General features: G+C 71.9%; 50 protein-coding genes (2 of these 50 running past the window's edge). 19 read left to right on the forward strand and 31 right to left on the reverse strand.

Annotated features, from left to right (window positions below):
* The 3 genes from ACWCO8_RS02570 to ACWCO8_RS02580 form a co-directional block, all read left to right on the forward strand.
* Positions 1-285, forward strand: the 3' end of a protein-coding gene (locus tag ACWCO8_RS02570; protein ID WP_451030561.1) for a TetR/AcrR family transcriptional regulator. It extends 321 nt beyond the left edge of the window; 285 of the gene's 606 nt are visible here — the last part of the coding sequence; its start codon lies off the left edge, out of view; the stop codon is at positions 283-285.
* Between the two features lie 227 nt (positions 286-512).
* A complete protein-coding gene (locus ACWCO8_RS02575) occupies positions 513-1676 on the forward strand; it encodes an agmatine deiminase family protein (RefSeq protein WP_451030562.1) in 1164 nt (387 codons plus the stop codon).
* 2 nt (positions 1677-1678) lie between these two features.
* Complete coding sequence (locus ACWCO8_RS02580) at positions 1679-2560, forward strand: DUF4436 domain-containing protein (RefSeq protein ID WP_451030563.1); 882 nt, start codon at positions 1679-1681, stop codon at positions 2558-2560.
* A gap of 4 nt (positions 2561-2564) precedes the next feature.
* On the opposite strand, the gene allB is transcribed toward ACWCO8_RS02580, so the two are convergent.
* The 14 genes from allB to ACWCO8_RS02650 form a co-directional block, all read right to left on the reverse strand.
* Positions 2565-3902 carry an allantoinase AllB gene (allB, locus tag ACWCO8_RS02585; RefSeq protein ID WP_451030564.1) on the reverse strand — a complete coding sequence of 446 codons (1338 nt, stop codon included), beginning with the start codon at positions 3900-3902 and terminating at the stop codon, positions 2565-2567.
* A gap of 37 nt (positions 3903-3939) precedes the next feature.
* Positions 3940-4668, reverse strand: a complete 729-nt coding sequence (locus ACWCO8_RS02590) for an aspartate/glutamate racemase family protein (protein ID WP_451030565.1) — start codon at positions 4666-4668, stop codon at positions 3940-3942.
* A 38-nt stretch (positions 4669-4706) separates the two neighbouring features.
* Positions 4707-6188, reverse strand: a complete 1482-nt coding sequence (locus ACWCO8_RS02595; protein ID WP_451030566.1) for an NCS1 family nucleobase:cation symporter-1 — start codon at positions 6186-6188, stop codon at positions 4707-4709.
* 198 nt (positions 6189-6386) lie between these two features.
* The gene (locus tag ACWCO8_RS02600; RefSeq protein WP_451030567.1) at positions 6387-7532 is read right to left on the reverse strand and encodes an MsnO8 family LLM class oxidoreductase; all 1146 of its coding nucleotides are present in this window, start codon (positions 7530-7532) and stop codon (positions 6387-6389) included.
* Between the two features lie 13 nt (positions 7533-7545).
* Complete coding sequence (locus ACWCO8_RS02605) at positions 7546-8673, reverse strand: LLM class flavin-dependent oxidoreductase (protein WP_451030568.1); 1128 nt, start codon at positions 8671-8673, stop codon at positions 7546-7548.
* The gene (locus ACWCO8_RS02610; protein ID WP_451030569.1) at positions 8670-10139 is read right to left on the reverse strand and encodes an NtaA/DmoA family FMN-dependent monooxygenase; all 1470 of its coding nucleotides are present in this window, start codon (positions 10137-10139) and stop codon (positions 8670-8672) included. Before ACWCO8_RS02610 ends, ACWCO8_RS02605 begins: the two co-directional genes overlap by 4 nt.
* Entirely contained in the window at positions 10136-11371 is a 1236-nt protein-coding gene (locus ACWCO8_RS02615; protein ID WP_451030570.1) for an LLM class flavin-dependent oxidoreductase, read from the reverse strand. The genes ACWCO8_RS02610 and ACWCO8_RS02615 overlap by 4 nt, the downstream gene beginning before the upstream one ends.
* Before the next feature lie 56 nt (positions 11372-11427).
* On the reverse strand, positions 11428-11985 hold the full coding sequence (ssuE, locus tag ACWCO8_RS02620; RefSeq protein WP_451030571.1) for an NADPH-dependent FMN reductase: 558 nt from the start codon (positions 11983-11985) through the stop codon (positions 11428-11430).
* A gap of 34 nt (positions 11986-12019) precedes the next feature.
* Positions 12020-13009 (reverse strand): transporter substrate-binding domain-containing protein, encoded by a 990-nt coding sequence (locus tag ACWCO8_RS02625; protein WP_451030572.1) that lies wholly within the window; start codon positions 13007-13009, stop codon positions 12020-12022.
* Positions 13010-13050: 41 nt separating this feature from the next.
* Complete coding sequence (locus tag ACWCO8_RS02630) at positions 13051-13815, reverse strand: amino acid ABC transporter ATP-binding protein (protein WP_362012503.1); 765 nt, start codon at positions 13813-13815, stop codon at positions 13051-13053.
* Positions 13812-14873, reverse strand: coding sequence for an amino acid ABC transporter permease (locus ACWCO8_RS02635; RefSeq protein WP_451030573.1), 1062 nt, complete (start codon positions 14871-14873; stop codon positions 13812-13814). The genes ACWCO8_RS02630 and ACWCO8_RS02635 overlap by 4 nt, the downstream gene beginning before the upstream one ends.
* Positions 14874-14886: 13 nt before the next feature.
* Positions 14887-15819: an ABC transporter substrate-binding protein gene (locus ACWCO8_RS02640; protein ID WP_451030884.1), complete on the reverse strand. Its 933-nt coding sequence runs from the start codon at positions 15817-15819 to the stop codon at positions 14887-14889.
* Positions 15820-15851: 32 nt separating this feature from the next.
* Positions 15852-16418 (reverse strand): GNAT family N-acetyltransferase, encoded by a 567-nt coding sequence (locus ACWCO8_RS02645; RefSeq protein ID WP_451030574.1) that lies wholly within the window; start codon positions 16416-16418, stop codon positions 15852-15854.
* Positions 16415-17581, reverse strand: a complete 1167-nt coding sequence (locus tag ACWCO8_RS02650) for an LLM class flavin-dependent oxidoreductase (protein ID WP_451030575.1) — start codon at positions 17579-17581, stop codon at positions 16415-16417. The genes ACWCO8_RS02645 and ACWCO8_RS02650 overlap by 4 nt, the downstream gene beginning before the upstream one ends.
* A gap of 644 nt (positions 17582-18225) precedes the next feature.
* Here ACWCO8_RS02650 and ACWCO8_RS02655 point away from each other — a divergent pair.
* The 11 genes from ACWCO8_RS02655 to ACWCO8_RS02705 all read left to right on the forward strand — a co-directional run bounded on the left by ACWCO8_RS02655 (position 18226) and on the right by ACWCO8_RS02705 (position 29029).
* A complete protein-coding gene (locus ACWCO8_RS02655; RefSeq protein ID WP_451030576.1) occupies positions 18226-19209 on the forward strand; it encodes an amino acid ABC transporter permease in 984 nt (327 codons plus the stop codon).
* Between the two features lie 14 nt (positions 19210-19223).
* Positions 19224-19682 (forward strand): RrF2 family transcriptional regulator, encoded by a 459-nt coding sequence (locus ACWCO8_RS02660; RefSeq protein WP_451030577.1) that lies wholly within the window; start codon positions 19224-19226, stop codon positions 19680-19682.
* 164 nt (positions 19683-19846) lie between these two features.
* Positions 19847-19942, forward strand: coding sequence for a putative leader peptide (locus tag ACWCO8_RS02665; RefSeq protein WP_451030578.1), 96 nt, complete (start codon positions 19847-19849; stop codon positions 19940-19942).
* A 120-nt stretch (positions 19943-20062) separates the two neighbouring features.
* Positions 20063-21166, forward strand: a complete 1104-nt coding sequence (locus ACWCO8_RS02670) for an aliphatic sulfonate ABC transporter substrate-binding protein (protein ID WP_451030579.1) — start codon at positions 20063-20065, stop codon at positions 21164-21166.
* Positions 21167-21319: 153 nt separating this feature from the next.
* On the forward strand, positions 21320-22204 hold the full coding sequence (locus ACWCO8_RS02675; RefSeq protein WP_451030580.1) for an FAD binding domain-containing protein: 885 nt from the start codon (positions 21320-21322) through the stop codon (positions 22202-22204).
* On the forward strand, positions 22201-24954 hold the full coding sequence (locus tag ACWCO8_RS02680; protein ID WP_451030581.1) for a molybdopterin-dependent oxidoreductase: 2754 nt from the start codon (positions 22201-22203) through the stop codon (positions 24952-24954). The genes ACWCO8_RS02675 and ACWCO8_RS02680 overlap by 4 nt, the downstream gene beginning before the upstream one ends.
* Positions 24955-25108: 154 nt before the next feature.
* Positions 25109-25567: a molybdopterin-dependent oxidoreductase gene (locus tag ACWCO8_RS02685; RefSeq protein WP_451030582.1), complete on the forward strand. Its 459-nt coding sequence runs from the start codon at positions 25109-25111 to the stop codon at positions 25565-25567.
* A gap of 20 nt (positions 25568-25587) precedes the next feature.
* Positions 25588-25980: a TOBE domain-containing protein gene (locus ACWCO8_RS02690; protein WP_362012479.1), complete on the forward strand. Its 393-nt coding sequence runs from the start codon at positions 25588-25590 to the stop codon at positions 25978-25980.
* A gap of 93 nt (positions 25981-26073) precedes the next feature.
* The gene (locus ACWCO8_RS02695; protein WP_362012926.1) at positions 26074-27225 is read left to right on the forward strand and encodes an acyl-CoA dehydrogenase family protein; all 1152 of its coding nucleotides are present in this window, start codon (positions 26074-26076) and stop codon (positions 27223-27225) included.
* A 28-nt stretch (positions 27226-27253) separates the two neighbouring features.
* On the forward strand, positions 27254-28039 hold the full coding sequence (locus tag ACWCO8_RS02700; RefSeq protein ID WP_451030583.1) for an electron transfer flavoprotein subunit beta/FixA family protein: 786 nt from the start codon (positions 27254-27256) through the stop codon (positions 28037-28039).
* Positions 28040-28072: 33 nt separating this feature from the next.
* Positions 28073-29029, forward strand: coding sequence for an electron transfer flavoprotein subunit alpha/FixB family protein (locus ACWCO8_RS02705; protein ID WP_362012473.1), 957 nt, complete (start codon positions 28073-28075; stop codon positions 29027-29029).
* An 89-nt stretch (positions 29030-29118) separates the two neighbouring features.
* Here ACWCO8_RS02705 and ACWCO8_RS02710 read toward each other — a convergent pair whose 3' ends face one another.
* From ACWCO8_RS02710 to ACWCO8_RS02725, 4 genes are all read right to left on the reverse strand, one after another.
* The gene (locus ACWCO8_RS02710) at positions 29119-29517 is read right to left on the reverse strand and encodes a zinc ribbon domain-containing protein (protein ID WP_362017432.1); all 399 of its coding nucleotides are present in this window, start codon (positions 29515-29517) and stop codon (positions 29119-29121) included.
* A gap of 131 nt (positions 29518-29648) precedes the next feature.
* Positions 29649-30365 carry a TetR family transcriptional regulator gene (locus ACWCO8_RS02715; RefSeq protein ID WP_451030584.1) on the reverse strand — a complete coding sequence of 239 codons (717 nt, stop codon included), beginning with the start codon at positions 30363-30365 and terminating at the stop codon, positions 29649-29651.
* A 90-nt stretch (positions 30366-30455) separates the two neighbouring features.
* A complete protein-coding gene (locus ACWCO8_RS02720; RefSeq protein WP_451030585.1) occupies positions 30456-31217 on the reverse strand; it encodes an SDR family NAD(P)-dependent oxidoreductase in 762 nt (253 codons plus the stop codon).
* Between the two features lie 47 nt (positions 31218-31264).
* Entirely contained in the window at positions 31265-32419 is a 1155-nt protein-coding gene (locus ACWCO8_RS02725) for an acyl-CoA dehydrogenase family protein (protein ID WP_362017426.1), read from the reverse strand.
* A gap of 131 nt (positions 32420-32550) precedes the next feature.
* On the opposite strand from ACWCO8_RS02725, the gene ACWCO8_RS02730 reads away from it, so the two are divergent.
* Entirely contained in the window at positions 32551-33156 is a 606-nt protein-coding gene (locus ACWCO8_RS02730; RefSeq protein ID WP_451030586.1) for a TetR/AcrR family transcriptional regulator, read from the forward strand.
* 29 nt (positions 33157-33185) lie between these two features.
* On the opposite strand, the gene ACWCO8_RS02735 is transcribed toward ACWCO8_RS02730, so the two are convergent.
* From ACWCO8_RS02735 to ACWCO8_RS02765, 7 genes are all read right to left on the reverse strand, one after another.
* Entirely contained in the window at positions 33186-34403 is a 1218-nt protein-coding gene (locus ACWCO8_RS02735) for a GNAT family N-acetyltransferase (protein WP_451030587.1), read from the reverse strand.
* A gap of 41 nt (positions 34404-34444) precedes the next feature.
* Complete coding sequence (locus tag ACWCO8_RS02740; RefSeq protein WP_451030588.1) at positions 34445-35686, reverse strand: glycoside hydrolase family 6 protein; 1242 nt, start codon at positions 35684-35686, stop codon at positions 34445-34447.
* A gap of 103 nt (positions 35687-35789) precedes the next feature.
* On the reverse strand, positions 35790-36926 hold the full coding sequence (locus ACWCO8_RS02745; RefSeq protein ID WP_451030589.1) for an XdhC family protein: 1137 nt from the start codon (positions 36924-36926) through the stop codon (positions 35790-35792).
* 43 nt (positions 36927-36969) lie between these two features.
* Entirely contained in the window at positions 36970-38445 is a 1476-nt protein-coding gene (locus ACWCO8_RS02750; protein WP_362017416.1) for an NCS2 family permease, read from the reverse strand.
* A gap of 313 nt (positions 38446-38758) precedes the next feature.
* Positions 38759-41161, reverse strand: coding sequence for a xanthine dehydrogenase subunit D (pucD, locus tag ACWCO8_RS02755; RefSeq protein WP_451030590.1), 2403 nt, complete (start codon positions 41159-41161; stop codon positions 38759-38761).
* A gap of 2 nt (positions 41162-41163) precedes the next feature.
* On the reverse strand, positions 41164-41757 hold the full coding sequence (locus ACWCO8_RS02760; RefSeq protein ID WP_451030591.1) for a (2Fe-2S)-binding protein: 594 nt from the start codon (positions 41755-41757) through the stop codon (positions 41164-41166).
* Positions 41758-41759: 2 nt separating this feature from the next.
* Entirely contained in the window at positions 41760-42650 is an 891-nt protein-coding gene (locus ACWCO8_RS02765) for an FAD binding domain-containing protein (protein ID WP_451030592.1), read from the reverse strand.
* Between the two features lie 386 nt (positions 42651-43036).
* On the opposite strand from ACWCO8_RS02765, the gene ACWCO8_RS02770 reads away from it, so the two are divergent.
* On the forward strand, positions 43037-44728 hold the full coding sequence (locus tag ACWCO8_RS02770; protein WP_451030593.1) for a PucR family transcriptional regulator: 1692 nt from the start codon (positions 43037-43039) through the stop codon (positions 44726-44728).
* 688 nt (positions 44729-45416) lie between these two features.
* Entirely contained in the window at positions 45417-46205 is a 789-nt protein-coding gene (locus ACWCO8_RS02775; protein WP_451030594.1) for a hypothetical protein, read from the forward strand.
* A 65-nt stretch (positions 46206-46270) separates the two neighbouring features.
* Here the strand turns inward: ACWCO8_RS02775 and ACWCO8_RS02780 are convergent, their stop codons facing one another.
* Together ACWCO8_RS02780 and ACWCO8_RS02785 are read right to left on the reverse strand one after the other, a co-directional pair.
* On the reverse strand, positions 46271-48070 hold the full coding sequence (locus tag ACWCO8_RS02780; protein ID WP_451030595.1) for a WD40 repeat domain-containing protein: 1800 nt from the start codon (positions 48068-48070) through the stop codon (positions 46271-46273).
* A gap of 168 nt (positions 48071-48238) precedes the next feature.
* The gene (locus ACWCO8_RS02785) at positions 48239-49216 is read right to left on the reverse strand and encodes an FCD domain-containing protein (RefSeq protein ID WP_451030596.1); all 978 of its coding nucleotides are present in this window, start codon (positions 49214-49216) and stop codon (positions 48239-48241) included.
* Positions 49217-49364: 148 nt separating this feature from the next.
* Between ACWCO8_RS02785 and ACWCO8_RS02790 the strand changes: the two genes are divergently transcribed.
* On the forward strand, positions 49365-50222 hold the full coding sequence (locus tag ACWCO8_RS02790) for a (2Fe-2S)-binding protein (RefSeq protein WP_451030597.1): 858 nt from the start codon (positions 49365-49367) through the stop codon (positions 50220-50222).
* A gap of 228 nt (positions 50223-50450) precedes the next feature.
* Positions 50451-51545, forward strand: coding sequence for a DUF2637 domain-containing protein (locus ACWCO8_RS02795; RefSeq protein WP_451030598.1), 1095 nt, complete (start codon positions 50451-50453; stop codon positions 51543-51545).
* Positions 51546-51608: 63 nt separating this feature from the next.
* Here ACWCO8_RS02795 and ACWCO8_RS02800 read toward each other — a convergent pair whose 3' ends face one another.
* The 4 genes from ACWCO8_RS02800 to ACWCO8_RS02815 all read right to left on the reverse strand — a co-directional run.
* On the reverse strand, positions 51609-51956 hold the full coding sequence (locus tag ACWCO8_RS02800) for an ATP-binding protein (RefSeq protein ID WP_451030599.1): 348 nt from the start codon (positions 51954-51956) through the stop codon (positions 51609-51611).
* A 153-nt stretch (positions 51957-52109) separates the two neighbouring features.
* Positions 52110-54113 carry a calcium-binding protein gene (locus ACWCO8_RS02805; RefSeq protein ID WP_451030600.1) on the reverse strand — a complete coding sequence of 668 codons (2004 nt, stop codon included), beginning with the start codon at positions 54111-54113 and terminating at the stop codon, positions 52110-52112.
* 152 nt (positions 54114-54265) lie between these two features.
* Positions 54266-56008: a pyruvate dehydrogenase gene (locus ACWCO8_RS02810; RefSeq protein WP_451030601.1), complete on the reverse strand. Its 1743-nt coding sequence runs from the start codon at positions 56006-56008 to the stop codon at positions 54266-54268.
* 27 nt (positions 56009-56035) lie between these two features.
* Positions 56036-56777, reverse strand: the 3' portion of a protein-coding gene (locus ACWCO8_RS02815; protein WP_451030602.1) for a protein phosphatase 2C domain-containing protein. It continues 584 nt past the right edge of the window; the window shows 742 of its 1326 coding nt (coding positions 585-1326); the start codon falls outside the window, past its right edge — the gene reads right to left on this strand; it ends in the stop codon at positions 56036-56038.

Below are 56777 nucleotides of genomic sequence, written 5' to 3' on the forward strand. Positions count from 1 at the left end.
AGCGCCGTCTTCGAACCTGAGCTGCGGGAGGAGCTGGCGCGGGCCGGCCAGGACTGGATCCGGGAGATCGCCGACCTCCTCGGCCAGGCCGACCCGGCGGCCCCGGACGCGGCCCTGGTCGCCGCCGCCGAGCGGCTCACCGTGCTCCTGGAAGGCCTGAGCACGCGGTGGCTCATCGGCCTCCTGCCGGTCGGCCACGCCTCGGAGCTCATGCGCGGCGCGATCGCGGCGGAGGTCGAGGGGCTGCGCAGACCCGAGACGCGCACCACGTGCACGGTCGCCTGAAGAGACACAGCCGCGCAGCGCCAGGAACACACGTCTGCATTTGACTGAAAATCCAGTCAGTGCCACAGTGGCGCCACGGCCACCCCCACTCACGCCTCTGCCCCAGCCGTCTCCACGGCCGCCATTCGCGTGAAGCCAAGGCCCGCGATCTCCGCCGCCGCGCCGCGTCACCGCGACCCGTCAGGCCGCCGCCGGATAGTCTCGCCAGCCCACGAACGGAGCACGTTGTGTCCCACTTCATCCCCTCCCGCCGCACCGCCCTGCGCGCCTTCGCCGGGATCGGCGCCGCCCTCGGCCTCGGGGCCACCGCCTGCGGCCCCGACGGGTCCGTGAGCGCGGGTTCGACCACCGCGCCCTCCCGCACCCCGGCCGCCGGCGGGGAGCGCCGCTTCGGCGCCGAGTGGGACAGCCACACGCGTACGTTCATGTCCTGGCCGGCCCTCGCCTCGGTCTGGGAGGACGACCTGCCCTACGTACGGGAGGACATCGCCCGCATCGCGCGGGCCGTCGGGGAGTACGAGGAGGTCGTGATGATGGCCCGCCCGGAACAGGTGGCGGCGGCCCAGCGGGCGTGCGGATCGCAGGTCGAGGTCATCCCGCTCCCGGTCGACGACCTGTGGGCCCGCGACACCGTCCCGGTCTTCGTCGAGGACGGCGGGGAGCTCGTCGGGGTCGACTTCAACTTCAACGGCTGGGGCAACAAGCAGGAGCACACCAACGACTCCCAGGTGGGCCGGAAGCTGCTCGCCAAGTACGGCATCCCGCGCGAGGTGGCGCCGCTCGTCGCCGAGGGCGGCTCCTTCGAGACCGACGGCGAGGGCACCCTCCTCGTCACCGAGAGCTCGATCGTCAACGACAACCGCAACCGCGGGAAGAGCCGCGACCAGATCGAGGACGAGCTCATCGAGACCCTCGGCGTGGAGAAGGTCGTCTGGCTCGCGGGTGTCCGGGGCGAGGACATCACCGACGCGCACGTGGACAGCCTCGTACGCTTCGTCGCGCCCGGCGTGGTCCTGCTCGACCAGGCGCACCCCAACACTCCTGCGGACTCCTGGTCCCGCTCGGCCGACCAGGCGCGGTCGGTGCTCAGCAAGGCGACCGACGCGCGGGGCCGGCGCTTCGAGATCATCGACCTTCCGCAGCCCGACCTCGACAAGATCACCGGCGAGGGCGACGACTTCGTCTCCACGTACGCCAACTTCTACGTCGCCAACGACTCCGTGTTCCTGCCCAAGTTCGGCGACCGGAAGGCCGACGCGCGGGCCAAGGCGATCCTGCAGGAGCACTACCCGAAGCGGGACGTCGTGCAGCTGCAGATCGACACCATCGCCTCCGGCGGCGGCGGAATCCACTGCGCCACGCACGACCAGCCCGGAAAGCCCGCCGCCTGACCGTGTCCGGACGACGACCCCACCCGCGGCCCCGCGGCGGACTCCTCGGCGCGCTGCTCGTGCTCCTCGCCGTCGCGGCGGCCGTCGCGTGCGGGTTCTGGCTCCAGTACGGCGAACGCCAGGACCTCGACACCCGTTACGCGGCGGGTGGCGAGGCTCCCGACCGGATCGACATCGACGCCACCGTCCAGCGCGTCGACGCCACCGGCCGGGAGCTGACCCTGCGGATTCTGGTCACGCCGCGCGGCGCCCTCGCCGAGGCGGGCGGGCTCTCGCCCGCCGAGGACCTGACGCTGCAGACCTCGCCCGCCGTCCGCGGCGACCTCGCCTTCCCCGCGCACAGCCGCATCGCCACCGTCGACGTGCCCGTCGCGCTGTCGGGCGGCCCGATCACGGACTACCCCTTCGACAGCTACGACACGGAGCTGGAGTTCGCCGCCGTGCAGGGCGGCGAGAGCGTGCCCGTACGGATGCGGCTGTCCAACGGCGACACCCTGTTCTCCCTCGCCGCCGACGCCTCGGAGATCCGCGGCGCGGCGGTCTTCTCGGTGGAGGCGGCACGCTCGGGCAGCGCGCTCGTCTTCGCCGTGTTCATGATGGTGGCGATGTGGGCCCTGACGGTCGCCGTCCTCATGGGCGGCTGGTATCTCGTCCGCCGCCGCAAGGGCCTGACCTGGCCGGCCCTGGGGTGGATGGCGGCCACGCTCTTCGCCCTGGCCGCCTTCCGCAACACGGCACCCGGTGCCCCGCCCATCGGCAGTCTCCTCGACTACCTCGCCTTCTTCTGGGCGGAGATACTGATCGCGTTCTGCGTGATCGTGGTGGTCGTCCGCGCCGTACGGGCGGAGGGCCCGGCGGCGTCCGACCCCCTGACCGAGCCGTAGAGCCTCAGCCGGTCCTGTCGAGGAGTCGGCCGGCGGGAGCGGCGAGGCTGCCCCGGTCGGCGATCCGCTCACCGCGCAGCCAGGTCGACGTCACAACGCCGTGCAGCGTCCGGCCCGCGTACGCCGTCACCCGGTTACGGTGCTCCAGCTCCGCCGGGTCGACGGTGAACGTCGCCTCCGGGTCGAGCACGGCGAAGTCGGCGTCGCGGCCCACCTCGATCGCGCCCTTCCGGTCCAGGCCCGCCAGCCGGGCCGGGGCCTCCGACATCCAGCGGACGACGTCCTCCAGGCTCCGGCCACGGCGCCGGGCCTCGGTCCAGATCGCCGGCAGACCCAACTGGAGCGACGAGATACCGCCCCAGGCCGAGGCGAAGTCCGGCGTCTTCAGATCGGCCGTCGACGGCGAGTGGTCGGAGACGATGCAGTCGATCGTCCCGTCGGCCAACCCCTCCCACAGCGCGTCCTGGTTCGAGGCCTCGCGGATCGGCGGACAGCACTTGAACTCGGTCGCCCCGTCCGGCACTTCCTCCGCGGTCAGCGTGAGGAAGTGCGGGCACGACTCGACCGTGATCTTCACTCCCTCCGCCTTCGCCGCCCGGATCAGCGGCAGCGCGTCCGACGACGAAAGATGCAGCACGTGCACGCGCGCGTTGAGACGGCGCGCCTGATTGATCAGGTTCTCGATCGCCGTGTTCTCCGCGTCGCGCGGCCTCGACGCGAGGAAGTCGGCGTACTTCTCCCCCGCCTTCTGCGGCGCCGCCGCCAGGTGGTGCGGGTCCTCCGCGTGCACGATCATCAGGCCGCCGAAGCCCGCGATCTCGGCCAGCGAGTTCGCCAACTGCTCCTGGTCCAGCTGCGGGAACTCGTCCACGCCCGAGGGCGACAGGAAGCACTTGAAGCCGAAGACACCGGCGTCGAAGAGCGGACGCAGGTCCTTCACGTTGTCCGGGAGCGCGCCGCCCCAGAAGCCGACGTCGATGTGCGCCTTCGAGCAGGCCACCTCCTGCTTGATCCGGAGGTGCTCCACGGTCGTCGTCGGCGGGAGCGAGTTCAGGGGCATGTCGAGGAGGGTCGTGATCCCGCCGGCCGCCGCCGCCCGGGTCGCCGTCCAGAAGCCCTCCCACTCCGTGCGCCCCGGGTCGTTCACATGCACGTGGGTGTCGACGAGGCCCGGCAGGACGACGTCGTCGCCGACGTCCTCGAGGCGGGCGCCGGCCGGTACCTCGGCGTCGTACGGCAGCACACCGGCGATCGTCCCGCCGGAGACGGCGATCGACGCGGGGCGCGTGCCCTCCGGGGTGATCACGCGGGTCGAGCGCAGGACGAGCTGTACTTCGGGCAACGGACGTTCCTTTCCTGGTGGTTGGCGATCGACGGAGTCAGCGACGCGGCTGCGGGGGCCAGTTGACGATCCGCTTCGGGCGCGGCTGCGCGTAGGTGCGGACCTTCGACGTCGACAGGCCGAGGCGGACGAGGGACTCGGCGATGGTCACGGCCGCGCTCACCCCGTCGACGACGGGGACGCCCGTGCGCTCCACGACGCGTTCGGTGAGGCCGGACATGCCGCCGCACCCCAGGCAGATCACCTCGGCCCGGTCGTCCTCGACGGCCCTCGCGGCCTGTTCGACGATCGCGTCGACCGCCCCCTTCTCGTCCCGCTCCAGGTCCAGTACGGCGAGCCCGCTGGCCCGCACCGAGGCGCACCGCGCGCTGAGGCCGGCCGCATGAAGGCGCTCCTCGATCAGCGGGACCGTACGGTCGAGACTGGTGACGACGGAGTAACTCCGGCCCAGGAACTGGGCGGTGCTCGCGGCCGCCTCGGTGATGTCGACCACCGGAACGTCGAGCAGCTCCTGGAGGCCTTCGCGGCCGTGCTCGCCGTAGCCCGCCTGGATCACGGCGTCGAAGGGCTCGGGGTAGGCGCGGACGGTCTCCATCACGGCGATGGCGGCCAGGTAGCTCTCGTAGTTGCCCTCGACGGACTCCGCTCCGAAGGCGGGGGTCAGCGGGACGATCTCGGTGCCGGGCGAGGCGGCGCCGGCGGCCTGCTCGCCGATGGAGTCGGTGATGGACTGCGTGGTGTTGACGTTGGCGACGAGGATGCGCATGGTGCGTGTCTTCCGTACCTTCTGCTCGGCTCGGTGGGTCATTCGGCGGCGACGGCGATGGCCTCGCCGTCCACGTCCCGGATCGGGGCGGTACGGTCCGCGATCAGCGCGTACACGACGGCGGCGAGGATGGCGCCGACGAACCAGGAGAAGCCGGCCACCGCGTGGAAGAAGGGCACCAGGGCGACGATCACGGCGATGCCGGCGCTGGGCACGAACGCGGCGACGGCCCGGGGGTTGAAGCCGCTGCGGTAGTGGTACTCGCCCTCCGGGTCCTCGGTGTAGAGGTCGGGCACGTTGACCCGGGACTTCCGCAGCAGCCAGTAGTCGGCCATGATCACGCCGAAGAGCGGTCCGAGCAGGGCGCCGAGCCCGCCGAGGAAGTAGTTCACGACGATCGGGCTGTTGTAGAGGTTCCACGGCAGGATGACCAGGCCGATGACGGCGCTCACCACTCCGGCGCGGCGGAAGTTCAGCCGGCGCGGGAACAGGTCGATGAGGGCGTAGATCGGCGCCACGAAGTTGGCCAGCAGGTTCACGGCGACCGTGAGGGCGATGAGGGCGAGTGAGGCCGTCGCGAGGAGCGCCATGTTCGGGATGGTGCGGACGATGTCGGTGGGGCTCGTGATGACGTGTCCGTCGATCGTGAACTGCGCGCCGCTGAGGACCACCACGATCACGGCGAAGAACAGCATGTTCACCGGGATGCCGATCACGTTGCCGCGCACGATCGAGCTCCGGCTCTTGGCGGACCGGGTGAAGTCGCAGAAGTTCAGGACGAACGTCCCGTAGATCACCACCCACAGCGCGGCCGCCTGCAGGATCTGCAGCCACATCGCGCCACCGGTGAGCGGTTCGTCGATGGAGACGGAGATCGAGGCGTCGGCCCGCACGAACATCCAGACGGCGAGGGCGCACATGGTGATCAGGGTGGTGGGCGCGGCGAAGGCCATGTACCTCCGGATCATCTGCATCCCGTAGCTGACGATGAGGAGTTGGAGGGCCCAGAGGGACAGGAAGGTGATCCAGCCGAGGGTGGACTGGCCGAGGAAGGAGTTCGTGTCCAGGCCGCTCAGTCCGGGGAACATCGCGAGGAGCAGGGCGCCGAGGACGGCGGAGGCGAGGTAGGTCTGGATGCCGAACCAGGCGATGGCGACGATGCCGCGCACGGCGGCCGGGATCTTCGCGCCCCTGATGCCGAAGGCGATGCGGCTCATCACGGGGAAGGGGACGCCCGTCTTGTGGCCCATGAACCCGGAGAGCGTCAGCAGCAGGAAGAGCAGGACCGAGGCGAGGACGAACGCGGCGAGGATGCCCCACACGTTCAGTCCGAGCGCGAAGAGGCCGATGGCGAACGCGTAGTTCCCGAGGCTGTGGACGTCGTTGGCCCAGAGCGTGAAGACGTTGTACGCGCCCCAGCGGCGCCCTTCCCTTTTCGTGGGGGCGAGGTCGTAGGTGTACAGAACGGAGCTTGCGGCTCCGGTGGCCGTCCGGGGCGGCCGGTCCTCCACAGCAGTCATCGAGCGGGCCTCGCAGATCATAGGACGTTTCCACAGAGTGGAACTTGAATTCCGCGAGACAGAACGTAGTTTTCGCCAAAGGAAGCGTCAACAGTCGGGGCGTTCTTCGTAGGATCGTCTGATGCACACGCCGGAGGGCCCGCTTCCGCTCCGCGTGTGCGGGGCGGAAACGGGCCCTCCGGGCGGCCGGTGACCGGTTCAGCGGCCGTTCCGGCGGTGCCACTCCTCCGCGAGAAGGCGGTACGAACGCACCCGGTCGGCGTGGTCGTGCGTGATCGTGGTGACGAGGAGTTCGTCCGCGCCCGTGGCCTCCTGGAGCTGCTCCAGCTGGTCGGCGACCCGGGCCGGGGAGCCGACGAACTGGGTGTCGACGCGGTCGGCCACGAGCGTCAGGTCCGCCTCGGTCCAGTCGTGGTCGAGGGCCTCGTCCGGGGTCGGGAAGGGAACGGCGCCCTCGCCGGTGCGGATGGAGCGGACCCAGAGGCCGTAGCCGGTCGCCAGTTCGCGCGCGGTCTCGTCGTCCTCCGCCACGACGACGTCCGCGGAGACGCTGACGTACGGCCGGTCGAGCTCCTCGGACGGCTTGAACGCGGCGCGGTAGCCCTCGGCCGCCTCCAGTACGGTCGCCGGGCTGACGTGGTAGTTCGCGGCGAAGGGCAGCCCGTTGCGGCCGGCGACCTCGGCGCTCGCCCCGCCGCTGCTGCCGAGGATCCAGACCTCCACGTCGGCGCCCTCACCGGGGACGGCGTGCGCCTCGACCCCGTCGGCCGAGCGGTACTCGCCGCGCAGCAGCGCCAGGATGTCGTCCACCTGCTCGCCGTACTCCTGGGAGCGGGCGCCGGGCAGGTGCAGGAGCTGGTGCTGGACGCGGAAGCGCGGCGAGTCGATCAGGTGCTCGAAGGAGAACCGCGCCGGGATCGCGAGCCCGTTGGGCGCACGCCCGGCGACGACGGGCGTGGCATCCTCGGCGGACCCGGCGGCCGCGGCCCGCGGTCCCGAGGGGCGCCCGCCGGAACGGCCGAGGCCCAGGTCGATGCGGCCGGGGTGCAGGGCGTCGATCAGGCCGAACTCCTCGACGGTGGACAGGGCAGTGCGGTGGCCGAGCAGCACGGCCCCCGAACCGATCCGGATCGTGGAGGTCGCGGCGGCCGTCAGCGCGAGGACGACGGCGGGCGAGGCGCCGGCCACGCCCGGGTTCAGGTGGTGCTCGGCGAACCAGTAGCGGGCGTAGCCGAACCGCTCGGCCTGCTGGGCGAGGTCGATGCTGTTGCGGAGCGCCTCGGCGGCGGTCGAGCCGGACGATATCGGGACGAGGTCGAGGACCCCGAGCGGGATGGCGGGCATGAGCGGGTGCTCCTCAGCGGTCGGCGGGCGTGGGGGTCGGGGCGGCTTCGGTCGGGGCGGCCACGGTGGTCCGGGGGGCCTCGCCGCCGAGGACCGGGGCCCACGGGAACGGCGGGTCGGGGATCTCCTTGCGCAGCACCGGCGCGATGTCGGACTGGAAGCGCTCCAACGACGCGCGGTGCTGACTCCCCGTCAACCCACCGGCGTCCGCCTGGAGATGGAGCACGCTGTGGCCCAACTGCTCGTGGTACCGGTGCACCTTCTCGATCACCTGCTGCGGGCTGCCGATGAGCGCCGAGCTGCGCTCGACGAAGTCCTCCAGGGTCAGGAACACCGGCTCCAGACCCAGCTGCTTCTGGAACGCGAGGTTCGCCTCGAACACCGGCCGGTACGCGGCGAGCGCCTCCTGTGACGTACGGGCCGTGTGGAAGCCGGCCGTCCCCGCGCCGACGACCGCGTGGGCCGGGTCGTGCCCGTGGTGCTCCCAGCGCTCGCGGTAGTGGCGGACGAGCGCGGCGTACGGCTCGATGGGGTGCGTGACGTTGGCGGAGAAGAGCGGGTCCCCGTAGCGGGCGGCGACCTCGACGGACTCCTCGCTGGTCGCGCTGCCGTGCCAGACGCGGACCGGGCGCTGGAGCGGCCTCGGCCACACCTCGGCGGCGTCGAGCGCGGGCCGGAAGCGCGGGGTCGCGGTCACCCGGTCCTCGCGCCAGATCCGGCGGAACAGCTCGTACCCCTCGGCGTTGCGGTCCCACTGGTCCTCGGGGGTCACGTGGAACAGCTCGCGCTGGGCGGTGCCGTTGCCCTTGCCGATGATCAGGTCGAGCCGGCCGTCCGACAGATGGTCCAGGGTCGCGTAGTCCTCGTACGCGCGCACCGGGTCGAGCAGGCTGAGCGTGGTGACGGCGGTGAACAGCCGGATCCGGGAGGTGCGCGCGGCGATGTGGCTGAGGACGACCGGGGGCGAGGAGGAGATGAACGGCCGCTCGTGGCGCTCGCCGACGCCGAAGCCGTCGAAGCCGAGCTCCTCCGCGAGGACGGCGTTGTCGATCACCTCGCGGAAGCGCTCGCGGGTGGGCTTCTTGACGCCCGTCACGGGGTCCGGGGCGTGCACGATGAGGGTGATGGCGAGGAACTTCACGACACGGCCCGCCCGTTGCCCGCGTGCGGGCGTTCGTCAGTGCGTTGGTCAGTGCGTTGGTCAGTGCGTTCGTCCGGGCGATCGTAAGGGCGTTCGTCCGGGTGGGCGAGGCCGAGATGGTCGCGGAGGGTCGTGCCCGTGTACTCGTGCCGGAAGACGCCGCGCTCCTGGAGCAGCGGGACGACGGTGTCGGCGAACGCGTCCAGGCCACCGGGGGTCAGGTGCGGGACGAGGATGAAGCCGTCGGCCGCGTCCGCCTGGACGAGGGAGTCGATGGACTCGGCGACGGTGGCCGGGGAGCCGACGAAGGACTGCCGGCCGGTGGTCTCGATGACCAGCTCGCGGATCGACAGCTTCTCCGCCTCCGCGCGGGCCCGCCACTCCCGGGCGACCGCGAGCGGATCGCGGAACATCCGGACACTGGCCCGGCCCTGGACGACCGTGTGCTCGCCGGGGTCCGGATCGATGTCGGGGAGCGGGCCGTCCGGGTCGTAGCCGGACAGGTCCCGGTTCCAGACCTGCTCCAGGTAGGCGAGGGCCGTCTGCCCGCTGACCTGCTGCCGGCGCACTTCGTGGGCCAGCTCCCGGGCCTCGGCGTCCGTGTCGCCGAGGACGAAGGTGGCGGCGGGCAGGATCAGCAGCTCGTCGTGGGTGCGGCCGTAACGGGCGAGGCGCCCCTTGACGTCGGCGTAGAAGGCGCGTCCCGCGTCGAGGCCGCTGTGCCGGCTGAAGATCGCGTCCGCGTCGGCGGCGGCGAACTCGCGGCCCTCCTCCGAGTCGCCGGCCTGGAAGATCACCGGCCGGCCCTGCGGGGAGCGCGGGACGTTGAACCGGCCCGCGATGTCGAAGTGCCGTCCCCGGTGGGCGAAGGCGCCGGCCCCCGCGTCCTTCAGGAAGATGCCGGCCTCCGGGTCGGCGACCAGCTCGTCGCCGTGCCAGGAGTCGAAGAGCTCGCGGGCCGTGGCGAGGAACTCCTGGGCCCGGGAGTAACGCTCCTCCTGCGGGAGGAAGCCGCCGCGCCGGAAGTTCTCGCCGGTGAACGCGTCCCAGGAGGTGACGACGTTCCAGGCGGCGCGCCCGCCGGAGAGGTGGTCGAGGCTCGCGAACTGGCGGGCCACCTCGTAGGGCTCGTTGAAGGTGGAGTTGATGGTGCCGGTCAGGCCGAGGTGCTCGGTGACGGCGGCGAGCGCCGACAGGACGGTGAAGGTGTCGGGCCGTCCGACGACGTCCAAGTCGTAGATCTGGCCGCCCTGTTCGCGCAGCCGCAGCCCCTCGGCGAGGAAGAGGAAGTCGAACTTGGCGCGCTCGGCGGTCCGGGCGAAGTGGGCGAACGAGCTGAACTCGATGTGGCTGCCGGCTCTCGGGTCGCTCCACACGGTGGTGTTGTTGACGCCCGGGAAGTGGGCGGCCAGATGGATCTGCTTGACGGGCTTACGGGACTCACGGGGCGTGCTCGAACGGGTCATCGTCGTACGGCTCCTGCTGCTCGCGCGGTGGTGTGGCGGTTGGCCGGCCGGGCGAGCCCGAGCAGCCCGCGCAGGGTGTCCGCCTCGTAGCCGGAGCGGAAGACGCCCCGGCGCTGGAGTTCCGGCACCAGCTCCCGGGTGATCCGCACCAGGTCGTGGGCGAGCACGCCGGGACGCAGCCGGAAGCCGGTCAGGCCCGCCGCACGCCACTCCAGGAGCAGGTCGGCGAGCTCGGCGGGCGTCCCCGTGAAGATCCTGGCGTCGCTCGTGTGCGCCTCGCCCGCGAGCGCGTCCAGGCGGGCCTTGCGGGCGGCGGCCGCCCCCGGTTCGGCGTCCAGGAAGACGACCAGGTCGCCGAAGACGTGCACGGTGTCCCCGGCGCGCCCGGCCGCGCTCTGGGCGGTACGGATCTCGGCGACAATGGCGCGGGCGTGGTCGGCGTCGCGCGGGGTGACGTACCCGATGTCCGCCGCGCGGCCGACGAGCCCGTACGGGATGCTCAGGTGCGCCAGGGCGCTCACGACGGGCTGGCCCTGCGGCGGGCGTGGCGTGATCGACGGGCCCCTGACGCTGAAGTACCGGCCCTCGAAGTCGACGGGGTGGAGCTTGTCGCGGTCGATGAAGCGCCCGGTGGCGGCGTCCCGGATCTCCGCGTCGTCCTCCCAGCTGTCCCAGAGCCGCCGCACCACCTCGACGTGGTCGGCGGCCTCGTCGAACAGCTCGGTGAGGAGCTCCTCGCCCGCGGGGGTCTCGTACTCCTCGACGCCGAGCTTCGGGAACGTGCGGCGGCCGAAGTGCGCGGCCTCGCCGGTCCGCCCGGAGACCTGGATCCGCAGGCCCGCGCGGCCGTTGCTGACGTAGTCGAGGGTGGCGATCGCCTTGGAGACGTGGAAGGGCTCGGTGTGGGTGGCGACCACGGTCGGCACGAGACCGATGTGCCGGGTCAGCGGCGCGACCCGGGCGGCGACGAGCACCGCGTCGAGCCGGCCGCGCACCTGGTCGGTGCGCTCGTCGGGCTCCGTGGGGTGCGAGGACTGGGGGCCGAGGGAGTCCTCGATGGTCACGAAGTCGAGCAGGCCGCGCTCGGCCTCGGCGACGAGGTCGGCCCAGTAGGCGGGGGTGAACAGTTCGTGGGGCCGGGCGCCCGGCTCGCGCCAGGCGGCCGGGTGCCAGCCCGCGCCGTCGAGCGCGACGGCGAGGTGGAGAGGACGGATGGACGGGGGTGCGGACACGGCGGGAGTGCCTTCCTGGGCGGGCGACGGTACGGGGCAGGCCTGCGGGCCCGCCGTCAACCGGCCGCCGCCAGGACCGCCGTGCGGCCGCCGAGGGCCTCGGAGAACTGGTCGACGATCTGGGCGAGGGACCGGTCGGGGCCCGGCGCGACGGTCAGGGTGCCGTCGCCGGCGACCGCGATGTCCTTGTCGAGCGTGAACCAGCCCTGGACGATGTGCGCGGCGCCCATGGAGCTGAGCACCGGGCGGAGCGCGTAGTCGATCGCGAGGACGTGCGCGGTCGTCCCGCCGGTCGCCAGCGGCAGCACCGTCTTGCCGGCCAGCGCGTACTGCGGGAGCAGGTCGAGCAGCGACTTCAGGAGGCCGGAGTAGGCCGCCTTGTAGACGGGTGTGCCGATGACGACGCCGTCGGCGCGGGCGAAGAGCGCGGTCGCCTCGACGATCGCGGGATGACCGAAGTCGGCGCCGAGCAGCGCTTCGGCGGGCAGCGTACGGACGTCCAGCGGGACGACCTCGTGGCCCTGGGCCGTGAGACGCGCGTCCAGGTGACGCAGGAGTCGGGCGGTGCGTGAGGTGGCGGAGGGACTTCCGGAGACGGACAGGACGGTGGCCATGGCGGACCCTTCGGGCAGAAGTGGGTGGGAACGGCTACTTGTTGGTCCGGGGCAGGCCGGGCGGGTTGATCTCGGAGCGCGTCACGGCCTCGGCGGTGAGCCCCCAGCGCTTCAGCACCTCGGCGTACGTGCCGTTCTCGATGACCTGGTTGAGCGCGTCGGCCAGCGGCTCGACGAGGCCGCTGTCCTTCTTCGTGGTGGCCGCGATGAGGCCCTGGAGGGAGGCGCCGGCGCCGGAGTAGGTGCCCACGACCTCCGTCTTCCCGGTGCTGGCCGCGTGGTAGGCGGCGGTCGGGTTCGGGCCGAGGAAGAGGTCGATACGGCCGGACTGGAGGGCGAGGTAGGTGTCGGAGGCGTTCTGGTAGTAGGCGATGTCGACCGGCTTGCGGCCGGCCTTCTCGTTCTCCTTGCTCCACTCCACCAGCAGCTTCTCCTGGTTGGTGCCGCTGCTCACGGCGACCTTCTTGCCCGCCACGTCCGCGGGCCCCGCGACCTTCAGACCGCTGCCCTTCTTCGACTCGAAGGCGAGGTCGTCCTTGCGGTAGGTCGCGAAGTCGTACTTGTCCTTGCGCTCCTCGGTGACGGTGATGTTGCTGAAGCCGACGTCGTACTTGGCGCTGTCGAGGCCGACGAAGATGTTCTCCCAGGAGACGGTGTTGATCTTGAGCTTCAGCCCGAGCACGTCGGCGACCAGCGAGGCGATGTCGGTCTCGACGCCGATGACGGTCTTGTTGTCGGTCGCGTAGAAGGTCAGCGGCGCCGCGGAGCCCGAGGAGTCGACGATCTCCAGGGTGCCTCTCTGCCGGATCTTCTCCGGGACCTTGGCGGCTATGGAGTCGACCTTGGCGGTGGTGACGCGCTTCTGGTCCGGGCCCAGGTTGATCTTCGTCGTGGTGCCCGAGGCCCCGGCGACCTCCGTCGTGCCGCCGTCGGACGGGTTGCCGCAGGCGGTGAGGGCGAGGGTGAGGACAAGGCCGAGCGCGGCGGTCAGGGACGTACGGCGGGTGAGCGAGGTGGTGGACATCGTCGTGCTCCTAGAAATAGAGGGATCAGGGAAGGAAGGGGTCAGAGGACCTTGGAGAGGAAGGCGCGGGTGCGCTCGTGGCGTGGGCTGTCGAGAACGGCCGAGGGCGGGCCCTGCTCCACGACGAGACCGCCGTCCATGAAGACCACGGTGTCGGCGACCTCGCGGGCGAAGCCGATCTCGTGGGTGACGACGATCATCGTGGTGCCGCTGCTCGCCAAGTCCTTGATGACGTCGAGCACTTCACCGACGAGTTCGGGGTCGAGCGCGGAGGTCGGCTCGTCGAAGAGGAGCACCTTCGGCTCGAGGGCCAGGGCGCGGGCGATCGCCACCCGCTGCTGCTGGCCGCCGGAGAGCTGGCGCGGGTAGGCGTCGGCCTTGTCGGCGAGACCGACCCGGTCGAGGAGGCGCCGGGCGGTCTCCTCCGCCTCCTTGCGGGGGCGGCGCAGGGCGGAGACGGGTGCCTCGACGAGGTTCCCGAGGACGGTCAGGTGCGGGAAGAGGTTGAAGTTCTGGAAGACGAACCCGATGTGGGTGCGCTGCCGCAGGACGTCCTTCTCCCGCAGCTCGTACAGCTTGTCGCCGGAGCGGCGGTAGCCGATGAGTTCGCCGTCGATGGCGATCCAGCCGCGGTTGACCTTCTCCAGGTGGTTGACGGTCCGCAGGAGGGTGGACTTGCCCGAGCCGGAAGGGCCGAGGATCACCGTGACCTCGCCGGTCCGCACCTGGAGGTCGACCCCGCGCAGCACCTCCAGCGGGCCGAAACTCTTGTGGACGCCGTGGACGTCGACCATCACCTCGCTCATCGGTTGCCTCCCAACGGCTCCGAGGGGTTCGTGGACTTCAGGGGCTTCAGGGGTGTGACGGGCAGGTCGCGCCGGGCCGCCGCCGTCCGCAGGTCGCGGAGGAAGCGCCGGGCCCGCTGGAGCGGGGTGGGCGGCGGGGTGCGGCTGCCGCCCCGGGCGAAGTGGCGCTCCACGTAGTACTGGCCGACCGTCAGGACCGTGGTCAGGACCACGTACCAGGCGGTGGCGACCAGCAGCAGCGGGATCACCCGCCCGTTGCGGCCGTAGATGACCTGGACCTGGTAGAAGAGCTCGCCGATCGCCATCACGTAGACGACCGAGGTGCCCTTGAGCAGCCCGACCACCTCGTTGCCGGCGGTCGGCAGGATGGCGCGCATGGCCTGCGGCAGCACGATCCGGCGGATCTGCCGCAGCCGGGGGATCCCCAGCGCGGCGGCGGCCTCCAGCTGCCCGTGGTCGACGGCGAGGACTCCGCCCCGGACGATCTCGGCGGCGTACGCGGCCTGATGCAGCGTCAGGCCGATGATGGCGGCGCCGATGGTGCCGATCAGGCTGTTGCTGTCGACGGACCAGAAGACCGGGCCGAAGGGGATGCCGACGCCCAACCGCTCGTACAGGGCGCTGAGATTGAACCAGAACACCAGCTGGACGATCATCGGGATGGACCGGAAGATCCAGATGTACGTCCAGGCCACGGTCTGCAGCACCGGACTGTGCGACAGCCGCATGAAGGCGAGGACGGTGCCGAGGAGAAAGCCGAGGACGGTGGCGTACGCGGTGAGCTGGAGGGTGACCCAGACGGCCTGGACGATCGTCTCGGACAGGATGTACTCGCCGAAGACGCTCCACTCCCAGACCGGGTTGGTGGCGAGGCCGTGGATGAACTGGGCGACCAGGACGGCGACGGCGACGGCGGCCGCCCAGCGGGCGTAGTGGCGGACGGGGACGACCTTGAGGGCGGCCGGGTCGGGCCGGCCGGATCTTCCGGGCGGGGCGTGGGGGCCCGAGCCCGCGGGCGGAGCGCTCGCGGCGGGGGCGGGGTCGGTGGTGAGTCCCATCGTGGTGACCTGCTCAACTCTTCTTGTGTTCGGGCGGGTTGATCCGCGAGGTCTCGATCGCGGACTCGGTGGTCCCCCACTTCTTCAGGATCCGGTCGTACGTCCCGTCCTTGATCAGCTCGTTGACGGCTGCCTGGAAGGCGGGGGTGAGCGGGGAGCCCTTCTTGAAGGCGAAGCCGACGTCGAGGCGGTGGAACTCGCCCAGGAAGGTGGTCTGCGAGGCGGGCTGGGCGGCCTGGTGGCGCAGCCCGTTGATGGTCGACATGACGACGTCGATCCGGCCCTGCTGGAGCGCGGTGAGCGTGGCCCCGTTCTCCGAATAGACCTTCACGTCGTACGGCTTCTTGCCGGCCTCCGCGCAGACGCCCTTGCGTGCGGTGAGGGTGGCCTCGAAGGTGGTGCCCGCGCCGGTGCCGATGGTCAGCCCGCAGAGCTGGGTGAGGTCGGTGACCCCGGTGCCGAGCGCCGTGTTGCCCTTCTTCACGGCGAAGCCCTGGCCGTCGTTGATGTACGTGACGAAGTCGATGGTCTTCAGGCGCTCGGTCGTGACGCCGAAGTTGCCGGTCCCCAGGTCGTACTTGCCGCTGCCGAGGGCGGGCAGGATCGTCTCGAAGGAGGCGTCCTGGCGCTCCAGCTTCAGGCCGAGGACCTTGGCGGCCGCGTCGGCGAGGTCGATGTCCTGGCCGGCGGGCGGCTTGTCGGGGCCGTTGGGGTAGTACGCCCCGGGCGGGAAGCCGACGGAGCTGCCGACCCGCAGCGTGCCCGCCGCCCGCACGTCGGCGGGGAGCAGGGCGGCGACCTTGTCCACCGTACGGACGGCGGCGACCGGGTCGTCGGCCGGCGGCGCGGACGCCTGGGCGCCCGCCGGCGTGGCGGACGTGGCGCCGGAACCGCAGGCGGTCAGCGCGAGGACCGGCAGCAGCGCGAGCGGGACGGCGACGCGCATCCGGGTGCCGAGCGCGCGTATCGCGGGGAGGTTCACTGGTCGGGGGCCTTTCCGGGCGGGTTGTCGGCGAGGTTCGGGGTGAGGTGCTCAGTGAGGTCTTTTTCGAAGGGCAGGAGGCCGAGGGTCTCCGGGGCGGCCTCGGTGTCGAAGAGCGGTGTGTAGCCGGTGACCAGGTAGAGGCCGCGCGCCTCCGGCTGGCGCGGGCCGGTGGTGAGGTAGATCCGCCGGTAGCCGCGCTCGCGCGCCTCGCGCTCCAGTTCGGCGACGACTCGGCGGGCGAGGCCGCGCCGCCGATGGGCGGAGTGCGTCCAGATCCGCTTCAGCTCCGCCGTGTCCGGGTCGTACCGGCGGAACGCGCCGCCCGCGACCGGCTCGCCGTCCTCCAGGAGCAGGATCAGCGCGCCACCGTGGGGCTCCGTGAACTCCTCGTCCGGATAGCGGGAGAGTTCGGTGTGGGCGTCCTTGCCGTAGCGGGTGCTGTACTCCTCGCCGAGCTCGCGGATCAGCGGCTCCACCCGAGGGTCGGAGACCGGTACCTGAATCGACGTCAAGGCATCGATGGGCGACGGCGGTTGAGCGGTCTCGGCGGCGTACGTCATGCCCGCACCGCCGCGAGGGTCCGCTCCGACGGCAGGCTCTCGCCCTTCGCCGCCCGTTCGGCGTCGCGTGAGGCCTCGCGCGCGGCGTCGCGCTTGGCGACCTCCTCGCGGACGATCGGGATCACGAACCGGCCGAAGTCGACCGCGTCGCCGAGCAGGTCGTAGCCCCGGGCGGAGAGGATGTCGACGCCGAGGTCGTAGTAGTCGAGCAGCGCCTGGGCGACCGTCTCGGGGGTGCCGACGAGGGCGTTGGAGTTGCCCGCGCCGCCGGTCGCGGCGGCCGTCGGGGTCCACAGCGCGCGGTCGTACCGCTCCCCCGCCTCGGCGATCGCGATCAGCCGCTGCGAGCCGGTGTTCTGCGGCGCGTCTCCCCGGTGGTGCCGGACGAGGCCCTGCTCGCGCCGGGCGCGGATCGCGCCGACCGTGCGGTGCGCCTTCTCCCAGGCCAGCTCCTCGGTCGGCGCGATGATCGGGCGGAACGCCACCTGGATGCGCGGAACGTCCGTACGCCCCGCGGCCTTCGCGGCGGCCTTGACCGCCTCGATCTGCGCGGCGGTCTCCGCGAGCGGCTCGCCCCACAGGCAGTAGATGTCGGCCTCGGCGCCGCCGGCTTCGTACGCGGCGGGCGAGGAGCCCCCGAACGAGACGCCGGGCCGGGGCTGTTGGACCGGGAAGACGTCGCTGACGAAGTCGTGGAAGCGGTAGTGCTCGCCCTCGTGGTCGAAGGGCTCGTGCGTGGTCCAGATCTTCTTGACGATCCGGATGTACTCACGGGTGCGGGCGTACCGCTCGTCCTTGGTGAGGGTGTCGCCCTCCCGCCCCTGCTCGTGGTCGCTGCCGCCCGTGATGAAGTGGACGGTCAGCCGGCCCCCGCTGATCTGGTCGAGGGTCGCGAAGGTCTTCGCGGCGAACGTCGGGTACGAGACGTTGGGCCGGTGCGCGAGCAGGATCTGCAGCTTGTCCAGTCTGCTCGCGACGTACGCGGCGGCCGGCGCGGGATCCGGCGAACCGGAGCCGTACGCGAACAGGACCCGGTCCCAGCCGTGGTCCTCGTGCGCCCGGGCGAGCCGGAGCGTGTACTCCTTGTCGAACGCGCCGCCGGAGCGCGCGGTGGTCTCGGAGCCGTCATGGGTGGCGGCGATGCCAAGGAACTCCACTGGCATGGGAGATGGCCTTTCCTGAGGTCCTCAGTGGCCGCGCTCCCCGGGGGCGCCCGGGCACGCCGGAGCGGCCCTGGGGGCGGCCGGGTGCGACGGCGCTTCAGGGTGGGAAGCGGGGTGGTGAGCAGGGAGGTGAGCAGGGGTGATGACGCCCGGGGCTGAGCCTCGGCCGAGGTGGTGCGGTGGTGGTGGGTGCGGCGGCGGCGCGTCACGTCACACACGCGGGACCTGCCGTACGACGTCGTACGGCGGCGGTGCGACAACGTGGGAGAACGGCCCGCGACGGGGTTACCGAGGGAGGGAATGGGCCGGTCGGACGGCCCGCGGCCGCGTCAGGCGCAACACGCGGCGGACCACACACGACCGAAGTCGATGTGGTCTCGGGTGACCAGGCGCTGATCGGCATCCATGCGACCCATTCAGCAGCACATCTCGACTCTCGTCAACCATGGCCCGGGTTCGCGGCCCTAGTTGGGCGAAAGGTTTGCGTGGTTGACACAAACGCGAAGCGGCCGCCTACGATCGAGCCAGGAGCGGCTCCGCCTCGCGCGGTCGCCGCCCCCGCCGCGTTGAGGGACGCGGCGCGTGTGATGACGTCGTGCCCGAGGCCCACCCCACCCGCGCCTCCCTCTCCAGGAGACCCTCTGATGGTCCCGCCCTCCGCGCCCACGACCGCCCTGAAGGCCGACGGCCCCGCCGGCCCCGGCAGCCCCGACACCGACCGCGGCGTCCCCGACCCGCACCTCGATCTGCCGCGCATCGTCCCGCGCCGGCGCGTCGGGCGATGGCTGACGGCCGTCGCCGCGCTGCTGGTCTTCGCGATGGTGGTCAACTCCGTCATCCGTAACCGCGCGTTCCAGTGGGACGTGGTCGGCCAGTACTTCACGACGGCCGCCGTGCTCGACGGGCTGCTGCTCACGCTCTGGCTGACGGCCGTCGTGATGGTGCTCGGCTTCGTCCTCGGCACCCCGCTGGCCGTGATGCGCCTCTCGTCCAACCTGGTTCTGTCCAGCCTGAGTTGGGGCTTCGTGTGGATCTTCCGGTCCACTCCGCTCCTGGTCCAGCTGCTCTTCTGGTTCAACATCGGCGCCCTGTATCCGACGCTCGGCCTGGGCATCCCCTTCGGCCCGGAGTTCCTCACCGTCAAGACGGTGAACCTGCTCGGCCCCACGCTCACCGCCGTCATCGGGCTGACCCTGCACGAGGCCGCGTACGCCGCCGAGGTGGTGCGCGGCGGCATCCTGTCGGTGGACGCCGGCCAGACGGAGGCCGCGCAGGCCCTCGGCATCGGCAGACGGCGCACCCTGCTCCGGATAGTCGTCCCGCAGGCGATGCGCTCGATCGTCCCGACCGCGGGGAACATGCTGATCGGCACGTTGAAGGGCACGAGCATCGTCAGCGTGCTCGCGGTGCACGACCTGCTGTACTCGGTGCAGCTGGTCTACAACCAGACGTACCAGGTCATCCCCCTGCTGATGGTCGCCACCGTCTGGTACGTCGCGGTCACGACCGTGCTCAGCACGGCCCAGTTCTACGTCGAGCGCCACTACGCGCGCGGCGCCGCCCGCGCCCTTCCGCCGACACCGCTGCAACGGCTCAGGACCCGGCTCACCGCGCTGAGGAGCGGCTGACGATACTGGACCGCATGCGGATCTCAGCCAGGGCGGACTACGCGGTACGTGCCGCACTGCAGCTCGCCGCGTCCCGTGACGACGAGCCTCTGAAGACGGAGGCCATCGCCGACGCCCAGGACATCCCCCACAAGTTCCTCGAAGGCATCCTGAACGACATGCGCCGGGGCGGCCTCGTGGTCAGCCGGCGGGGTGGCAACGGGGGGTACCGGCTGGCGAGGCCCGCGGAGTCCATCAGCATCGCGGACGTCATACGCGTCGTGGAGGGGCCGCTCGTCTCGGTACGGGGTGTCCGCCCACCGGACCTGTCGTACACCGGCGCCGCCGAGTCGCTGCTGCCCCTGTGGGTCGCGCTGCGGTCCAATGTGCGCGAGATCCTCGAAGGGGTGTCGCTCGCCGATGTCGCCGCGGCCGAACTCCCCACCGGCGTAACCGAGTTGGCCAGCGCGCCGGACGCCTGGACGAACCCCTGAACCACGCCTGAGGCGCCCCCGAAGTCCCTCCGATCTCACCAGGCGAGACCAGGCCGTCCGCCATATGAACACCCTCTTGGGGTGTTCGCCGCCTTCTGCCACGATCCCTATCAACCAGGTAGGAGAACTAGGGATCCGCGGGGGTGGCCGACGTGTGCATGCGAATGTCCGACCGTGCTGTCCGCGTGTCACCCCTCCTGACCTCGCGCCGTCACATCGACCTCGGCCGTCACTCCAGCGCCATCTGTCGCACCGCCTGAGGCACTGTCCACACCACGGGCCGCTCCGCCCACCCCTTGAGATCACTCACCACGTGCAGCCGTGCCCGTACACGCCTGTACGCACCTTTCTGATCACCCAGCTTCCGAGAGGACACCTCCGTGTCTGCCGCCAGACCGCTCACCACCCTGCGCAACGTCGCCGTCATCGCGGCGCTCCCCCTTCTGCTCGCTTCGTGCGGCTACGGCTCCGAGACCACGACGACCGACGAGAAGAAGGTGGCCGCCGAGGGCGCGAAGCTCTCCGCGGACACGGTCCGGCTCGGCTACTTCCCGAACCTGACCCACGCCACCGCCCTGGTGGGCGACCAGGAAGGCATCCTCCAGAAGGAACTCGGCGGCACCCAGCTGAAGGTCTCCACCTTCAACGCGGGCCCCTCCGAGATCGAGGCCCTGAACGCCGACTCCATCGACATCGGCTTCATCGGCCCCTCCCCCGCCATCAACGGCTACACCAAGTCCAAGGGCAAGAACCTCCGCATCATCGCCGGCTCCGCCTCCGGCGGCGTGAAGCTGGTCGTCAACCCGGCCAAGATCAAGACCCTGGACGACATCAAGGGCAAGCGGATCGCGACCCCGCAGCTCGGCAACACCCAGGACGTCGCCTTCCTCAACTGGATCTCCGAGAAGGGCTGGAAGGTCGACGCCCAGAGCGGCAAGGGCGACGTCTCCGTCCTGCGTACGGACAACAAGGTGACCCCGGACGCCTACAAGTCCGGTTCCATCGACGGCGCCTGGGTCCCCGAGCCGACCGCCTCCAAGCTGGTCAGCGAGGGCGCCAAGGTCCTCCTCGACGAGTCGACCCTGTGGCCCGACAAGAAGTTCGTGATCACGAACATCATCGTGTCGCAGAAGTTCCTCACCGAGCACCCCGACGTCGTCGAGGCCGTCCTGCGGGGGTCCACCAAGACCAACGAGTGGATCAACGCCAACCCGGACAAGGCCAAGGCCTCGGCCAACGCCAAGCTCAAGGAGCACACGGGCAAGCCGCTGGGCGCCCAGGTCATCGACGCCGCCTGGCCGTCCATCCAGTTCACCGACGACCCGCTGGCCACGACGCTCCAGGCCCAGGCCGACCACGCCGTCAAGGCCGGACTTCTCAAGCAGCCCAACCTCGACGGCATCTACGACCTGCGCCCCCTGAACAAGATCCTCAAGGCCGCGGGCAAGCCCGAGATCGGTGATGCCGGGCTCGGCACCAAGTAGGTCGTCGAGGTAGCTCGACGGAGATCGCCGTAGGTCGATCATCCAGGACCCTGTGCGCCACACGGAACCCTTTCCGTGTGGCGCACCAGTCGTTTTCGGCCTTCCTCGCGGGCTTCACTGGCCTGGAAGGAGTGGCCGAGCGGCTGGGGAGACATGGACCTGAACACCGTGACCGAGGTGCGCGACGCCCGGCGCCGTGAGCCCTGGCGGGCGGGTGACGCATGGCTGGGCGGGGGTACGTACCTGTTCTCCGAGCCGCAGCCGCACCTGCGCCGCCTCGTCGATCTGAGCCGCATGGGCTGGGAGCCGCTCACGCTCAGGACGGACGGCTCGCTGGAGATCGCGGCCACCTGCACGATCGCCCAACTCTCCCGATTCGGCCGGTCGTTCGGCGCCCGGGCGGCTCCGCTGATCGAGCAGTGCTGCCGGGCGTTCCTCGCCTCGTTCAAGATCTGGAACATGGCGACCGTCGGCGGGAACCTGTGCAACGCGCTGCCGGCCGGGCCGATGATCTCGCTGACCGCCGCCCTCGACGGGGAGTGCCTGCTCCAGTCGCAGGCCGGGACGGTGCGCCGGGTGAAGGTCGCGGACTTCGTCACCGGCGCGGGCCGCAAGGACCTCGCCGAGGGCGAGCTGCTGCGCTCGGTCACCCTGCCGGCCCGCGCGCTCGCCTCCCGTACCGCGTACCGGCAGGCCTCGCTCTACGGGCTCGGCCGCTCGGGCGCCCTGGTCATCGGGGCGCTCGACCCGGTGGACGGCTCGCTGGCGGTGACGATCAGCGCGGCGACCGTACGGCCGTTCCGCCTCTGGTTCCCGCTGCCGCCTGACCGGGAGGAGCTGCGCCGGGCGGTCGAGGCCGCCGTCGGCGCGGACGACTGGTTCGACGACATCCACGGCCTGCCCGAGTGGCGGCGGCACATGGGCTTCCGCCTCGCCGAGGAGGTCCGCCGCGAACTGGCGGCCCCGGCCATCGCGACGACCGGCGCCCCGACCACCGCCCCGACCACCGCACCGCCGCTCCCGGAGGGGGACCGATGACGTACGAGATCGAGATCAACCGGCGCACCTTCGACGAGGAGCCCCGCGCCGGCCAGTGCCTGCGCACCTACCTCCGCGAGCGCGGCTGGTTCGGGGTGAAGAAGGGATGCGACGCGGGCGACTGCGGCGCCTGCACGGTCCACGTCGACGGGGAGCCCGTGCACAGCTGCCTCTATCCCGCCGTGCGGGCCGAGGGCCGCTCCGTCACCACTGTCGAGGGCCTCGCCTCCCCCGAGGGTGAACTCCACCCGGTGCAGCGGAAGTTCCTCGACGCGCAGGGCTTCCAGTGCGGGTTCTGCACCGCCGGGTTCCTGATGACCACCGCCGCCCTGGACGAGGAGCAGCTGACCGACCTGCCCCGCGCGTTCAAGGGCAACATCTGCCGCTGCACGGGCTATCGGGCCATCGAGGACGCCGTGCGCGGTGTGCGGCACACCGAACGCCCCTGCGCGGGGAAGGCCGTGGGTCAGAACCTCGGCGCGCCCGCCGGGCCGCTCGTCGTCACCGGCACCGCCCGCTACACCTTCGACGTCGAGGTCCCCGGGCTGCTGCACATGAAGCTGCTGCGCTCCCCGCACCCGCACGCCCGGATCGTCTCGATCGACACCGCCGCGGCGCTGCGCGTCCCCGGCGTCCACGCCGTCCTCACCCACGAGGACGCCCCGGCCACCCTGTACTCCAGCGCCCGGCACGAGCACCCCACCGAGGACCCCGACGACACCCGGGTCCTCGACGACACCGTGCGGTTCGTCGGGCAGCGGGTCGCGGCCGTGATCGCGGACAGCGAGCAGGCGGCCGAGGAGGGCTGCCGACGCATCGAGGTGGTGTACGAGCAACTCCCGTACGTCACCGACCCCGAGGCCGCGATGGCGCCCGGCGCGCCCGCGCTCCACGGCGACAAGGGGCCCGAGGCGCGGATCGCGCGCGCCGCCGAGAACGTGGCGGGCGAGGTGCACGGCGAGATCGGCGACGTCGTGACGGGGTTCGCGGAGGCGGACGTCGTGTACGAGGAGACCTTCCGCACCCAGCGCGTCCAGCACGCAAGCCTTGAGACCCACGGCTGTGTGGCGTACTTCGAGCCGAAGGAGGACGGCACGGGTGAGCGGCTCACCGTCCGTTCCTCCACCCAGACCCCGTTCCTGACGCGGCGCGCCCTCTGCGCCCTGTACGGCCTGCCCGAGGACGAGGTCCGGGTCGTCGCGGGCCGGGTGGGCGGCGGCTTCGGCGGCAAGCAGGAGATGCTGACGGAGGACATCGTCGCGCTGGCCGCGCTGAAGCTGCGCCGGCCGGTGAAGCTGGAGTACACCCGGGCCGAGCAGTTCTACGGCGCGACCACGCGCCACCCCTTCACCATCCGTATCAAGGTCGGGGCGCGCGCCGACGGCACGCTGACCGCCGTGCAGATGCGGGTCGTGTCCAACACGGGCGCGTACGGCAACCACGGCCCGGCCGTCATGTTCCACAGCGTGGGCGAGTCGTTCGCCGTCTACCGCGCCCCGCACAAGAAGGTCGACGCGTTCTCCGTGTACACGAACGTGGTCCCGGCGGGCGCCTTCCGCGGGTACGGCCTCGGCCAGGTCACGTTCGCCGTGGAGTCGGTGATGGACGAGCTGGCCCGGCTGCTCGGCATGGACCCGCTGGCCTTCCGGGAGAAGAACATCATCGGCCCCGGGGAGGGCATGCACAGCCCGATCGGCGAGGAGGAGGACCTGCACATCGCCTCGTACGGGCTCGACCAGTGCCTGGCGGTGGTCCGCACGGCCCTCGCCGAGGACACCAGCCACCGCGACGCGCCCGAGGGCTGGCTCGTCGGCCAGGGCACGGCCATGGCGATGATCGCGACCGGCCCTCCGGGCGGCCACTACGCCGACGCCCGCGTCTCCCTGCTCGCGGACGGTACGTACGACATCGCCGTCGGCACCGCCGAGTTCGGCAACGGCACGACCACCGTCCACAAGCAGATCACCGCGGGGGCGCTGAACACCACCGAGGACCGCATCGCGATCCGGCAGTCCGACACCGACGTCGTACGGCACGACACGGGCGCCTTCGGCTCGGCCGGCACCGTCGTCGCCGGCAAGGCGGTCCTGCTGGCCGCGACCTCGCTCGCCGAACGGTTGCGGACGTTCGCCGCCCGGCACACGGGGGTGGCCCGGCACCTGTGCGTGCTCGGGGCCGAGGCCTTCGACTGCGCGGGCCGGACGGTGACCCTCAAGGAGCTGTACGAGGCGGCGCACGCGAGCGGCGCCGTCGACGAGATCCGGGCGGACGGCCACTGGGGCGGGTCCCCGCGGTCGGTCGCGTTCAACGCCCAGTGGTTCCGGATCGCCGTCGACCCGGACACGGGCGAGATCCGCATCCTGCGCAGCGTCCACTCCGCCGACGCGGGCAAGGTGATGAACCCGATGCAGTGCCGGGGCCAGGTCGAGGGCGGTGTCGCCCAGGCGCTGGGCGCGACCCTCTTCGAGAACGTCCGGGTCGACGAGCGGGGCGAGGTGACCACGGCGGCGTTCCGCCGGTACCGGCTGCCGCAGTATGCCGACGTCCCGCGGACCGAGGTCCACTTCACCGAGACGACGGACGCGATCGGCCCGCTCGGCGCCAAGTCGATGAGCGAGAGCCCGTTCAATCCGGTCGCCCCCGCCTTCGCCAACGCGCTGCGCGACGCCACGGGCATCCGCTTCACCGAGATGCCGGTCACCCGGGACCGCGTGTGGCGGGCGATCCACGACCGGCGCCTTGGCACATGAACCTGGAAGGTGCGTAGGTCCGTCTCGTATCAACCTCACAATCGCACGAGAAAGGACCGTATTCGCATCGCAGACGCGGTTCGCAGGACGGAGGGCCGGGTACCAGTGGGCGCAGTCGCCGCACCGCCCGTCCCGACGTCCTGAGGGGAAGCCGATGAGCGCTGGGTCCTTCGACCTCTACGGAGAGGTGGCCCGCCCGGTCACGCTGACCGTCGCGGACCTGCGCCGGGGCTGGGAGCAGCACCGGGCCGAGGTCGTCTTCGACTGCGCGACCGACGGGGCCCGGCACCACACCTTCGAGGGGCCCCTGCTGCGCGAGGTGGTCAGCGGCACCCGGCCCGGCTTCGACCCGGCGCGCCGCAAGGACCGGTCCCGCTTCCTTCTCGCGGTGAGCGGCGGCGACGGCCATCACACGGTGCTGTCCTGGGCGGAGATCGACGCGGACTTCGGCGACGCGCCCATGCTCCTCGCGACGCGGATGGACGACGCCGACCTCGACGAGGCGGGCACCCAGCTCGTCGTCCCGTCCGACCGCTGCGGCGCGCGGTACGTGAGCGCCGTGAAGCGGATCTGGGTCGGCACGTGCCGACCGCCGGCCGACATGGAGACCTGAACCGCTCTACGGTGTCGCCCATGCAGTCCTACACCATCGGGCAGGCAGCCCGTCTTCTGGGCGTGAGCCCCGACACCGCGCGACGCTGGGCCGACGCCGGCCGCGTCCCGACCCTCCGCGACGACAGCGGCCGCCGGCTGATCGACGGCCGTGACCTGGCCGCCTTCTCCGTGGAGCTCGCCCAGGGCGGGGGCGAGGACGACGCGTCCTACACCTCCGCCCGCAACGCCTTCCCCGGCATCGTCACGGCGATCAAGCTCGGCGACATCGCGGCCCAGGTCACCATCCAGGCCGGCCCGCACCGGCTGGTCTCCCTCCTCACCCGCGAGGCCGTGGAAGAGCTGGGCCTCGAAGTCGGCATGCAGGCCACCGCCCGCGTGAAGTCGACCAGCGTGCACATCGACCGCACCTGAGACCCGCCGCTCCCCTGGCCACTGGCGCCCATGGCACTGAGTGTGTTTTGCTGAGGGTACTCAGTGCCACAAGCCTTAGGGGAGCTCACCATCATGGGCAAGGACTTCGACCTGTATCGCCTGTCGGAGGAGCACGAGATGCTCCGGGAGACGGTCCGCGCGCTGGCGGAGGCGAAGATCACGCCGTTCGCGGCCGCGGTCGACGAGGAGGCCCGGTTCCCGCGCGAGGCGCTGGAGGCACTCGTCGCGGCGGACCTGCACGCGGTGCACGTGCCGGAGACGTACGGCGGCGCGGGCGCGGACGCGCTGGCGACGGTGATCGTGATCGAGGAGGTCGCCCGCGCGTGCGGCTCGTCCTCGCTGATCCCCGCGGTCAACAAGCTGGGCTCCCTGCCGGTGATCCTGTCGGGCTCGGAGGAGCTGAAGAAGACCTACCTCGGCCCGCTGGCGCGCGGCGAGGCGATGTTCTCCTACTGCCTGTCGGAGCCGGACGCCGGTTCGGACGCGGCCGGGATGAAGACCCGCGCGGTCCGTGACGGCGACACCTGGGTCCTCAACGGCGTGAAGCGGTGGATCACCAACGCCGGCGAGTCGGAGTTCTACACGGTGATGGCCGTCACCGACCCCGAGAAGCGCTCCAAGGGCATCTCCGCGTTCGTGGTGGAGAAGGGCGACGAGGGCGTCTCCTTCGGCGCGCCCGAGAAGAAGCTCGGCATCAAGGGCTCCCCGACCCGCGAGGTCTACCTCGACAACGTCCGCATCCCCGCCTCGCGGATGATCGGCGCCGAGGGCACCGGGTTCGCCACCGCGATGAAGACCCTGGACCACACCCGTATCACCATCGCCGCGCAGGCCCTCGGCATCGCGCAGGGCGCGCTGGACTACGCCAAGGGCTACGTCCAGGAGCGCAAGCAGTTCGGCAAGCCGATCGCCGACTTCCAGGGCGTGCAGTTCATGCTCGCGGACATGGCGATGAAGCTCGAGGCCGCCCGCCAGCTCACCTACGCCGCCGCCGCGAAGAGCGAGCGGGTGGAGGGCGACCTGACGTTCTTCGGCGCGGCCGCGAAGTGCTTCGCCTCCGACGTCGCGATGGAGGTCACCACCGACGCCGTCCAGCTCCTCGGCGGCTACGGCTACACCCGTGACTACCCGGTCGAGCGCATGATGCGCGACGCCAAGATCACCCAGATCTACGAGGGCACCAACCAGGTCCAGCGCATCGTCATGGCCCGCAACCTCCCGTAAGCACCCGCCACTTGAAAGGAGCCAGGCCGTGACCCTGAGGATCGCTGTCTGTGTGAAGTACGTTCCCGACGCGACCGGTGACCGCGGTTTCGCCGACGACCTGACGGTCGACCGCGACGAGGTCGACGGGCTGCTGTCGGAGCTGGACGAGTACGCCGTCGAGCAGGCGCTGCGCATCTCCGAGGAGTCCGACGACGCCGAGGTCACCGTCGTCACCGTCGGCCCGGACGACGCCAAGGACGCGCTCCGCAAGGCGCTGTCGATGGGCGCCGACAAGGCCGTCCACGTCAACGACGACGACATCCACGGCACCGACGTCATCGGCACCTCCGCCATCCTCGCCAAGGCCCTGGAGAAGACCGGTTTCGACCTGGTCATCTGCGGCATGGCGTCGACGGACGGCACGATGGGCGTGCTGCCGGCGCTGCTCGCCGAGCGGCTGAGCCTGCCCCAGGTCACCCTGCTCTCCGAGGTGTCCGTCGACGGCGGCACGGTCAAGGGCCGCCGGGACGGCGACGCCGCCACCGAGCTCCTCGAGGCCCCGTTGCCCGCCGTCGTCTCGGTCACCGACCAGTCCGGCGAGGCCCGTTACCCCTCCTTCAAGGGGATCATGGCCGCCAAGAAGAAGCCGGTCGAGGAGCTGGACCTGGACGACCTCGGCATCGACGCCGACGAGGTCGGCCTCGCCGGGTCCTGGACCCTGGTCGAGTCGGCCGCGGCGCGCCCGGCGCGTACCGCGGGCACGATCGTCACCGACGAGGGCGACGGCGGCAAGCAGCTCGCCGCGTTCCTCGCCACCCAGAAGTTCATCTGATCCACCGTCACTATCGTTCAGGAGCAAGGAATCATGGCTGAGATCCTGGTTCTCGTGGACCACGCCGACGGTGCGGTCCGCAAGCCGGCGCTCGAACTGCTCACGCTGGCCCGCCGGATCGGCGAGCCGACGGCCGTCGTGCTCGGCGCCGGCGAGGCCGCCGCGTCGATCGCCGCCACCGCCGGCGAGTACGGCGCCGCGACCGTGTACGTCGCGGACGGCGCGGAGTTCACCGATCAGCTCGTCGTGCCGAAGGTCGACGCGCTCACCCAGCTCGCGAAGGACAAGGGCGTCGCCGCCGTCCTCGTGACCTCCTCGGGCGAGGGCAAGGAGATCGCCGCGCGCGTCGCCCTGCGCCTCGGCTCGGGTCTGATCACCGACGCCGTCGAGCTGGAGGCCGGTGACGAGGGCCCGGTCGCGACCCAGTCCGTCTTCGCCGCCTCGTACTCGGTGAAGTCGCGGGTCTCGCACGGCGTGCCGGTCATCACCGTCAAGCCCAACTCCGCCGCCCCGGAGGCCGCCCCGGCCGCCGGTACGGTCGAGAACGTCACCGTCGCCTTCACCGGCAACGCCGCCACGGTCGTCTCGCGCACCCCGCGCGTCTCCACCGGCCGCCCCGAGCTGACCGAGTCCGCGATCGTGGTCTCCGGCGGTCGCGGTGTCGGCGCGGCCGAGGGCTTCGCGGTCGTCGAGAAGCTCGCGGACTCCCTCGGTGCGGCGGTCGGCGCCTCGCGCGCCGCGGTCGACGCCGGCTGGTACCCGCACTCCAACCAGGTGGGCCAGACCGGCAAGCAGGTCTCGCCGCAGCTGTACATCGCAGCGGGCATCTCCGGCGCGATCCAGCACCGGGCGGGCATGCAGACCTCGAAGACGATCGTGGCCGTCAACAAGGACGCGGAGGCCCCGATCTTCGATCTGGTGGACTACGGCGTGGTCGGCGACCTCTTCGAGGTCCTGCCGCAGCTGACCGACGAGATCGGCGCGCGCTAGCGGCACCAGGGGCACTCCCCCGTCGAACGGAAGCGGCCCGGTGGCACTCTGTGCCACCGGGCCGCTTCCGTCTTGTTCTGGCGCGCGGTTCAGATCCAGCCGTCCAGGGGGACCTCCTCGCAGAGCCGGACGACCGGCTCGTGCCCCGGGACCTCGGTGAGGGCGGAGAGCCTGACGCGGACGCCGGGGCGTACCGCGTGGGGCGGTCCGTCGACCCGGCACCGGACGACGAAGCCCTCGGCCATGTGCACCGGCCACAGGTCGTTGTCGGCCGCGGCGACCCCACGGCGTACGGAGATCACTCCCTCGCCCTCGCTGCGTTCGGGCGCGAGGTCGGTCGACCCGCAGGTCGGACAGAGCAGGCGCTGGAAGGTCGTCGTCTGGCACCAGCGGCAGAGCTGGTAGTAGAGCTCGGCGCCGTCGGCCGACTCCTCGGCCCGGACGGCGGCGCTCCCGCTCCTCGATGCTACGGACCCGGTGTGGAACACGATGCGTTCTCCTTGCACTCGGCGGCTCGACCGTGCATGGAGCAAAGATATGGCACTGAGTGCCATCAAATAAAGACCTCAGTTCCCTCAATTGAAGATACTGAGATCCCCCTGAGATGCTCTCGAAACCCTCAGCCCTCGCCGAGGCTCGACTCCACCTCGCGCACCACCCGCCACATCGGCGTGGATCGCTTGGTGATCACCACCACGACATCCTCGGCGTCCTCGCCCGGGCCGCCGGCGCCGCCCTCGCCCGGCTCGCCGCTCCAGGTGGCACGGACGAGGTCCAGGGCCCGGTCCACCTCGGCCAGCGGGTCGCCCTCGCCGCCGGAGCGCAGCCAGTGGCGCAGCGCGTGGTTGTGGGCCGCGACCACGGAGGCGGCGACCACGTTGGCCCGCAGGGTGCCGTCGCGCCGGTCGGCCCAGCGGGTCCGCAGATAGTCGCCGAGGGTCTTCTCGTACCGCCAGACGACCGAGAGTTCGTACGTCCGCAGGCCCGTCACCTCGCGGGTGAGGCGGTAGCGCTGGACGGAGAAGGTGGGGTTCTCGGCGTACATCCGCATGACCAGGCGGGTGGCGTCGCAGATCCTGACCAGCGGGTCGTCGGTGTCGGCGCTCGCGGCGAGGAACTCGGTCATGTCGGCGAGGCTCTGCTCGTGGTCGGGGAAGACCACGTCCTCCTTCGACGGGAAGTACCGGAAGAAGGACCGCCGGCCGACCCCGGCGAGGGTCACGATGTCGTCGACGGTGGTCTGCTCGTACCCGCGCTCCAGGAAGAGCTGGAAGGCCGCGGCGATGAGGGAGTCCCGCATCGCGGGCTTCGTGGAGTTCGTCGAGGCTGTTCCCATGGCCCGAACCTAACATCCGGAACGCGAGGGCACGGCACTTGGTGCCAGCCAAATCCGGCACCAAGTGCTCTCAGCGGCGGTACGGGAGGGTCAGCGTGCCGCCATCCGCAGGGCGCCGTCCATCCGGATGGTCTCGCCGTTGAGGTAGTCGTGCTCGGCGACCATCGTGACGAGCCGGGCGTACTCCTCGGGGCGGGCGAGCCGCTGCGGGAAGGTGACGCTCGCGGCGAGCCCGGCGCGGATCTCCTCGCTGAATCCGGCCATCATCGGGGTGTCGACGATGCCGGGCGCGATGGTGACGACCCGGATGCCGAACTGGGCGAGGTCACGGGCGGCCGTGACGGTCATCCCGGCGACGCCGGCCTTGGAGGCGGCGTACGCGATCTGGCCGACCTGGCCCTCGAAGGCGGCGATCGAGGCGGTGTTGACGACGAGCCCCCGCTGGCCGTGCTCGTCCGGCTCCCGCTGGGCGATGACCTCGGCGGCGAGGCGCATCACGTTGAAGGTGCCGAGCAGGTTGACGTTCAGGACCGCACGGAACAGGTCGAGGTCGTGCGGGCCCTTGCGGCCCAGGACGCGGGCGGAGGGGGCGATGCCCGCGCAGTTGACGGCGAGCCGCAGCTCCGCGCCGTCGGCCTCGATCCGGGCGAGCGCCTCGCGGACCGGCGCCTCCTCGGTGACGTCGGCCGCGAGCAGCGTGACGCCCTCGGGCAGCGGCCCGGCCGCCGCGACGGCCTTGTCCAGGTCCAGGCCGTAGACGGTGGCGCCGCGGGCGGCGAGCGCGGCTGCGGTGGCGGCGCCGAGACCGGAAGCGGCGCCGGTGACGAGCGCGGCGGAGCCGGCGATGTCCATGGAACTCCTCGAAACGTCAGCGGGAACGGTGAGCGGGAAGCGGGGTGTCAGCGGGCGAGCCCGCGGCTGATGACCAGCCGCTGGATCTGGTTCGTGCCCTCGAAGATCTGCATGATCTTGGCCTCGCGCATGTAGCGCTCGACCGGGAAGTCGCGGGTGTATCCGTACCCGCCGAGGACCTGGACGGCGTCCGTGGTCACCTTCATGGCCGCGTCGGTGGCGGTCAGCTTCGCCACGCTGGCCTGGCGGCTGAACGGCCGGCCGAGGTCGCGGCGGCGGGCCGCGTCGAGGTACGTGGCGCGGGCGGAGTCGACGGCGGCGGCCATGTCGGCGAGCAGGAAGCCGAGCCCCTGGTGGTCGACGATCTTCCGGCCGAAGGTGGTGCGCTCGTTGGCGTAGTCGACGGCGGCGTCCAGCGCGGCCTGGGCGAGGCCCGTGGCGCAGGCGGCGATGCCGAGGCGGCCGGAGTCGAGCGCGCTGAAGGCGATCTGGAGCCCCTGGCCCTCGTCACCGATGAGCCGGTCGGCGTCGAGGAGCGCGCCGTCCCAGTGGGCGGAGGTGGTCGGGACGGCCTGGAGGCCCATCTTCCGCTCGGGCTTGCCGAAGGAGAGGCCCTCGGTCTCGCCGGGGGCGAGGAAGCAGGAGATGCCGTGGGAGCCGGGGGCGGTACGGGCGAAGAGCGCGTAGAAGCCGGCCTTGCCGCCGTGGGTGATCCACGCCTTGGTGCCGGTGACGCGGTACGCGGCGCCGTTCGGGCCGTCGTCCACGCGCTCGGCCTTGCAGGAGAGGGCGGCCGCGTCGGAGCCCGCCTGGGGCTCGGAGAGGCTGTAGCCGCCGATGGTCTCGCCGGCGAGCATCGCGGGGAGCCAGCGCTCCTTCTGCTCGGCGGTGCCGAAGGAGTGCAGGGGGTGGCAGGCGAGCGTATGGACGCTGGTGGCGACGGCGACGGCCGCCCAGCGGGCCGCCAGCTCCTCCAGGACCTGCAGGTACACCTCGTACGGCTGGCCTCCCCCGCCGAACTCCTCGGGGTAGGCGAGGCCGAGCAGTCCGGCCCGGCCGAGCGTGGTGAACAGGCCTTCGGGGTACGTCTCGGCGGCCTCGTGCTCGTCCACGCGGGAAGAGAGCTCCTTGTCGGCGATCTCCCGCGTCAGGGCGATGAGGTCCGCTGCCTCGGGGGTGGGAAGCAGGCGGTCGACATCCATGGCGACTCCAGTGACACTCGGCCGCCGGCACCGGCGTAACGGTACTGTGGGCGGTACGGCAGTACCGCTTAGCGTAGCGCAGAAGGGTTCCGCCGTAACCCCCCGAACGGGTCGGCCTGCATACTGTTCAAGTGATCGACACTTCCGCCGCCGGCGCCCCCAAGCTGACGGGCCGCGGCGCGGCCCGCCGGTCCGCCCTGTTCGAGGAGCTGGTGGCCCTGCTGGTCGGCGAGGGCTTCGCCCAGCTGACCCTGGACGATCTCGCGGCCCGGCTGCGCTGCTCCAAGCGCACGCTCTACGGCCTGGCGGACAGCAAGGAGCAGCTCGTCCGGGCCGCCGTGGTCCACTTCTTCCGGCGCGCGACGACCCGGGTCGAGGCGGTCCTCGCGGCGGAGCAGGACCCGGCCGAGCGGCTTGCCGCCTATCTGCGCGCGGTCGCGGCCGAACTGGCCCCGGTCTCCCCGCAGTTCTTCGACGACGTGGCCGCCTTCGAACCGGCCGCCGAGGTCTACGAGCGCAACACCCGCGCGGCGGCAGGGCGGGTGCAGCAGCTGATCGAGGAGGGCGTGCGCGCGGGGGTCTTCCGCGAGGTCCACGTCTCCTTCGCGGCCGACGTCATCGCGTCGGTCATGGTCCGCATCCAGCGCCGCCAGGTCGCCGCGGCGACCGGCCTCGCGGACGCGGAGGCGTACGGACAGCTGGCGGAGCTCCTCCTCCACGGCCTGCGCAAGAGCTGAGGCGGGCCCCGCCCGCCGGTACGAACGCCCTAGAACTCGTCGCAGGTGTGCGGGAGTCGGGGTGTGCGCAGGGCCGCGTCGAGGGCGGTCGCCGCGCCCGGTGTGTGCTCCTCCACCAGTCCGGCAGCCACCAGGTCCACGACCTGTGCGCCGCCGAGGTAGCAGGCGGCCAGGTCCCGTACGTCGAAGGACAGGTCGACCGGGTCGCCGGTCGGCTCGTACCGCACCTCGTCCTCCGGTCCCGAAGTGAGCCGGAAGCGCCCGGAGTTGGCGGGCAGGCGGCTGTCGTGGACCTCCAGGACGAGGTCGACGGGCGCGGCCCAGGTCCGGGCCGTGAGCGCCGCGCGGACGTCGATCAGCCGCAGCCACAGCGCAGGGTACTGCCCGGTCACCCGCACCTGGTCGCGGTCGGCGGCGAAGAGCAGCAGCGGGTCGTCGAGCGGCCTGCCCCAGGCGCGGACGGTACCGGTCAGGTCGATCGAGGCCAGGTAGCGCCAGAGGGCCGCGGCGACGGCCGGGGTGTCGCCCTCTACCTCGTCGACGCGGACCAGGCCCGGGGTGCGGGTGTCCTCGTTCTCGCCCTTGGTGCGGTACACGGCGTAACCGGCGACGGGGTCGCCGAGCGTGACGACCCGGGCCGGTGACAGCTCGTCGTCCTCCTCGTCCTCGTCGCGCAGCCACTCGCCGCTCCAGCGCAGCTCGTCCCGGGCGTTCCGGCCCGCCCGCAGCGCGCGCGTGGACTCGAAATAGGGGCCGACGACCTCGGGCGCGTCCGCCGGGTCAAGCAGCCGCAGCGGGCGCTCGTCGGGGTCGATCCGCAGGGCGAGGGGCCGCCGCGAGTCGATCTCGACGGTCACGCCCTGGGTGGCGGCACCGAACCCGAACCGGCCGTAGATGGCGTCCTCCGACGCCCAGAGCGCGGCGAGCGGCGCGCCCCGCTCGGCGTACCGCCGGAACGCCTCCGCGATCAGCGCGGAGAGCACCCCGCGCCGCCGGTGGGTGGGGGCGACGGAGACGAGCGTCAGGCCGGGACAGGTCAGGTCGCCGCCGGGGACGGAGACGGTGAAGGGGAACGCCGCGACGAATCCGACGAGTCGGTCCCCGTCGTACGCGCCGATCCGGTCGCAGGGGCGCAGCATGTCGCGGTGGTGCTTGCGCTGTTCTTCCTCGGGACGGTCGTGGAAGACGAGGTAGGAGAGGTCGAGAGCACGGTCGATATGGGCTTCGGGTACGTCACGAATATCCATGATCCGGACCCTAACCGGCGGCCGGTACGGGTACGTCACGATTATTCCCGGCCACGCGCCTGTCCGGTGGCCGGGAACGGCAGGATGGCCGGATCGGCCAGCCGTACGAGTTCGAGGGCCTGGGCCGGGAACCAGTCGCCGGCCTTCGGGGCGACGATCCCGCGCTCGGGGTCCTCGGGACCGGCGCTCCCGCGCAGACACAGGCCGTCGGACTCGCCGGGGGTCTTGATCCACAGCTTGGCGTCGTGGAGCGGGTCGCCGGTCTCGGCCGTGGGCCGGGGGCCGAGTCCGCGCCCGGGCGGGTTGCACCACTCCTGCGGGTCGGTGTGGACGCCGGGCTTCGGGGTCCAGGGGCCGCGGCCCGCGCGGCTGGTGTCGGTCACGAAGTGCGCGCGGTCGGCGGCCGGTCCGCCGGCGTGTGCGGCCAGCCAGGTGCGGGCCTCGGCCTGCTTCCAGCTCCGGTCGGGGCAGTCGTGCGGGTCGCCGGCCCGGGCGACGTGGGCGAGGCAGCCGGAGACGAGGGTGCCGAACCAGGCACTGTCGGCGTCGGAGTGGTAGTGGGAGATGTTGACGGTGAAGCCGGTGGCCCGGTCGACACCGGCCTTGACGAGCCGGGGCACGACGGTCTCGACGGCGTGCCAGCCGGGGTGCCCGGCATCGAGGTAGACCGCGGTCCCGGCGAGCGGTTCGAGGACGTCGACGGCGTGCCCTACGGCGGCGTAGCGGGCGGCGGTACGCGTCCCCTCGCTGTCGTCCTGGCCGCAGTCGGAGGGCAGCAGGGCGAGGGAGTCGGGTTCGAGGACGACGAGCGCGCGGTGGGCGCCGATGCCCCGGGCGACGGCGTCGGTCCAGTCCGTGTACGCGGTGTCGCTGCCGGCGCCGCCCGCGGAGTACTGCGAGCAGTCGCGCCCGGGGACGTTGTAGAGCACGAGGACCGGCACGGTGCCCTCCCGCGCGGCGGCCTCGACGGTGGCGCGGGCGGCGCCCTCCACCTCGGCGGGGGAGCTGTCACCGAGCCAGACGGCGTGCGGGGTGCGGACCATGGCGAGGAGTCCGGCGGCGGTACGGGCGTCCCCGCCCGCCTCCAGCTCGCGGTGCTGGGCGAGGGCGGCCGGGTTGGCGGCGGGGGTGTGGAAGCGGACGGGGTCGGGGCCGCGGTCGCTGCCGGATGTCACCGCGCCGTCGGCCCCCACGGGCAGCAAGGCGGCTGTAAGGAGAGCGAGGGCCGTGGCGGCGAGGGCCAGGTTCCGCGTGGACGGGACGGCGGTGGAGCGGTGGCGCATGGGAGACGTCCTCTCGGCACGCTCCGTCAGCGAGAGCGCTGCCGCGAGAGTCGCCCCACCGCTCCGTACCGTCAAGGACGCGAACGACCGGCGTGGCGGACCGTCAGGCGACGGAACCTATCCGTCCGTCGGGGGCGCGCGGGCCGTCGTGGTGGATCGGGGTGTGCGCTCCGGTGAGCGACACGCCGGTGCCGCCGCGGCGGTTGGCGACGATCTCGGCCGCTATCGACAGGGCCGTCTCCTCCGGCGTACGGGCGCCCAGGTCGAGCCCTATGGGTGAGCGCAGACGGGCGAGTTCGAGCTCGGTGACGCCGACCTCGCGCAGCCGCTTGTTGCGGTCCTCGTGGGTGCGGCGGGAGCCCATCGCGCCGACGTAGGCGACGGGAAGCTTCAGGGCCGCTTCGAGGAGCGGGACGTCGAACTTGGCGTCATGGGTGAGGACGCAGAGCACGGTACGGGAGTCGACCTCGGTGGACTCCAGGTAGCGGTGCGGCCAGTCGACGACGATCTCGTCGGCCTCGGGAAAGCGGGCGGCGGTCGCGAAGACGGGCCGGGCGTCGCACACGGTGACGTGGTAGCCGAGGAACTTGCCGACTCTGACGAGCGCGGAGGCGAAGTCGATGGCACCGAAGACGATCATGCGCGGGGCGGGGACGGAGGACTCGACCAGGAGGGTGATCGGCTGTCCGCAGCGGCTGCCGTCCTCGCCGATCTCGACGGTGCCGGTGCGGCCCGCGTCCAGCATGGCGAGGGCCTCGCCGGCCGCGGTGCGGTCGAGCGCCGGGTGGCCGCCGAGGGAGCCTTCGTACGATCCGTCGGGACGGACCAGGAGGGCCCGTCCCATCAGGTCCGCGGGTCCGTCGACGATCCTGGCGAGAGCCGCCGCCTCTCCTGAGACGGCGGCGGCCAGGGCGGCGGGGTAGACCTCGCCGCGGACCGGGGTGACGAGGATGTCGATGATGCCGCCGCAGGTCAGGCCCACGGCGAAGGCGTCCTCGTCGCTGTAGCCGAAGCGCTCGACGACGGTGCTGCCGTCTTCGAGGGCCTGCTGGCACAGTTCGTAGACCGCGCCCTCCACACACCCGCCGGAGACCGAGCCGATCGCCGTACCGTCGCTGTCGACGGCGAGCGCGGCGCCCGGCTGCCGGGGCGCGCTGCCGCCGACCGCCACGACCGTGGCGACGGCGAACTCGCGTCCCTGCTCGACCCACCGGTTCAGCTCTTCGGCGATGTCCAGCATCTCGAACTCCTCAGATGTGTGTGTGGAGGGCTGCGGTGCGGCGTCAGCCGACGCCGAGCCAGCTCTCGATCGGGTGGATCGCGAAGTACACGATGAAGATCGCGGTCAGGCCCCACATGAAGCCACCGACCTCCCGTGCCTTGCCCTGCGCCACCTTGATGACGGCGAAGGAGATGACACCGGCCGCGACACCCGTGGTGATGGTGTACGTGAAGGGCATCAGGACCACGGTGAGGAACACCGGGATCGCCACGGAGCGGTCGCTCCAGTCGACGTGCTTGGCGTTCTGCATCATCATCGCGCCGATGACGACCAGGGCCGCGGAGGCGACCTCGGCGGGCACGATCGCGGTGAGCGGGGTGAAGAAGAGACAGGCCGCGAAGAAGACGCCGGTGACGACGGAGGAGAGACCCGTACGGGCACCCTCGCCGACGCCGGTGGCCGATTCGACGAAGACCGTCTGGCCGGAGCCGCCGACACCGCCACCGATGACACCGCCGGCGCCGTCGATGAACAGGGCCTTGGAGAGACCGGGCATCCGGCCCTTGTCGTCCGCGAGGTTGGCCTCGGAGCCGACACCGATGATCGTGGCCATGGCGTCGAAGAAGCCGGCCAGGACCAGGGTGAACACGATCATGGTGACCGTGATGTAGCCGACGTCGCCCCACCCGCTGAAGGACACTTGCCCGATGAGCGAGAAGTCCGGTGTGGAGACGGCACTGCCCTCGAGTTCCGGAGCGCCGGAGAACCAGGCGCCCGCGCCCTTCGCCGGGATGTCGGCGACGGCGTTGACGATCAGGGCTATGACGGTGCCGACGATGATGCCGATCAGGATGGCGCCGGGGATGTTGCGCGCCTGAAGGGCGAAGATCAGAAGCAGGGTGACCGCGAAGATCAGGACGGGCCAGCCCTGGAGCTCACCGAGCGGGCCGAGGGTGACCGGGCCGCCGCCGGGAGAAGGGTTCTCGTGGACGAAGCCGGCCTTGACGAAGCCGATGATGGCGATGAAGAGACCGATGCCGATCGTGATCGCGTGCTTGATGGCAAGCGGGATCGCGTTCATGATCATCTCGCGCAGGCCGGTGACCACCAGAAGGCAGATCACCACACCGTAGGCCACACACATGGCCATCGCCTGCGGCCAGGTCATCACGGAGATGACCTGCGAGGAGAGCACACCGGAGACACTGAGCCCCGCCGCGAGGGCGAGCGGGACCTTGCCCCAGAAGCCCATCAGCAGGGTGGTCACCGCGGCGGCCAGGGCGGTCGCCGTGATGAGGGCGGGCTGGCTGAGGACGTTGCCGTCCACATCCTTGCCGCCGAGGATCAAGGGGTTGAGCAGGAGAATGTACGCCATCGCCATGAAGGTGGTGACGCCGCCGCGGATCTCCGTCGCGACGGTGGATCCTCTCTCCGAGATGTGAAAGTACCGGTCGAGCCAAGAGCGGCCGGCGGGGACGTTCGAGCCGGAGCCCGCGTCCTCCGAGGCGGTCTTGGGCTCCACTGACGACTGGGTCATGGGGCCTACTCCCAAGGTTCAAAGGGGCACCCGCATAAGACTTTCCGAAGGTCAGAGAAGCTGCGGGATTTGGGATGGTGCGTTGGCTGCACGACCCGGGGGACGGCCCGAGACGAACTGGGTGGATCAGGTCGATCTGGTCTTGCTCGGTACTGCTGGTACTGCTGGTACTGCTCGGAACTGCTGGTCCTGCTGGGTACTGCGGGTGTTGCCGTTACTGCTGGTCTTGCTGGGTCCCACGGAGTGGGTTGCTCCGGGCGGTGCGGGCTGGGAAGTGTGACGTTCCTGGGAGGCACGCACCGCCCGGAGTGACCTAGAGAGTGCCGGTGAGCGCCTCGGGGCGGACCGGCGTCTTGTTGAGCTCCAGGCCCGTCGCGTTCCGGATCGCCGCGAGGACGGCCGGGGTGGACGACAGGGTCGGGGCCTCGCCGAGTCCCCGCAGGCCGTACGGCGCGTTGGGGTCGGCCAGTTCGAGTACGTCGACCGGGATGGTCGGCGTGTCGAGGATCGTCGGGATCAGGTAGTCCGTGAAGGAGGGGTTGCGCACCTTCGCGGTCTTCGGGTCCACGATGATCTCTTCCATCACCGCGACGCCCAGGCCCTGGGTGGTACCACCCTGGATCTGGCCGACGACGGAGAGCATGTTGAGCGCCTTGCCGACGTCCTGGGCGGTCGCGAGCTCGATGACCTTCACGAGGCCGAGCTCGGTGTCCACCTCCACCACCGCGCGGTGCGCGGCGAAGGTGTACTGGACGTGGCCGTCGCCCTGGCCGGTGACCAGGTCGAACGGGACGGTCGGGCGGTGCCGGAACTCGTGCTCCTGGTCCACGGCCTCGCCCTCCAGGACGTCGGCCAGGTCCGCGAGGACCTCGCCGCCGTCGGTGACGACCTTGCCGTTCTCGAGGAGGAGCTCGGCGGTGGCCCACGCGGGGTGGTACGAGCCGAACTTGCGGCGACCGATCTCGAGGACGGTCTCGCGCACCTTCTCGCAGGTGTTCTTCACCGCGCCACCGGTCATGTACGTCTGCCGGGAGGCGGACGTCGAGCCGGCGGAGCCGACCTGGGTGTCGGCCGGGTGGATGGTCACCTGGGTGACGCCCAGCTCCGTGCGGGCGATCTGGGCGTGGACGGTGACACCGCCCTGGCCGACCTCGGCCATGGCCGTGTGGACCATCGCGACGGGCTCGCCGTTGATGACCTCCAGGCGCACGCGGGCGGTGGAGTAGTCGTCGAAGCCCTCGGAGAAGCCGACGTTCTTGATGCCGACGGCGTAGCCGATACCGCGGACGACGCCCTCGCCGTGCGTGGTGTTCGACAGACCGCCCGGCAGCGCGCGGACGTCCGCCGACTCACCGGCGGCGAGCCACTGCTGCTCCGGCGGGAGCGGGCGGGCCTTGACCCGGCGCAGCAGCTCGGAGACCGGGGCCGGGGAGTCCACGACCTGGCCGGTCGGCATGATCGTGCCCTGCTCCATGGCGTTGAGCCGGCGGAACTCCACCGGGTCCATGCCGAGCTTGGCCGCGAGCTTGTCCATCTGCGCCTCGTACGCGAAGCACGCCTGGACCGCGCCGAAGCCGCGCATGGCGCCGCAGGGCGGGTTGTTGGTGTAGAGCGCGACGGCCTCGATCTCGACGTCGTCGACCACGTACGGGCCGGCGCCGAGCGAGGAGGCGTTGCCGACGACGGCCGGGGAGGCCGAGGCGTAGGCGCCGCCGTCGAGGACGATCCGGGCCTTGAGGTGGGTGAGCTTGCCGTCCTTGGTGGCGCCGTGCTCGTAGTGCAGCTTCGCCGGGTGGCGGTGCACGTGGCCGAAGAAGGACTCGAAGCGGTTGTAGACGATCTTGACCGGCTTGCCGGTGCGGAGCGCCAGGAGGCAGGCGTGGATCTGCATCGACAGGTCCTCGCGGCCGCCGAAGGCACCGCCGACGCCGGAGAGCGTCATGCGGACCTTCTCCTCGGGCAGGCCGAGAACCGGGGCGATCTGCTTGAGGTCCGAGTGCAGCCACTGGGTGGCGACGTACAGGTCGACACCGCCGTCCTCGGACGGCACGGCGAGGCCGGACTCCGGGCCGAGGAAGGCCTGGTCCTGCATGCCGAAGACGTACTCGCCCTCGACGATGACGTCGGCGCGCTTGCGGGCCTCCTCCACGTTGCCGCGGATGATCGGCTGGCGGTGCACGATGTTCGGGTGCGGGACGTGACCGATGTGGTGGTCGTCGCGGCCCTCGTGGATCAGCGGCGCGTCGGGGGCGAGGGCGGAGGCCTCGTCGGTGACGACCGGCAGTTCCTTGTACTCGATCTTGACCTTGGCGGCCGCGCGGCGGGCGGTCTCCGGGTGGTCGGCGGCGATCAGGGCCACCGGCTCGCCGTGGTGGCGTACCCGGCCGTGCGCCAGGACGGGGGTGTCCTGGATCTCCAGGCCGTAGTTCTTCATCTCGGTCGGCAGGTCGTCGTACGTGAGGACGGCGTACACACCGGACATCGCGAGCGCCTCGGAGATGTCGATGGAGACGATCTCGGCGTGCGCGACGGTGGAGCGGAGCGTCTGGCCCCAGAGCATGTCCTCGTGCCACATGTCCGAGGAGTACGCGAACTCACCGGTGACCTTGAGGGTGCCGTCGGGGCGGAGCGTGGACTCGCCGATGCCGCCCTTGGTGTGCTTCTGGGTGACGTTGGTCGGCGTGCCCGCCGGAACGGTGCGCGTGTTCTGAGCCATGGTCAGACCGCCTCTCCCTGACGGGCGGCCGCCAGGCGGACCGCGTCGAGGATCTTCTCGTAGCCCGTGCAGCGGCAGAGGTTGCCGGAGAGGGCCTCACGGATGTCCTGGTCGGACGGGTCGCCCTGACGCTCCAGGAGCTCGTCGGCGGCGATCAGCAGACCCGGGGTGCAGAAACCGCACTGGACGGCGCCGGCGTCGATGAACGCCTGCTGGATCGGGGAGAGTTCGACACCCTCACCGGTCTGCGAGTCGGCCGGCTTGGCCTGCCACTTCTTCGCCGAGTCGAGCGAGGTGCCGCAGCCGCCGGTGCCACAGGCACCGCCCGGGTGGACGTCCTCGCGGTGCTGCGCGTAGTCCGCGAGACCCTCGACCGTGACGACCTCGCGGCCCTCGACCTGGCCGGCGGCGACCAGGCAGGAACAGACCGGCACGCCGTCGAGGCGGACCGTGCAGGAACCGCACTCGCCCTGCTCGCAGGCGTTCTTGGAGCCGGGGAGGCCCATCCGCTCACGCAGAACGTAGAGGAGGGACTCGCCCTCCCAGACGTCGTCGGCTTCCTGCGGACGACCGTTGACCGTGAAATTGACGCGCATGGTTATGCAGCTCCCTCAAGCGTGCGGCCGGTGCCGCGGTACTGCTCCCAGGTCCAGCCGAGCTGACGGCGGGCCATGATGCCGACGGCGTGGCGGCGGTACTTGGCGGTGCCACGGACGTCGTCGATCGGGTTCGCGGCGCCCGAGCACAGGTCCGCGAACTGCTTGGCGATCGACGGGGTGATGATCTTGCCGCTCTCCCAGAAGCCGCCCTCCTCCAGAGCCGCGTTCAGGAAGACCTCGGCCTCCTTGGCGCGGATCGGGGTCGGCGCGGCCGAACCGATGCCGGTGCGGACCGTGCGGGTCTCCGGGTGGAGCGCCAGGCCGAAGGCGCAGACGGCGATGACCATCGCGTTGCGCGTGCCGACCTTGGAGTACTGCTGGGGGCCGTCCGCCTTCTTGATGTGGACGGTCTTGATGAGCTCGTCGGGCTGCAGCGCGTTGCGCTTCACGCCCGTGTAGAACTCGTCGATCGGGATGAACCGGTTGCCACGCACCGACTCCACCTCGACCTCGGCGCCCGCGGCGAGCAGGGCCGGGTGCGCGTCTCCGGCGGGGGACGCGGTGCCGAGGTTGCCGCCGACACCGCCGCGGTTGCGGATCTGCGGGGAGGCCACGGTGTGCGAGGCGAGCGCCAGGCCCGGCAGCTCGGCCCGCAGGTTCTCCATGATCTGGGTGTACGGAACGGAGGCGCCGAGGCGGACGTTCTCCTCCCCGACCTCCCACTCGGTGAGGAGCTCGATCCGGTTCAGGTCCAGGAGGTACTCGGGCCGCCGGTGGTCGAAGTTGATCTCGACCATGACGTCGGTACCACCCGCGATGGGCACGGCCGTGGGGTGCTCTGCCTTGGCGGCGAGCGCCTCCTCCCAGCTGGCGGGGCGAAGGAAGTCCATGGTGGCTCTCTTCTTGTGCTTCTAGTGATCGGGGGTCGGTCGGTCTGTACGGGCCCGGGGGGACGGCCGGCCCTCGACTTCGAAACCATGTTCACGTGCTGTTAACGCGATGTGTGGCCTAGTACACAAGCCTCGCCCGCTCGGGTGCAGTCACCGAAAACATGAAGGAGTTGGCTGGTGACCTTGTTCGTCTTGTAGATTCGAACGAACGGCGGTGTTCAGCAACCTCGCCGTTTCCCCCTGGAAACCGTGGCACCAGGCCACCGGCGACAACGCGACAGTCTTCGAGGCCGTCGGACGTTCCCTCGCCCCCCGGGGAGCACGGCGGGCGAGAACCCCCGAGAGTGACAGACGAGTGACGGACGAGAAGGAACGGCGGCAACGAGATGCGGCTGCGCGCACTGCTGGAAACCGACGCGCTGGGGCTGCGCCTGCTCGGGGGTGAGGACGAGCTGGACCGCACCGTTCGCGGCGTGATGACCACGGACCTCAAGGACCCCAGCCGGTATCTCTCCGGCGGCGAGCTGGTCCTCACCGGCCTCGCCTGGCTGCGGGAGCCCGAGGACGCGGAGCCGTTCGTCCGGATCCTGGCCTCGGCCGGGGTGGCGGCGCTCGCCGCCGGCGAGGCGGAGCTCGGGGACATCCCCGACGATCTCGTGGAGGCGTGTTCGCGCCATCGGCTGCCGCTCTTCGCAGTCAACGAATCCGTTGCGTTCGCGACGATCACCGAGCACGTTGTTCGACAGGTGTCCGGCGAACGCGCGGGCGACCTGGCTGCCGTCGTCGACCGGCACCGCCGGCTGATGACCTCCGGTCCGGCCGGCGGCGGGCCCGAGGTCGTCCTCGACCTCCTCGGCTCCGACCTGGACCTCCGGGCCTGGGTCCTCTCCCCCACGGGCCGCCAGATCGCCGGCGCGGGCGACCCCCTGGACGCCTCGCTCGCCGCGACACTGGCCGGCGAGCACCTGGCGGCGACCCGGACCGGACGGCGCGGCCCGCACCGCCTGAGCGCCGCCGGAACCACGTACTCCCTCTTCCCGATCCGCAACACCGGACGCGGCGCGCCCCCCGCGGCGCGGGACGTCCGCGAGACGGTCCTGTCCGACTGGCTGCTGGCCGTCGAGGCCGACGCGGGCGACTGGCCGGCGGCCCGGCTCGACCTGCTGCAGGGCGTGACGCAGCTGATCGCCGTCGAGCGGGACCGGCGGGACGCGGCGCGTACGGTACGGCGCCGGCTCGCGCAGGAGGTCCTGGAGCTGGTCCAGACGGGCGCCGCGCCCGCCGAGATCGCCGCGCGGCTGCGGGTCGCCGCCCCGGTCCTGCTGCCCGGCCTGGGGACCGCCCCGCACTGGCAGGTCGTCGTCGCCCGCGTCGAATGGGACCCGGAGGGCGGGTCGGGCGCGGTGGACACGGGCCCGGTCGCCCAGGCGCTCCTGGAGGAGATCCTCGTCGACCCGGCGACCGTGGGCGCCGAGTCGGCCGACCGGATCGCGGTGGCGCACCACGGGGACGAGGCGATCGCCCTCGTGCCCCTCCCCGCGGGCCCGCTGCCGGACAGCGAGGACGAGGGCACCACGACCCTGGGCCTGCACGCCGACGCGCTCCTCGCCACCGTCCGGGACCCCCTGTCGTCCGGTCTCGCCGACGACGGCCGCCTCACCCTCGGCGTCAGCGCGGCCGTCCACTCGGCGGAGGGCCTGCGCGGCGCCCTGGAGGAGGCCCGGCACGCCCGCCGCGTCGCGGCCGCCCGCCCGGGCCGCGTCTGCGCGGCGGGCCACCACGAGCTCGCCTCGCACGTGCTGCTGCTCCCGTTCGTCCCGGACGACGTCCGCCGCGCCTTCACGGCCCGCCTCCTGGACCCCCTGCGCGACTACGACCGCCGCCACCGCGCCGAGCTGATCCCCACGCTCGAGGCCTTCCTCGACTGCGACGGCTCCTGGACCCGCTGCGCGACCCGCCTGCACCTGCATGTGAACACCCTGCGCTACCGCGTGGGCCGGATCGAGCAACTGACCGGCAGGGACCTGTCGCGCCTGGAGGACAAGCTCGACTTCTTCTTGGCGCTGCGGATGTCGTAGGGGGTCGTCCCCAAGGCCCGCGGTCCGGCGCTCAGGGCCCGGGCGGGCGGGGCAGGGCTCTCGGGTCAGGAGGCCCCTGAAGGGGCCTTCGCGGGCCGTCAGGGCGCCCCAGGCGCCCGTTTCCGGGATGCGGCCGCCGTCCAGGACCGCGATTCGGTGTGGGCGGCGGAGGCCGAGCGGCCCGTCGGGCAGCCGGACGGGCCGTTCCGGCGCCGGGGCACCCGCAGGGGCCCCATCGCGGCGCCCACCCGGGCGGCCGCCGCCCGAAGACCACCCGCCTGGCCCAAGGCCTCGGCGGAATCCGCGACGGGCGCCAGGCAGCCCAGGGCCAAGGCCGTCGCGGCCTCGCCGGGCGCCGCGTACACCGCCGTCACCCGAGGCGGTCATCGCAAGCGTCATCTCTTCGAGGGAATGCGGCCCCTGACGACGTTGAAGGTGCCGACACCCTGGACGACGGCGGCCACCTCACCCTTTTGGCGCCGGGGGACGGGGCGCAGGCCGATCGGATCGGTCGCTGAAGGTGCCGTTCCGGGGCTCGGACGCATGCGTCCGCATACCGGTCAAGGTCCTGCCTTTGTGAAATCTTTCACCTGACCCCTTGGCCAGCGCCTCGCGTTCGTGCTGAGATGCGGGCTTGACCCAATAGCTCAATGGCGCGCTCGGGGAGGGCAATGTGGCGGACACCGCCATGTCTGGTTCCGGAACAACGGGTGGCGACGATCCGGCCCTTGGCTACGGCGGGGCGACCCCGGTGGAGACGGCCATATGGCGTCTGCGCTCGCGAGGTTGCTGGACCGACGCGGCAGCGCTGCTCGCCCCCCGCGCGGCGGAGCCGGCGGCCGCGCTGGAGCGCGCGGCGCTCCTGATCGAGCGCTGTCTCTACACCGAACAGGGGTGGGCGGACGCGGAGGAGGCGCTGCGGGCGGCCGAGGCCGTGGCACAGACGGACGAGGAGCGGGGGGCTGCCGCGTGCGAACGCGGCTATCTCGCCTACGCGTCGACGCTGCTCGGGGTACGCGACCGGGCGGACGAGGCGACCGCGGCGCTCGGCCGGGCGGCGGCGCTCATCGGCCCGTCGGCGGAGGGGCGGCCGCTGCTCGACTACCGGCGCGGGCTCGTCGCCCAGAACATCGGCGACTCCCCGCAGGCGGCCCGCGCCGCCTACCGTCGCGCCCACGCGGGCGCGACGGCCCAGGGCGACAGCCTGCTGCTCTCGTCGACGTGGCGCCATCTCGCCGGACTCGCCCTGCGGGAGGGCGAGTTGGCGGAGGCGCGGCACGGCTTCGCCGAGTCCCTGCGGATCCGCGAGGAGCTCGGCTACCTGGTCGGTACGGCCCCGGCGCTCACCGCTCTCGCGGACACCGAGACGGAACCGGAGGCGGGCCGCCTCCGCGCGGAGGCGGCCCGCCTCTTCCGTCTTCTGGGCGGCGTCCCGACCTGGCTGGCGGCCCAACTGACGCCCAGACCGGCGATCTGACGCTCAGTCGCATTTGGATACCCCGCCCGGTCGCCGTCGCTCACACGACGGCGACCGGGCGTCGTCTATCCCGCCGTCGGCCCCCGGCGGCGTGGCCGTACCCACCCCGGGACCCGTTCCAGGCACAGCAGCGCCTCGTCCATCCCCACGGCCACCGCGCCGTCGGGGGTGACCGCCACCGCGCGGACCGGGGGGCCGGGGCGGAAGGGGAGGCGGGCGCGGGTTTCGAGGTCGTGGAGTTCGACGAGACCGTCGGCCCAGGCGATCGCGAGCAGAGGACCCTCGGGGGTCTCCGTGGCGTGCAACGAGACGACAGGGACGCGGCGTTCGGCGATCGGGGCGGGGTCCGGGTCCCGGCCCGGGATCCAACGGCGCACGGTGCCGTCCTGGCCGCCGCTGCAGAGGAACGGACCCTTCTCCGTCTCGACGGCCGTCACCGCCGTGACGCGACCGCTGTGCAGGGCGGCCTGGTGAATGCCCGTCAGGCCGAAGGCGTGGACCGAGCCGAGCCGGTCGCCCACGACCACCGAGCCGCCGATCGCCGCGAGCGCCGTGCCGGGGTGCCGGCTGAGGGTCGCCGCCACGGCGGTCGTGAGCCGTTCCAGGTACGGCGGCCGGGGTTCGGGCCCGGGGACGGGCAGCAGCCGGCCCCGTTCGTCCAGAAGCAGGAGCGTGCCGTCCGGTGCCGGGGCCAGCGTCTTGATCCGGCCGCCGGAGGGGCTCCGCAGCGGCTCGCCCCCGGTCGTCGCGTCGGCCGCGCCGAGGACCTGGACGGTGTCGGTCGTCCCCGCGACCAACAGGCGGTCGCCCGCTGCCCCAAGGGCCGTGACCGGCCCGGGCCACGGCGGGGTCAGGTCGCCCCGCACCCGCGTCCACCGCACCCGCCAGGGCGCGTCGGCCGCGAGCGCGCGCAGCGCCGGCCGCAGCCGCGGGTCCGCCCCGTCCCCGAGGGCGCCGAGCAGCACGACGGCCCGGTCGGCCGGGTGCTGCTCACGGCAGAGGGACTGCCCGGTACGCAACCACGCCGACCGCAGACCGCCGCGGTCGTCACCGGGACCGGTCACGTACGCGGTGGTGACCCGCAGCGGGTCGGCCGTACAGACCGCGACCGGATCGGCCAGATCGACCGCGTGCCGCGCCTCATACGGCCCCACCCCAGGCCCCCACGCCCGGTCCCAGCCACCGCCCGAGCCCCAGCCCGCCTCCGCCCCGACGCCCGGAGACGAACCCGACCCGGAGCCGGGGTCCGTACCCGCCCCGGTGCCCTGCCCCGAAGGCGCACCCGAACCCGCCCCGGAGCCCGACCCCGGCCCCGAGCCCCGGCCCGACTCCCCCCGCCCCGTGGCGTCTTCGGCTCTGTCGTCCAGGTCGACGACCGTGACGCGGGCCGCCTTGGCCGTCAGGAGGTCGTACGACGGGGTGCCCTTGCAGGTCTCCACGACCAGGCGGACGCGGCCCGACGCGGCGAGTTCGGCGATCAGTTCGGCGATCGCCTCCGGTTCCGCGGCGGCGTGCAGGTCCGGCAGGACCAGGGCCGCGCGCCGCGCCTCCGTAGTAGCGACGGCCTGGACGAGCTCGCCGGGCGTCCGGGCCACGACGCCGAGCCGGTTCGCGACCGTCCAGGCCGCGCCGAGCGCGCACTGGCCGGCGAGCGGGATCAGTTCGCGCGCCGCGCGCCTGCGGCGCGCGCCCGCGCGCGTGCCGTGCGTGGCGAGCCAGCCGAGGAGCGCGGACTTGCCCCGGCGGGGGCCGCCGACGACCAGGCAGAGACGCGGGGCGTCCGGGGCGGTGAGCCAGCCGAGCAGGGCCGCCGCCTCGGCCTCCGTACCGGCTGCCGGGCGGTCTCCACGGACGGATCCGGTCACGGGCACCTTCCCCATGCCGGGGACGGAGTCGCGGACGGCATGGGACACCTCACGGACGGCGCTGTACGGACGGGACGACGGTGCCAACCGACCCTGGGAAGCGGCCGAAGGCGGCAGCGGCCACCGACGCCCGACCCCGTGCCGAACTGACGGCAACGACCTTAGTCGTCAGTCCGCCGATCCGGTGAAATGCTCCCTGACTAGTGACTGCACGACGGTGACATCCTGGGCGATCAGTGCGTCGAGGAGGGCGGTGTGTTCCGCCGCGTCCGCCACGAGGTCGCCGTGCCGGGTCACCGGGCCGCTCACCAGAGGCCATTGGGACCTGCGGTGCAGGTCGTCGGCGACGACGAGGAGCTGTTCGTTGCCCGCGAGGGAGAGGACCGCGCGGTGAAAAGCGCGGTCGGTCTCGGCATAGTGCGCCCGGTCGCCGCGGGCGGCGGCGGTCGCGGTGGCCTCGGCGAGCGGCCTGAGCTCGGCCCAGCGGGCGGCCGGGACCGTGCGGGCGAGCCTGAGCATGACCGGGACCTCGATGAGCGCGCGCACCTCGGCCAGCTCGGCGAGTTCGCGCGGGGTGCGCTCGGTGACGCGGAATCCCCGGTTCGGTACGACTTCCACGGCGCCCTCGACGGCCAGCTGCTGCATCGCCTCCCGTACGGGGGTCGCGGAGACGCCGAAGCGCTCGGCGAGGACGGGGGCGGAGTACACCTCACCGGGGACCAGCTCGCCGCCGACGAGCGCGGTGCGCAGGGCCTGGAGGATCTGGCCGCGCACGGAGTGACGCCGGACGGTACGCGGCGCGGGCGAGCCGGAGGCCTCCGACGGAAACGCGGGCGCGGGCACGTACGCGGGAGTGGTCAGCCGAGGCGCGGGCGGCTCGCTGTGCGTGTGCTCGCCCCGCGCGGCCGTCGACCGGCCCTGTGCGGTGGTCGACTCGCCTCGTACGTCCGACGGCGAGCCCTGGCCGGCGGTCGGCTCACCCCGCACCGCCAAGGCTTCGCCCTGTGCGGCCGTCGACTCACCCCGTACCCCCGACGGACCCTCTGCCGGTCCGGACGGCACCGCCGCCCCCCGCGCCTGTTCCGGGACCCGTATCGAACCGTCGTACGACAGGTGCGACTGATCGCGCGCTCTGCCCTGCTCCACCCGGGTCCTCCTGCGGGGTCGTGCCGGGCCTGGCTCGCGATACCGAGGCCCCCTGTGCACGATAGGCGGACGGGGCCGCAGTTCAAACCTCGGACGCATCGGGTAAGGTAAGGCTAACCTGCTAACGATCGCGATTCGGTGGTCCCGTATGGCCCTCCCCGCTCTGCTCCCCGCCCCGTTCACCTCGCCCGTCGCGGCCTCGTACGCCCGCCTCGGCGAGGTGTTCCCCAGCCTGCGGATAGAGGAACTGGGCAGCCACGAGCAGACGCCGCGCGGGGCCGGCTGGGTCGGGGCGGACGAGCTCGCGGCCGGCGGAGCGGCCCTGGACGCCTTCCTGGCCTGGGACAACGCGCAGGTGCTGCGCGACTACGGGCAGCAGGCCCGCCCGGACGTGGTCGCCAGCTTCGGGCTCCACCGCTACGCCTGGCCCGCCTGTCTCCTGGTCACGGTCCCCTGGTTCCTGCACCGCAGGGTCCCGCGCCTGCCCGCCCGTAACGTCTCCTTCCAGCGGGCCCTGGGGCGGATGGCCGTCCGGATCGAGGAGTTCGCCTGCCTGCCAGGCGACCCCGCCGCCGAGCTGCCCGGCGCCCGGGTCGTCCCGGACGAGGAGGCGCTGCGCGCCGAGGCCAGGGCCGCGCTCGCGGAGCACTTCGAGGAGGTCCTGGCCGGCTTCGGACCCCGGATGCGGCGCGGGAAGCGGGCGCTGTGGGGGATGGCGACGGACGAGATCGTCGAGGGCCTCTGGTACATCGCGGCGCTGCTCGGCGAGGAGGAGCGGGGGATGGCCGAGCTGGAGCTGCTGATGCCCAGTACGGCCAAGCCGTACGCCGGGGCCGCGGGCTTCCGCGAGCTGCCGGGGGCCGAGGCGCCCGACGGCACGCCCCGCGCCACCCGGGACCGGGCGACCTGCTGCTTCTTCTACACCCTGCGCCCCGAGGACACCTGTCTGACGTGCCCGCGGACGTGCGACGCCGAGCGGGTCCGCCGACTCGCCGCGACCGCCTGACGGCTCCGTCCGCCGCCCCACCGACGGGCCGTGGGATTACGCCACTCGTACGAGTGGCATGAATCGAACGCAACTCCCTTGCATCGCCCGGCAGTTCGACCGGATCGCACCTATTCGTATGCCGTCCGACCCCAATGGCGTGCTCTTGCCGCGAAACCACGTGGGGGCCCTCCGGGGTCGGCAAGTATGGGCGGCCGAAACGCCCTACTGCGATGCAAGGGACACCGCATGAGACTGACCGACATATCGCTGGACTGGCTGCTTCCTGGTGGCGTCATGGTGGCCGGAGTCCTGACGGCGGTCGCGGTGCTCGCGCGCGGCAAGCGCGCCGGTGACCAGGCCGCGGCCGAGGACTCCTGGGAACGCAGTGAGGAACGCCGCCGACGCAAGGAAGCCATCTACGGAACCGCCTCCTACGTCCTGCTCTTCTGCTGCGCGGCCGTCGCCGCCGCGCTCTCCTTCCACGGCCTCGTCGGCTTCGGCCGGCAGAACCTCAACCTCACCGGGGGCTGGGAGTACCTCGTCCCCTTCGGCCTCGACGGGGCGGCGATGTTCTGCTCCGTCCTCGCGGTCCGCGAGGCGAGCCACGGCGACGCGGCCCTCGGCTCGCGCCTGCTCGTCTGGCTGTTCGCGGGGGCGGCGGCCTGGTTCAACTGGGTGCACGCACCGCGCGGTCTGGGGCACGACGGCGCGCCGCAGTTCTTCGCGGGCATGTCCCTCTCGGCCGCGGTCCTCTTCGACCGGGCGCTCAAGCAGACCCGCCGGGCGGCGCTGCGCGAGCAGGGCCTGGTGCCGCGTCCGCTGCCGCAGATCCGGATCGTACGGTGGCTGCGGGCGCCCAGGGAGACCTTCGCCGCGTGGTCGCTGATGCTCCTCGAAGGCGTACGGACGCTGGACGAGGCCGTCGACGAGGTGCGGGAGGACCGGCGCGAGAAGGAGCAGAACCGGCACCGCAGGCGCGAGCAGGAGAAGCTCGACCGGGCGAGGATCAAGGCGATCAACCGCCAGCACCGGGCCTTCGGCCTGGGGCGCGGGGGCGGCCGTCAGGTCGACGTGCCGTCCCTGGCCGCCGGCGGGGGCTCGGCTCCACCGTCCCTGAACTCCGGCGCGGGCTCCGCGACGCCGTCCGTGGGGACCGCCGTCGCGGAGCCCGCCATAGCCGACCCCGGACAGCTGCCGCTTCGACACCGGCCCTCCCTCCAGGCCGTGAAGGGTACTGAGCCCCGGACGGTGGACCTCACCGCCGAGGACGACACCCAGACGCTGCCCCGGCTCGACTCTCTGGAGCGCAAACTGAAGGACTTGGAGCAGCAGTTCGGCTGAGCCCGAGCCCGAGCCCGAGCAGCCGACGCGAACGGCAGGGCGGCGTGAGAACCCGAGGGGTCCTCACGCCGCCCTGCCGTTCAGTTCGAACCACACCACCTTGCCCACGCCGTGGTCCTCCACGCCCCAGGAGTCGGCCAGTTCCTGCACCAGGACGAGGCCTCTGCCGTGCGTACCGTCGTCGGCGGGCGGTACGGGCGGCTCGGGGGAACCGGAGAGACCGGAGACGAAGTCGCGTACTTCCACGCGCAGGCTGTCGGGGACCACGGTCGCGGTGACCACCGCGCCGTGGTCGGTATGGATCAGAGCGTTGGTGACGAGTTCACTGGTGAGCAGCTCCGCCACGTCGGACGCGCCCGGTCCGCCCCAGGTCCGCAGCATGCTGCGCAGGGCGTGGCGCACCTCGGGCACCGCGGTGAGCTCCGCGCATCCCACCTTTCTGAGCAGTTGAGTCGGCTGTCGTGCCTCCCCGTTCATAACCCCCACCCACATGTCGGTACAGATCTCCTCGAACAGGTTCACGGAGATGCATGCCCCACCGACCGGCGCGCATTCATCGAGGAGTCAGGGGCAGCTGTTGCGGGTGTCCCCGGTGTCGGTGGTGCAGGTGTCGATGCCGGTTCCGCCGTAGGCGGCGTCGTTGCCGGTGACGCTGTCGCGGGTGTCGAGGTTGTCGTTGCCGGCGTCGCCGTTGAGGCGGTCGTTGCCGCTCTGCCCGATCAGACGGTCGGCTCCGTTGCCACCGTTGACCAGGTCGTTGCCGGGTCCGGCGTACACGGTGTCGTTGCCGCCTCCGCCGTTGACGGTGTCGTGGCCGCTGAGCGCGCAGATGACGTCGTTGCCGAAACCACCGTTGAGCGTCTCGAAGCCGCTCGTACCGATGATCGTGCACCCGCGGGCGTTGTTCACCGTGGTAGCGGCGTTGGCATTGTTGTTCGCGGGCACCGGATCGGCCTCGACCGCCGCCGTCGCCACCCAGTCCGTCAGCGTGCCGGTGGCACGCGGCTCCGCGACCACCGTGATCGTGGCCGAGGCACCCGGGGCAAGGTTGCCCAGCGGACACGTCATCGTCGTCGGGTTGATGGTGCACGGACCGCCCTGACTCGGCGTCGCCAACAGCAGGGTCCCGGAGCCGCCGGTCAGCGTGTCGGAGACCGAAGCCGCGGTCGCCGTCGCCGTCGTGCTGTTGTTGGTCACCCGGATCGTGTACGTGGCCTGGTCACCGATGCTGATCGTGCCGGGCCCGGTCTTCGTCACCGACATGTCGACCGAAGGCGGCTGGGGCGTGCCGCTGATCGAGTAGCGGGCCAGGGCGTGGCTGTCACTGCCGTTGCCGGAGACGACGATCCTGCCGTCGGCCTGCAGGGCGACCGCGTGGCCCTCGTCCCAGTTGCCCTCGAAGTCGGTGGTCACCCGGCCGCCGGTGCCGAAGCCGGTGTCGAGGGAGCCGTCCGTGTTGTAGCGGGCGAGCGCGAAGTCGCCGGTGGCGTCGCCCACGACGACGACCTTGCCGTCCGTCTGCTGCGCCATGTCGTTGCCCGCGGTGCCGTTTCCGGGGAACGCGGTGGTCACCGTACCGTCCCCGCCGAAGGTCGGGTCCAGGGCGCCGTCGCCGTCGTAACGGGCCACCGCGAACCGGGAGTTGACCCCGGTCCCGTCCGAACCGGCGGCGACGATCCTGCCGCCCGCCGCGAGCGCGACGCCCTCGGCGGAGGTGCCGAACGGGGTCGCCACCTGGCCGTTGTCGCCGAAGGTGACGTCCCGGCCGCCGAACTCCATGAAGAGGCGGACGAGACCGAAGCCGGCGGGGCTCGAGCCGGCCCCGACGATCGTCCCGCCGCCGTACACGGCCAGGTCGTGGATCTCCGAGTCGCCGCCCTCGAAGGGGAAGACGGCCTTGCCGGAGTTGTCGTCGCCGAAGATGTCGAGGCCGCCGGAGGCGGTGAGGCGGGTCACCATGGCGTCGCCGCCGAAGGAGCCGCCGATGAGGATGTTGTCGTCGGTCCCCATGAGCACGGCGTGGCCGACGGTGGGAACGTCCTCGCCGAAGCTGGTGACGACCTTGCCGTCGCCGTCGAAGGTGGTGTCCAGGGAGCCGTCCGCGTTGTAGCGGGCCGCCGCGAGCTGGGGCCGGCCGGTGTCGGGGGTGTCGCTGCGACCCACCGCGACGATCTTGCCGGGGCCCGCCAGGGTGAGGGCGTGGGCCTCGTCGTTGGTGAATCCGCCGAAGTCGGTGGCGACGATGCCGTCACCACCGCCGAAGGTGGTGTCGAGGGTGCCGTCGGCGTTGTGGCGCACCACGTAGAAGTCGTTGGGGCCGTCGAAGTCGAAGCCGGTGGAGAGGCTGACGATCTTGCCGTCGGGCTGGATCACGACGTCCCGGTTGGTCTCGACCGCGGCCAGGTCGCTGATGACCTTGCCGTCGCCGCTGAAGGTGGGGTCGAGGTCGCCGGGGGCCGCGGTCGCCGCTCCGGGGAGGCTCACGACGAGCGCGAGGGCCATGGCGCCGGCCGCGACGGCGATGCGCCCGGCCCGGCTCGGTGGGGAATACAGGGGCTTGAGTGACATTCCGTCCGCTCCGTCTGTCGGTACCCGGGGGCTCCGGGGGCCACAGCTTTCTGTGGCGCCGGGCTCTTCCGGCTCACGGCATGACGGGGCTGCGCCCACTGGTCCTCGGGTTCCACTCCCAGGAGTGAGAGCGGTGAGACGGTCTAGGGGCCTTACGGCCGGGGGACGTTGCGCAAGTTGGAGCGGGCCATTTGGAGCATGCGACCCACCCCGCCGTCCAGGACGATCTTGCTCGCGGAGAGGGCGAAGCCGGAGACCATCTCGCGGCTGATCTTCGGCGGGATCGACAGGGCGTTGGGGTCGGTGACGATGTCGACGAGGGCCGGGCCCTTGTGCTTGAAGGCGTCCTTGAGGGCGCCCGCGAGCTGCTTGGGCTTCTCGACGCGGACGCCGTAGGCGCCGGCCGCGCGGGCGACGGCGGCGAAGTCGGGGTTGTGGTTGGTCGTGCCGTACGACGGGAGACCGGACACCAGCATCTCCAACTCGACCATGCCGAGGGAGGAGTTGTTGAACAGGACGATCTTCACGGGGAGTTGGTACTGGACGAGGGTGAGGAAGTCGCCCATCAGCATGGTGAACCCGCCGTCCCCCGACATCGAGATCACCTGGCGCCGGCGGTCGGTGAACTGGGCGCCGATGGCCTGCGGCAGCGCGTTCGCCATCGAGCCGTGCGAGAAGGAGCCGATGATGCGACGGCGGCCGTTGGGGGTGATGTAGCGCGCGGCCCACACATTGCACATGCCGGTGTCGACGGTGAACACCGCGTCGTCGTCGGCGAGTTCGTCCAGGACCGAGGCGACGTACTCCGGGTGGATCGGGACGTGCTTCTCGACCTTGCGGGTGTACGCCTTGACCACTCCTTCGAGCGCGTCGGCGTGCTTCTTCAGCATCTTGTCGAGGAACCGGCGGTCCGACTTCGCCCGTACGCGCGGGACGATGCAGCGCAGCGTCTCCCGTACGTCGCCCCAGACCGCCAGGTCGAGCGTGGAGCGCCGCCCCAGACGCTCGGGCCTGACGTCCACCTGGACGATCTTGACATCGTCCGGCAGGAAGGCGTTGTACGGGAAGTCCGTGCCGAGCAGGATCAGCAGATCGCACTCATGGGTGGCCTCGTAGGCCGCGCCGTAGCCGAGCAGTCCGCTCATCCCGACGTCGAACGGGTTGTCGTACTGGATCCATTCCTTGCCGCGCAGCGCGTGGCCCACCGGCGCCTTGACGCGCTCGGCGAACTGCATGACCTCCGCGTGCGCCCCGGCCGTGCCGCTGCCGCAGAACAGCGTCACCCGATCGGCCTCGTCGATCATCCGCACCAGGGCGTCGATCTCCTCGTCACCCGGACGGACGGTGGGCCGGGAGGTCACGAGGGCGGTCTGCAAGGCCTTGTCGGGGGCGGGCTCCGAGGCGATGTCGCCCGGGAGCGACACGACGCTGACGCCGCTCTGGCCGACGGCGTGCTGAATGGCCGTCTGGAGGAGCCGGGGCATCTGGCGCGGGTTGGAGATCAGCTCGCTGTAGTGGCTGCACTCGGCGAAGAGCCGGTCCGGGTGGGTCTCCTGGAAGTAGCCGAGGCCGATCTCGCTGGAGGGGATGTGCGAGGCGAGCGCGAGGACCGGGGCCATCGAGCGGTGCGCGTCGTACAGGCCGTTGATCAGGTGCAGATTACCCGGGCCGCAGGAGCCGGCGCACGCGGTGAGACGGCCGGTGATCTGCGCCTCGGCGCCGGCGGCGAAGGCCGCGACCTCCTCGTGCCGGACCTGGATCCAGTCGATGTCGGGCGTACGGCGGATGGCGTCGACGACGGGGTTCAGGCTGTCGCCCACGACTCCGTACAGGCGCCGGACGCCCGCCCGGACGAGGATGTCGACGAACTGTTCTGCGACGTTCTGCTTGGCCATGGATCCATCAACCCATGGGGCGGACCGTTACGCCTCCCAGACTGCTACCCCTGTGCGGTCGTCGGCGTACCCCTTCACCCGGAGCTGGGTGTCGGCGAGATAGGCGGCGAGCCCGGGCGGCTCGGCGGACGCCCAGCGCTCGGCCAGCTCCTTGGCGAGGGCCGGTTCGCCGCGGATCGGCTCGGCGAGACCGTTCGACGCGAGCAGGAGCGTGTCGCCGGGTCGGGCGACGGAGGCGCGGAAGCGGAACGGTTCGGCGGGCGGCGGCAGGGGGTCCTCGACGAAGGGGGCGCCGGGCGGCCCGGGAACGCCGAGCCTCATGGTCAGGCGGTCGCCCTCGGCGGTCTCCGACGGCGGGGAGCCGAAGCCGACGACCGGGGCGCCGCTGAGCGCGGCGGGTTCCGGGAGCAGCGGCTCGATGTCCTGCCAGGCGCCGTCGCGGAGCCGGAAGAGGCCGCCGGCGCCGATGCCGAAGAAGACCCGGGTGCGGCAGTCGGGGTCGGCGGAGAGCAGCAGGCAGCGCAGGGTCGCGGTGTACTCCTCGGGCTCCACGCCCAGTTCGGCGGCGCGGGCGCGCAGCTTGCCGAACGTACGGTCCGTGAGCCGGTGCAGCCCGGACTTCAGGTCGCCGCGGCGGCCGGAGCGGATGTCCTCGGAGAGCCGGGCGTGGCTGCGGCCGACGGCCTCGGCGATCCAGCGGCAGGCGTCCGCGGCGGCGAGGTGGCCTCCCTCGGCGGACCGGGTGCCGCTGGCCACGGCGACGAGGACG

This window comes from Streptomyces sp. NPDC001927 (genome assembly GCF_053594455.1).

What these genes read in the sequence shown, in the direction of transcription:
- ACWCO8_RS02590 (WP_451030565.1), bottom strand. Translation starts at nt 4,668, where the DNA reads ATGCGCATCCTCGTCGCCAACGTCAACACCACGCAGTCCATCACCGAC.
- ACWCO8_RS02595 (WP_451030566.1), bottom strand. Translation starts at nt 6,188, where the DNA reads ATGACTGCTGTGGAGGACCGGCCGCCCCGGACGGCCACCGGAGCCGCA.
- ACWCO8_RS02600 (WP_451030567.1), bottom strand. Translation starts at nt 7,532, where the DNA reads ATGCCCGCCATCCCGCTCGGGGTCCTCGACCTCGTCCCGATATCGTCC.
- ACWCO8_RS02610 (WP_451030569.1), bottom strand. Translation starts at nt 10,139, where the DNA reads ATGACCCGTTCGAGCACGCCCCGTGAGTCCCGTAAGCCCGTCAAGCAG.
- ssuE (WP_451030571.1), bottom strand. Translation starts at nt 11,985, where the DNA reads ATGGCCACCGTCCTGTCCGTCTCCGGAAGTCCCTCCGCCACCTCACGC.
- ACWCO8_RS02625 (WP_451030572.1), bottom strand. Translation starts at nt 13,009, where the DNA reads ATGTCCACCACCTCGCTCACCCGCCGTACGTCCCTGACCGCCGCGCTC.
- ACWCO8_RS02630 (WP_362012503.1), bottom strand. Translation starts at nt 13,815, where the DNA reads ATGAGCGAGGTGATGGTCGACGTCCACGGCGTCCACAAGAGTTTCGGC.
- ACWCO8_RS02635 (WP_451030573.1), bottom strand. Translation starts at nt 14,873, where the DNA reads ATGGGACTCACCACCGACCCCGCCCCCGCCGCGAGCGCTCCGCCCGCG.
- ACWCO8_RS02640 (WP_451030884.1), bottom strand. Translation starts at nt 15,819, where the DNA reads ATGCGCGTCGCCGTCCCGCTCGCGCTGCTGCCGGTCCTCGCGCTGACC.
- ACWCO8_RS02645 (WP_451030574.1), bottom strand. Translation starts at nt 16,418, where the DNA reads ATGACGTACGCCGCCGAGACCGCTCAACCGCCGTCGCCCATCGATGCC.
- ACWCO8_RS02650 (WP_451030575.1), bottom strand. Translation starts at nt 17,581, where the DNA reads ATGCCAGTGGAGTTCCTTGGCATCGCCGCCACCCATGACGGCTCCGAG.
- ACWCO8_RS02655 (WP_451030576.1), top strand. Translation starts at nt 18,226, where the DNA reads ATGGTCCCGCCCTCCGCGCCCACGACCGCCCTGAAGGCCGACGGCCCC.
- ACWCO8_RS02660 (WP_451030577.1), top strand. Translation starts at nt 19,224, where the DNA reads ATGCGGATCTCAGCCAGGGCGGACTACGCGGTACGTGCCGCACTGCAG.
- ACWCO8_RS02665 (WP_451030578.1), top strand. Translation starts at nt 19,847, where the DNA reads ATGTCCGACCGTGCTGTCCGCGTGTCACCCCTCCTGACCTCGCGCCGT.
- ACWCO8_RS02675 (WP_451030580.1), top strand. Translation starts at nt 21,320, where the DNA reads ATGGACCTGAACACCGTGACCGAGGTGCGCGACGCCCGGCGCCGTGAG.
- ACWCO8_RS02680 (WP_451030581.1), top strand. Translation starts at nt 22,201, where the DNA reads ATGACGTACGAGATCGAGATCAACCGGCGCACCTTCGACGAGGAGCCC.
- ACWCO8_RS02685 (WP_451030582.1), top strand. Translation starts at nt 25,109, where the DNA reads ATGAGCGCTGGGTCCTTCGACCTCTACGGAGAGGTGGCCCGCCCGGTC.
- ACWCO8_RS02690 (WP_362012479.1), top strand. Translation starts at nt 25,588, where the DNA reads ATGCAGTCCTACACCATCGGGCAGGCAGCCCGTCTTCTGGGCGTGAGC.
- ACWCO8_RS02695 (WP_362012926.1), top strand. Translation starts at nt 26,074, where the DNA reads ATGGGCAAGGACTTCGACCTGTATCGCCTGTCGGAGGAGCACGAGATG.
- ACWCO8_RS02705 (WP_362012473.1), top strand. Translation starts at nt 28,073, where the DNA reads ATGGCTGAGATCCTGGTTCTCGTGGACCACGCCGACGGTGCGGTCCGC.
- ACWCO8_RS02715 (WP_451030584.1), bottom strand. Translation starts at nt 30,365, where the DNA reads ATGGGAACAGCCTCGACGAACTCCACGAAGCCCGCGATGCGGGACTCC.
- ACWCO8_RS02720 (WP_451030585.1), bottom strand. Translation starts at nt 31,217, where the DNA reads ATGGACATCGCCGGCTCCGCCGCGCTCGTCACCGGCGCCGCTTCCGGT.
- ACWCO8_RS02725 (WP_362017426.1), bottom strand. Translation starts at nt 32,419, where the DNA reads ATGGATGTCGACCGCCTGCTTCCCACCCCCGAGGCAGCGGACCTCATC.
- ACWCO8_RS02735 (WP_451030587.1), bottom strand. Translation starts at nt 34,403, where the DNA reads ATGGATATTCGTGACGTACCCGAAGCCCATATCGACCGTGCTCTCGAC.
- ACWCO8_RS02740 (WP_451030588.1), bottom strand. Translation starts at nt 35,686, where the DNA reads ATGCGCCACCGCTCCACCGCCGTCCCGTCCACGCGGAACCTGGCCCTC.
- ACWCO8_RS02745 (WP_451030589.1), bottom strand. Translation starts at nt 36,926, where the DNA reads ATGCTGGACATCGCCGAAGAGCTGAACCGGTGGGTCGAGCAGGGACGC.
- ACWCO8_RS02750 (WP_362017416.1), bottom strand. Translation starts at nt 38,445, where the DNA reads ATGACCCAGTCGTCAGTGGAGCCCAAGACCGCCTCGGAGGACGCGGGC.
- pucD (WP_451030590.1), bottom strand. Translation starts at nt 41,161, where the DNA reads ATGGCTCAGAACACGCGCACCGTTCCGGCGGGCACGCCGACCAACGTC.
- ACWCO8_RS02760 (WP_451030591.1), bottom strand. Translation starts at nt 41,757, where the DNA reads ATGCGCGTCAATTTCACGGTCAACGGTCGTCCGCAGGAAGCCGACGAC.
- ACWCO8_RS02765 (WP_451030592.1), bottom strand. Translation starts at nt 42,650, where the DNA reads ATGGACTTCCTTCGCCCCGCCAGCTGGGAGGAGGCGCTCGCCGCCAAG.
- ACWCO8_RS02770 (WP_451030593.1), top strand. Translation starts at nt 43,037, where the DNA reads ATGCGGCTGCGCGCACTGCTGGAAACCGACGCGCTGGGGCTGCGCCTG.
- ACWCO8_RS02775 (WP_451030594.1), top strand. Translation starts at nt 45,417, where the DNA reads ATGTCTGGTTCCGGAACAACGGGTGGCGACGATCCGGCCCTTGGCTAC.
- ACWCO8_RS02790 (WP_451030597.1), top strand. Translation starts at nt 49,365, where the DNA reads ATGGCCCTCCCCGCTCTGCTCCCCGCCCCGTTCACCTCGCCCGTCGCG.
- ACWCO8_RS02795 (WP_451030598.1), top strand. Translation starts at nt 50,451, where the DNA reads ATGAGACTGACCGACATATCGCTGGACTGGCTGCTTCCTGGTGGCGTC.
- ACWCO8_RS02805 (WP_451030600.1), bottom strand. Translation starts at nt 54,113, where the DNA reads ATGTCACTCAAGCCCCTGTATTCCCCACCGAGCCGGGCCGGGCGCATC.
- ACWCO8_RS02810 (WP_451030601.1), bottom strand. Translation starts at nt 56,008, where the DNA reads ATGGCCAAGCAGAACGTCGCAGAACAGTTCGTCGACATCCTCGTCCGG.